The 57,671-nt window shown below is 27.6% G+C and carries 51 protein-coding genes and 1 riboswitch; of the genes, 47 read left to right on the forward strand and 4 right to left on the reverse strand.

Annotated features, from left to right (window positions below; translation table 11 throughout):
• Positions 1 to 118: 118 nt before the first annotated feature.
• Positions 119 to 1,759 carry a putative manganese-dependent inorganic diphosphatase gene (locus tag NG918_RS10980; RefSeq protein ID WP_252226201.1) on the reverse strand — a complete coding sequence of 547 codons (1,641 nt, stop codon included), beginning with the start codon at positions 1,757 to 1,759 and terminating at the stop codon, positions 119 to 121.
• Positions 1,760 to 1,904: 145 nt separating this feature from the next.
• On the opposite strand from NG918_RS10980, the gene NG918_RS10985 reads away from it, so the two are divergent.
• Entirely contained in the window at positions 1,905 to 4,451 is a 2,547-nt protein-coding gene (locus NG918_RS10985; protein ID WP_252212624.1) for a calcium-translocating P-type ATPase, PMCA-type, read from the forward strand.
• 303 nt (positions 4,452 to 4,754) lie between these two features.
• Here the strand turns inward: NG918_RS10985 and NG918_RS10990 are convergent, their stop codons facing one another.
• Complete coding sequence (locus NG918_RS10990) at positions 4,755 to 5,186, reverse strand: hypothetical protein (RefSeq protein ID WP_252212623.1); 432 nt, start codon at positions 5,184 to 5,186, stop codon at positions 4,755 to 4,757.
• Positions 5,187 to 5,442: 256 nt separating this feature from the next.
• A riboswitch (TPP riboswitch) is annotated at positions 5,443 to 5,544 on the forward strand.
• Between the two features lie 418 nt (positions 5,545 to 5,962).
• On the opposite strand from NG918_RS10990, the gene thiC reads away from it, so the two are divergent.
• From thiC to holA, 14 genes are all read left to right on the forward strand, one after another.
• A complete protein-coding gene (thiC, locus tag NG918_RS10995; protein WP_252226203.1) occupies positions 5,963 to 7,270 on the forward strand; it encodes a phosphomethylpyrimidine synthase ThiC in 1,308 nt (435 codons plus the stop codon).
• Positions 7,271 to 7,714: 444 nt separating this feature from the next.
• Positions 7,715 to 8,260, forward strand: a complete 546-nt coding sequence (locus NG918_RS11000; protein ID WP_252212621.1) for an RNA polymerase sigma factor — start codon at positions 7,715 to 7,717, stop codon at positions 8,258 to 8,260.
• Complete coding sequence (locus NG918_RS11005) at positions 8,253 to 8,474, forward strand: BhlA/UviB family holin-like peptide (protein ID WP_252212620.1); 222 nt, start codon at positions 8,253 to 8,255, stop codon at positions 8,472 to 8,474. The genes NG918_RS11000 and NG918_RS11005 overlap by 8 nt, the downstream gene beginning before the upstream one ends.
• Before the next feature lie 223 nt (positions 8,475 to 8,697).
• On the forward strand, positions 8,698 to 9,621 hold the full coding sequence (locus tag NG918_RS11010; protein ID WP_252212619.1) for a DUF4003 family protein: 924 nt from the start codon (positions 8,698 to 8,700) through the stop codon (positions 9,619 to 9,621).
• 179 nt (positions 9,622 to 9,800) lie between these two features.
• Positions 9,801 to 12,110: an AAA family ATPase gene (locus NG918_RS11015; protein ID WP_252226206.1), complete on the forward strand. Its 2,310-nt coding sequence runs from the start codon at positions 9,801 to 9,803 to the stop codon at positions 12,108 to 12,110.
• Between the two features lie 261 nt (positions 12,111 to 12,371).
• Complete coding sequence (gene spoIIAA, locus NG918_RS11020) at positions 12,372 to 12,707, forward strand: anti-sigma F factor antagonist (RefSeq protein WP_252212617.1); 336 nt, start codon at positions 12,372 to 12,374, stop codon at positions 12,705 to 12,707.
• A gap of 16 nt (positions 12,708 to 12,723) precedes the next feature.
• Positions 12,724 to 13,155 (forward strand): anti-sigma F factor, encoded by a 432-nt coding sequence (gene spoIIAB / locus NG918_RS11025; protein ID WP_252212616.1) that lies wholly within the window; start codon positions 12,724 to 12,726, stop codon positions 13,153 to 13,155.
• 9 nt (positions 13,156 to 13,164) lie between these two features.
• A complete protein-coding gene (sigF, locus tag NG918_RS11030; protein ID WP_252212615.1) occupies positions 13,165 to 13,920 on the forward strand; it encodes an RNA polymerase sporulation sigma factor SigF in 756 nt (251 codons plus the stop codon).
• A 301-nt stretch (positions 13,921 to 14,221) separates the two neighbouring features.
• Positions 14,222 to 14,680, forward strand: coding sequence for a stage V sporulation protein AC (gene spoVAC / locus NG918_RS11035; RefSeq protein WP_286673994.1), 459 nt, complete (start codon positions 14,222 to 14,224; stop codon positions 14,678 to 14,680).
• Positions 14,681 to 14,969: 289 nt separating this feature from the next.
• Positions 14,970 to 15,989 carry a stage V sporulation protein AD gene (gene spoVAD / locus NG918_RS11040; RefSeq protein WP_252212614.1) on the forward strand — a complete coding sequence of 340 codons (1,020 nt, stop codon included), beginning with the start codon at positions 14,970 to 14,972 and terminating at the stop codon, positions 15,987 to 15,989.
• Positions 15,990 to 16,012: 23 nt separating this feature from the next.
• On the forward strand, positions 16,013 to 16,369 hold the full coding sequence (spoVAE, locus tag NG918_RS11045; protein ID WP_252212613.1) for a stage V sporulation protein AE: 357 nt from the start codon (positions 16,013 to 16,015) through the stop codon (positions 16,367 to 16,369).
• 113 nt (positions 16,370 to 16,482) lie between these two features.
• A complete protein-coding gene (locus NG918_RS11050; protein WP_252212612.1) occupies positions 16,483 to 18,999 on the forward strand; it encodes a P-type ATPase actuator domain-containing protein in 2,517 nt (838 codons plus the stop codon).
• 5 nt (positions 19,000 to 19,004) lie between these two features.
• On the forward strand, positions 19,005 to 20,699 hold the full coding sequence (locus NG918_RS11055) for a ComEC/Rec2 family competence protein (protein ID WP_252212611.1): 1,695 nt from the start codon (positions 19,005 to 19,007) through the stop codon (positions 20,697 to 20,699).
• A 29-nt stretch (positions 20,700 to 20,728) separates the two neighbouring features.
• The gene (gene holA / locus NG918_RS11060) at positions 20,729 to 21,763 is read left to right on the forward strand and encodes a DNA polymerase III subunit delta (protein WP_252212610.1); all 1,035 of its coding nucleotides are present in this window, start codon (positions 20,729 to 20,731) and stop codon (positions 21,761 to 21,763) included.
• 39 nt (positions 21,764 to 21,802) lie between these two features.
• Here holA and rpsT read toward each other — a convergent pair whose 3' ends face one another.
• Positions 21,803 to 22,066, reverse strand: coding sequence for a 30S ribosomal protein S20 (rpsT, locus tag NG918_RS11065; RefSeq protein ID WP_252212609.1), 264 nt, complete (start codon positions 22,064 to 22,066; stop codon positions 21,803 to 21,805).
• A gap of 320 nt (positions 22,067 to 22,386) precedes the next feature.
• Between rpsT and gpr the strand changes: the two genes are divergently transcribed.
• The 31 genes from gpr to NG918_RS11220 all read left to right on the forward strand — a co-directional run bounded on the left by gpr (position 22,387) and on the right by NG918_RS11220 (position 54,911).
• Positions 22,387 to 23,358, forward strand: a complete 972-nt coding sequence (gene gpr, locus NG918_RS11070) for a GPR endopeptidase (protein ID WP_252226210.1) — start codon at positions 22,387 to 22,389, stop codon at positions 23,356 to 23,358.
• 109 nt (positions 23,359 to 23,467) lie between these two features.
• Positions 23,468 to 24,535 carry a stage II sporulation protein P gene (locus NG918_RS11075; protein ID WP_252212607.1) on the forward strand — a complete coding sequence of 356 codons (1,068 nt, stop codon included), beginning with the start codon at positions 23,468 to 23,470 and terminating at the stop codon, positions 24,533 to 24,535.
• 70 nt (positions 24,536 to 24,605) lie between these two features.
• The gene (locus tag NG918_RS11080; protein ID WP_252212606.1) at positions 24,606 to 24,986 is read left to right on the forward strand and encodes a sporulation-related protein NgaS; all 381 of its coding nucleotides are present in this window, start codon (positions 24,606 to 24,608) and stop codon (positions 24,984 to 24,986) included.
• A gap of 143 nt (positions 24,987 to 25,129) precedes the next feature.
• A complete protein-coding gene (gene lepA / locus NG918_RS11085) occupies positions 25,130 to 26,932 on the forward strand; it encodes a translation elongation factor 4 (RefSeq protein ID WP_252212605.1) in 1,803 nt (600 codons plus the stop codon).
• Between the two features lie 97 nt (positions 26,933 to 27,029).
• Complete coding sequence (gene hemW / locus NG918_RS11090) at positions 27,030 to 28,169, forward strand: radical SAM family heme chaperone HemW (RefSeq protein ID WP_252212604.1); 1,140 nt, start codon at positions 27,030 to 27,032, stop codon at positions 28,167 to 28,169.
• 184 nt (positions 28,170 to 28,353) lie between these two features.
• Positions 28,354 to 29,385: a heat-inducible transcriptional repressor HrcA gene (gene hrcA / locus NG918_RS11095; RefSeq protein WP_252212603.1), complete on the forward strand. Its 1,032-nt coding sequence runs from the start codon at positions 28,354 to 28,356 to the stop codon at positions 29,383 to 29,385.
• 38 nt (positions 29,386 to 29,423) lie between these two features.
• A complete protein-coding gene (gene grpE, locus NG918_RS11100; RefSeq protein WP_252226213.1) occupies positions 29,424 to 30,044 on the forward strand; it encodes a nucleotide exchange factor GrpE in 621 nt (206 codons plus the stop codon).
• A 78-nt stretch (positions 30,045 to 30,122) separates the two neighbouring features.
• Positions 30,123 to 31,973, forward strand: a complete 1,851-nt coding sequence (gene dnaK / locus NG918_RS11105) for a molecular chaperone DnaK (protein WP_252212601.1) — start codon at positions 30,123 to 30,125, stop codon at positions 31,971 to 31,973.
• A gap of 103 nt (positions 31,974 to 32,076) precedes the next feature.
• On the forward strand, positions 32,077 to 33,195 hold the full coding sequence (gene dnaJ / locus NG918_RS11110) for a molecular chaperone DnaJ (protein ID WP_252212600.1): 1,119 nt from the start codon (positions 32,077 to 32,079) through the stop codon (positions 33,193 to 33,195).
• A gap of 219 nt (positions 33,196 to 33,414) precedes the next feature.
• On the forward strand, positions 33,415 to 34,965 hold the full coding sequence (locus NG918_RS11115) for a nitrite/sulfite reductase (protein ID WP_252226215.1): 1,551 nt from the start codon (positions 33,415 to 33,417) through the stop codon (positions 34,963 to 34,965).
• A 261-nt stretch (positions 34,966 to 35,226) separates the two neighbouring features.
• The gene (gene trmB / locus NG918_RS11120; protein WP_252212597.1) at positions 35,227 to 35,886 is read left to right on the forward strand and encodes a tRNA (guanosine(46)-N7)-methyltransferase TrmB; all 660 of its coding nucleotides are present in this window, start codon (positions 35,227 to 35,229) and stop codon (positions 35,884 to 35,886) included.
• Between the two features lie 31 nt (positions 35,887 to 35,917).
• Positions 35,918 to 36,859 carry a 50S ribosomal protein L11 methyltransferase gene (prmA, locus tag NG918_RS11125; protein ID WP_252212596.1) on the forward strand — a complete coding sequence of 314 codons (942 nt, stop codon included), beginning with the start codon at positions 35,918 to 35,920 and terminating at the stop codon, positions 36,857 to 36,859.
• Between the two features lie 80 nt (positions 36,860 to 36,939).
• Positions 36,940 to 37,704: an RsmE family RNA methyltransferase gene (locus NG918_RS11130; RefSeq protein ID WP_252212595.1), complete on the forward strand. Its 765-nt coding sequence runs from the start codon at positions 36,940 to 36,942 to the stop codon at positions 37,702 to 37,704.
• On the forward strand, positions 37,704 to 39,008 hold the full coding sequence (mtaB, locus tag NG918_RS11135; RefSeq protein ID WP_252212594.1) for a tRNA (N(6)-L-threonylcarbamoyladenosine(37)-C(2))-methylthiotransferase MtaB: 1,305 nt from the start codon (positions 37,704 to 37,706) through the stop codon (positions 39,006 to 39,008). Before NG918_RS11130 ends, mtaB begins: the two co-directional genes overlap by 1 nt.
• Before the next feature lie 217 nt (positions 39,009 to 39,225).
• The gene (locus tag NG918_RS11140) at positions 39,226 to 39,570 is read left to right on the forward strand and encodes a histidine triad nucleotide-binding protein (RefSeq protein WP_252212593.1); all 345 of its coding nucleotides are present in this window, start codon (positions 39,226 to 39,228) and stop codon (positions 39,568 to 39,570) included.
• Between the two features lie 136 nt (positions 39,571 to 39,706).
• Positions 39,707 to 39,883, forward strand: coding sequence for a 30S ribosomal protein S21 (gene rpsU / locus NG918_RS11145; RefSeq protein ID WP_003371500.1), 177 nt, complete (start codon positions 39,707 to 39,709; stop codon positions 39,881 to 39,883).
• A 29-nt stretch (positions 39,884 to 39,912) separates the two neighbouring features.
• On the forward strand, positions 39,913 to 40,362 hold the full coding sequence (locus NG918_RS11150) for a GatB/YqeY domain-containing protein (protein WP_035784011.1): 450 nt from the start codon (positions 39,913 to 39,915) through the stop codon (positions 40,360 to 40,362).
• Between the two features lie 335 nt (positions 40,363 to 40,697).
• Positions 40,698 to 40,976 (forward strand): sporulation protein YqfC, encoded by a 279-nt coding sequence (gene yqfC / locus NG918_RS11155; protein ID WP_252212592.1) that lies wholly within the window; start codon positions 40,698 to 40,700, stop codon positions 40,974 to 40,976.
• Positions 40,977 to 40,978: 2 nt separating this feature from the next.
• Positions 40,979 to 42,109, forward strand: coding sequence for a sporulation protein YqfD (gene yqfD, locus NG918_RS11160; RefSeq protein ID WP_252226216.1), 1,131 nt, complete (start codon positions 40,979 to 40,981; stop codon positions 42,107 to 42,109).
• A gap of 34 nt (positions 42,110 to 42,143) precedes the next feature.
• Positions 42,144 to 44,204 (forward strand): HD family phosphohydrolase, encoded by a 2,061-nt coding sequence (locus NG918_RS11165; RefSeq protein ID WP_252212590.1) that lies wholly within the window; start codon positions 42,144 to 42,146, stop codon positions 44,202 to 44,204.
• A 12-nt stretch (positions 44,205 to 44,216) separates the two neighbouring features.
• Positions 44,217 to 44,717 carry an rRNA maturation RNase YbeY gene (ybeY, locus tag NG918_RS11170; RefSeq protein ID WP_252212588.1) on the forward strand — a complete coding sequence of 167 codons (501 nt, stop codon included), beginning with the start codon at positions 44,217 to 44,219 and terminating at the stop codon, positions 44,715 to 44,717.
• 24 nt (positions 44,718 to 44,741) lie between these two features.
• Positions 44,742 to 45,443: a diacylglycerol kinase gene (locus tag NG918_RS11175; RefSeq protein ID WP_252212587.1), complete on the forward strand. Its 702-nt coding sequence runs from the start codon at positions 44,742 to 44,744 to the stop codon at positions 45,441 to 45,443.
• A 437-nt stretch (positions 45,444 to 45,880) separates the two neighbouring features.
• Positions 45,881 to 46,768 (forward strand): GTPase Era, encoded by an 888-nt coding sequence (gene era, locus NG918_RS11180; protein ID WP_252212586.1) that lies wholly within the window; start codon positions 45,881 to 45,883, stop codon positions 46,766 to 46,768.
• A 24-nt stretch (positions 46,769 to 46,792) separates the two neighbouring features.
• Entirely contained in the window at positions 46,793 to 47,542 is a 750-nt protein-coding gene (gene recO / locus NG918_RS11185; protein WP_252212585.1) for a DNA repair protein RecO, read from the forward strand.
• Positions 47,543 to 47,548: 6 nt separating this feature from the next.
• Positions 47,549 to 48,166, forward strand: a complete 618-nt coding sequence (locus NG918_RS11190) for a DUF4342 domain-containing protein (RefSeq protein WP_252212584.1) — start codon at positions 47,549 to 47,551, stop codon at positions 48,164 to 48,166.
• Positions 48,167 to 48,208: 42 nt separating this feature from the next.
• Positions 48,209 to 48,841 carry a transcriptional regulator CcpN gene (gene ccpN, locus NG918_RS11195; protein ID WP_252226220.1) on the forward strand — a complete coding sequence of 211 codons (633 nt, stop codon included), beginning with the start codon at positions 48,209 to 48,211 and terminating at the stop codon, positions 48,839 to 48,841.
• Positions 48,842 to 48,929: 88 nt separating this feature from the next.
• The gene (gene ppdK / locus NG918_RS11200; protein WP_252212582.1) at positions 48,930 to 51,563 is read left to right on the forward strand and encodes a pyruvate, phosphate dikinase; all 2,634 of its coding nucleotides are present in this window, start codon (positions 48,930 to 48,932) and stop codon (positions 51,561 to 51,563) included.
• A 283-nt stretch (positions 51,564 to 51,846) separates the two neighbouring features.
• Positions 51,847 to 52,464 (forward strand): hypothetical protein, encoded by a 618-nt coding sequence (locus tag NG918_RS11205; protein WP_252212581.1) that lies wholly within the window; start codon positions 51,847 to 51,849, stop codon positions 52,462 to 52,464.
• Positions 52,465 to 53,229: an ABC transporter permease gene (locus NG918_RS11210; RefSeq protein ID WP_252212580.1), complete on the forward strand. Its 765-nt coding sequence runs from the start codon at positions 52,465 to 52,467 to the stop codon at positions 53,227 to 53,229.
• Positions 53,222 to 53,935, forward strand: a complete 714-nt coding sequence (locus NG918_RS11215; protein WP_252212579.1) for an ABC transporter ATP-binding protein — start codon at positions 53,222 to 53,224, stop codon at positions 53,933 to 53,935. The genes NG918_RS11210 and NG918_RS11215 overlap by 8 nt, the downstream gene beginning before the upstream one ends.
• A gap of 22 nt (positions 53,936 to 53,957) precedes the next feature.
• Positions 53,958 to 54,911, forward strand: a complete 954-nt coding sequence (locus NG918_RS11220; protein WP_252212578.1) for an NrtA/SsuA/CpmA family ABC transporter substrate-binding protein — start codon at positions 53,958 to 53,960, stop codon at positions 54,909 to 54,911.
• 348 nt (positions 54,912 to 55,259) lie between these two features.
• On the opposite strand, the gene NG918_RS11225 is transcribed toward NG918_RS11220, so the two are convergent.
• Positions 55,260 to 56,327: a CotS family spore coat protein gene (locus tag NG918_RS11225; protein ID WP_252212577.1), complete on the reverse strand. Its 1,068-nt coding sequence runs from the start codon at positions 56,325 to 56,327 to the stop codon at positions 55,260 to 55,262.
• A 186-nt stretch (positions 56,328 to 56,513) separates the two neighbouring features.
• Between NG918_RS11225 and NG918_RS11230 the strand changes: the two genes are divergently transcribed.
• Positions 56,514 to 57,542, forward strand: coding sequence for a deoxyguanosinetriphosphate triphosphohydrolase (locus NG918_RS11230; protein WP_252212575.1), 1,029 nt, complete (start codon positions 56,514 to 56,516; stop codon positions 57,540 to 57,542).
• The last annotated feature ends 129 nt before the right edge of the window (positions 57,543 to 57,671 follow it).

Consider the following 57,671-nt stretch of genomic DNA (forward strand, 5'->3'; position numbering starts at 1 on the left):
GTTCTTAAGTTAAATTACTCCGTCCACTTTGCTTATGCATATATCAACACTCTGTTAAAACATAGCCGAATAAATAATAGTATCTCAAATTTTTGAGATACTATTTTTTATTTAATAATTATTTTGCTAATAATGTTGTTGTTAGAGGTGGTACTACTTGTTTCTTTCTTGATAATACCCCTGGTAGGAATGTCATACAGTTGTATAATTCTACCTTAAATGCTTTTTCAACGATTTCTGGTTTTGGTCCAGCAACTAAAATTTGAGAACCTTCATTTAGTATATCAGTTAAAAGTAGCATAACTACATCAAAGTTATTTTCTTCAGCTTGTTTGCTCATATAATTTAGCATTTCATCTTTTAATGGCATAAATCCATCGATGTCCATTGTATTAACTTGAGCAACACCTATTTTAGAATCAGCTATACTAAAAGGTTTGAAATCTTGATTGAAGATTTCAGCAACAGATTTTCCTTTTAAAGAAGTACCTGCTTTAAACATTTCTTTAGCAAATTCATCAATGTTTATTCCTGCTATTTCAGCTAATCTAAGACAAATAATTTTATCCTGTTCAGTACAAGTTGGGCTTCTAAATAACAGAGTATCTGAAATTATAGCTCCACATAAAAGTCCTGCAACTTCCTTAGAAGGCTGAACATCACTTTCAAAATAACATTTAGCAACTATACTTGAAGTACTACCAATTGGTTCATTTCTAAAGTATATAGGATTGCTTGTTTGAATATCAGCAACTCTATGATGGTCAATTATTTCTATTATTTCAGCATCATCTAATCCATTAACAGATTGACCTTTTTCATTATGATCAACTTGAATAACTTTTTTCTTATGATCAGAAATAAGATGATATCTTGAAATTGTACCAATTACTTTACCTTCAATATTAGTTACAGGGTAACAATGGTATTTAGTTTCAGCCATAATACCTTTAATATCATCTACTAAATCTTCAGTAGAGAATGATACTAGGTTTTCCTTAGCCATCACATATTCAACTGGTATACTTTGAACGATTAATCTTGAGGCTGTAAATGAATCATGCGGCGTACTTATAACAGTAACTCCGTTTTCTCTAGCTTTAAAGATTAATTCAGATGGTAAAGTATTAGAACCCGTTATAATCATTAAAGAAGTTCCTATGTTTAATAGTTCCTCTTGAACATCATGTCTATCTCCAACTATAGCAATATCACCTTGATTTATTATTTCTCTTAAACTATCAGGTTGCATTGCAGTTACAGTTATTTTCCCAGGAAATGTTTCAATATTTTCATCTATGTATATTGCTTTAGCATCAAGAGTTTCTATTATATTTTCTATAGATGTATTACTTTTTGCTAGGATGTTATTATCCCAAATATCCATATAAGCTGATGTTAAATTAGAAATAGAAATAACTCCAATTAAGCAACCGTTTTTATCAGCTATTGGTAAAGCTTTAAGATGATTATCTCTCATTATGTTCCAAGCACCTCTTAATGGGAAAGTTGGTGGAATTGGATCAAGATTATCTATTTTTAAATCTTCTACTTTAAGCTTTACTGTTTCTAAATATTTAGGTGCTTCAACACCAAAATAATCTAGTATGAATTGAGTTTCTCGATTTACATTACCTAGTCTTACAGGTATAGCTTCAAGATTACTAATTTTATTTTTCAAAGCTGCATATCCATAAGCAGCACAGATTGAATCTGAATCAGGATTTTTATGTCCAGTTACATAAACTATATTCTTCAAAATAGCTCCTCCTTATTTGTATAAAATCACAGTATATATTTTACTTGTAAATCTCAAGAATGTAAAGTTTATTAAAAAATCATCATAACTTTTGCAAAGGAAAATATATATATTTATATGAGGAGAAAAAAAGGGAGGAGAAATTGTGGTACAAGAAAAAGAACTTTTAAAAGGACTTAGTACAAAGGAAGCTGAAAAAAGAATTAAGAATTTTGGGCTTAATGAACTTCAGCATAAAAAAAAGACATCAGCTTTAAAAATATTTCTTTCACAATTTAATGATTTTATTGTATGGGTACTTATAGCAGCAACAATAATTTCGGGAATCATAGGTGATAAAGCTGATGCAATTACTATATTAATAATTGTGTTTGTAAATGCGATATTAGGATTTGTTCAAGAATTTAGAACGGAAAAGTCATTAGAGGCTCTGAAGGATTTAGCTGCACCAACATGTAAGGTACTAAGAGATGGAAGCATACAAATTCTTAATTCTATATATTTAACTATAGGTGATGTAGTTATTTTAGAAGCTGGTGACAGAGTCCCAGCAGATGGTACATTTATTGAAGGATTAGGTATTGTCGTGGATGAATCACTACTTACTGGGGAATCGGTAGGAGTTGATAAAGATGTTAATGGAAAAAATAATAGGTGCTATATGGGAACAACTATTGTAAAAGGAAAAGGATTATTTAAAGTTGACACAATAGGTATGAATACAGAAATGGGAAAAATAGCAGATCTAATTCAAAACATAGATGAAGAAAAGTCACCTTTAAATAAAAAATTAGATTCACTTGGCAAAGTATTGGTAGTTATTTGTTTAGTTGTATGTGTAATAGTAACTGTAATGGGTGTAATAAGAGGGAATGATATAACAGAAATGTTTTTACTTGGCGTAAGTTTAGCAGTAGCAGCTATTCCAGAAGGTCTTGCTGCAATTGTAACAGTAGCATTAGCACTTGGAGTATCTAGAATGTTAAAAAGGAACGCTTTAGTAAGAAAATTACCTGCAGTTGAAACATTGGGATGTACTTCTGTTATATGTTCTGATAAGACAGGTACATTAACTCAAAACAAGATGACAGCTAAAGAAGCTTATTTAAATGGTAAAATATATGAATTAGAAAAAGAAGAATTAAAAGATTATAACAAAATGATGAAAGCTCTAGTTTATTGTAATGATTGTAATTATGATTTTACTAAAAATATAATGGAAGAAGTGCTTCATGGAGAACCAACAGAAACTGCATTAATAGAGATGTTCTTTAAGAAAGTTGAACCATTAAAGGCATATGTATCTAATATAAATAGAGTATATGATATTCCTTTTGATTCAACAAGAAAGATGATGTCTGTAATAATTAATGAAAATGATAAAGAAACTTGTTATGTTAAAGGTGCACCTGAAAGACTTATAGAAAAATGTTCTTATATATTAGAAAATAATAAAATAAAGCCTTTAACATATCAAAAGAAACAACAAGTAGCAAAATTTATTGAAGCTATGTCATCTAGAGCACTAAGATGTATAGCATGCGCATATAAGGAAGAAGGATTAAGTAAAAATAATCATTTAGAAGAAAATCTTATATTTATAGGTGTTGTTGGAAGCATTGATCCACCAAGAAAAGAAGCTAGAGATGCAGTTTTAAAATGTAAACTTGCAGGAATAAAGCCTGTTATGATAACAGGAGATCATAAGAATACTGCACTTGCCATAGCGAAATCATTAAATATATGTAATACTGAAGAACAAGTTTTAACAGGTGAAGAAATAGAAAGAATTAGTGATGATGAATTATATAAGAAAGTTAATAAAGTCAGAGTATTTGCTAGGGTTTCACCAAACCATAAGTTAAGAATTGTAAAAGCATTTAAGAGAAAAGGTAATATAGTTGCAATGACTGGAGACGGAGTAAATGATGCTCCAGCAATAAAAGAAGCAGATATAGGAATTTCCATGGGGATTTCAGGAACTGATGTTACTAAAGAAGCATCCTCAATGATATTAATGGATGATAATTTTTCAACTATAGTGGCAGCTGTAGAAGAGGGAAGAATAATTTATGATAATATAAGAAAATTCATAAGATATTTATTGTCTTGTAATTTAGGTGAAGTTTTAACTATGTTTTTAGCAACATTATTTTATCTTCCCAATCCATTAAGTCCAATACAAATTTTACTTGTTAACTTAGCTACTGATGGATTGCCAGCTATTGCCCTTGGTGTTGACCCAGCTGATAGTGATATTATGAGACAAACTCCAAGAGCAAAAAATGAAAGTATTTTTGCAAGGGGACTAGTTGAGAAGATTGTAGTAAGAGGATCATTAATAGGAATATGTACCTTACTATCATTTATGATAGGAAGATATTATGGTATGAATCTAGAAACTTGTAGAACTTTAGCTTTATGTACTCTTGTAATGTCTCAATTAATACATGTTTTTGAATGTAGATCAGAAAGACATTCAATATTTGAAATAAAGCTATTTACAAATCCTTATTTAGTAGGAGCTGTTTTAATTTCAATAATAATGATAACATCTGTACTTTATATACCATTCTTCAGAGGAATATTCCATACTGTTGCATTGTCATTTAGTCAATGGTTAATAGTAATGTTCTTCTCCGGAATAATAGCATTAATAAATAGTGTATATTTATTAATAAAATCAAAATAGGATGTTAATCTTGTACTGTAATGCTCGTGGACAGGATTAAAAAGGAAACCATACTCATCTGGAGTTGCTGAGTAAATTCGATAAACAATATATAAAATTTAGACAATTACTTAATAGTTATAAAAGTCCAATTAAAATGAAGCTTTACTAATTGCGGATATTAACACTTATTAAGATTAGTTGCGTAATAAATAGTAAATTTCTCTAGTCACGAGCTTTATACTACAATATTACCATTATTCAAATATAACAACAAAAGTACCAATTGAGATTTCAATTGGTACTTTTGATTTAATCTGTAAATTATCTTCTCATCATTTTAGTAGCTTGTTGACGTGATTTTTTTAATTCACTATGGTCAACAGGTATTAAGTCTTTTTTAGTTGTAAGATTTAATACATTCATTATTTGAATAGCTTCTGTAGTATCTTTTTTCTTTATTTTCTCGCCTTTAACACCCATTATTATTACTTTATGGCCTTGAGATACAGTAATAAATTCGGTTTTTTTAAACCATTTATTTTGTTTATAAAAACATTTAACAACAGATCTACCAACTTCAGGTTTAACTACCATTTCAACTAATAACTTATGAAATATAAAGTAACTTTTTTCAAAAACCTTTACTGATAAAACAGTTCCAGATGTACTTGTAATTCTATCTCCATACTTTTCAAGATATGCGTCTTGAAAATACTTATTAAATTTTCCAGAAAATTTTTCTTTTAAACCCATTTATGACTCTCCTTTTTAATAAGAATATATTTATCAATTAAAATAAAAAACCTATTATATCTAGCTTATTATATCATAATAGTTTATTAAGTACCATACATATTAGCATTTGATTGTATTTTAAAGTGACATGTAAAATCTAATTAATTCATATAGTATTTGTGATTATTAAAATAATATGTTTCATAGCAATTTTTATAAATAAAATTATAAGTTGAAATAAGTGAATTATTTAGATATAATTAATTAAAATAGAATATTTTGCTAGGGGTGCCGTTTTTAACGGCTGAGAAGGATATCCTAACTCTAATAACCTGATATGGTTAGTACCATCGTAGGGAAGCTTATTTACTTACTGTATATATTTATATGTAGTGGTATTTTATGCTTGCTTAGTGCAAGCTTTTTTTATTCTTTAGGAATTTATATTATTAAAAAATTTGTGGATAACTTTTAAAATAATGTGTTTTAAAGGTATTATGAGTACCCCTAAAGAATAAAAAATAATCATATGCCGCACCATTATTCCTGCACTGCGTTTGGAAAGGGCGCATGGCTAAAAAAATCGACGGCTCCAAAGTCGCCTTAGCGATTTTGTTCTTCTTTAGGAATTTATAAAAATTTTAAATCTGAGTATAATTCCTAGAATGCTATGTTTTAAAGAAATGAAATTTATATATAATATATTGTGATTAGAAAAGACAGGTTGTTATTTATTTAGGTTATCCCCCTTAGAAAAATTATCTAATTTTTATAATAAGGGAGGATTTTTTTTTATGAGTTATACAACACAAATGGATGCTGCTAAAAAAGGAATTATTACAGATGAAATGAATTTAGTAGCAAAAAAAGAAAATATTAATGTAGAGGATTTGAGAGAGTTAGTAGCACAAGGTAAAATTGCAATACCTGCTAATAAAAATCATAAGAGTTTAAGTGCAGAGGGCGTTGGACAAGGTTTAAGAACTAAAATAAATGTTAATTTAGGTATTTCAAAGGATTGTCAAAATTTTGAGATGGAATTAGAAAAGGTTCGTACAGCAATTGAAATGAAAGCAGAAGCTATCATGGATCTTTCTAATTATGGAAAAACTGAAGGGTTAAGAAAAAAAATAATTGATATGTCACCAGCTATGATAGGAACAGTTCCAATATATGATGCATTAGGATTTTATGATAAGGAATTAAAGGATATAACTGTAGATGAATTTTTTAGAGTAGTAGAAAAACATGGACAAGATGGAGTTGACTTTATAACAATTCATGCAGGGTTAAATAAGGAAGCCATAGAAACTGTAAAAAGAAATAAAAGGTTAACTAATATAGTTTCAAGAGGTGGTTCTTTATTATTTGCATGGATGGAATTAAATAATAAGGAAAATCCATTTTATGAGCATTTTGATAGATTACTAGATATATGTGCTAAATATGATATTACAATTTCATTAGGAGATGCGTGTAGACCAGGGTCAATAAATGATGCTACGGATGCATCTCAAATTAAAGAATTAATAACAATGGGGGAATTAACAAAAAGAGCATGGGCAAAAAATGTTCAAATAATAATAGAAGGTCCAGGACATATGCCTTTAAATGAAATTGAAGCTAATATGATTCTTGAAAAGAAGCTATGTCATGGAGCACCATTTTATGTGCTAGGACCATTAGTTACAGATGTAGCACCAGGCTATGATCATATAACATCTGCAATAGGTGGGGCTATTGCGGCAACTTATGGAGCTGATTTTTTATGTTATGTAACACCAGCGGAACATTTAAGGTTACCTAATTTAGATGATATGAAAGAAGGTATTATTGCAACCAAGATAGCAGCTCATGCAGCAGATATAGCTAAAGGAATACCAAGAGCTAAAGTTTGGGATGATAAGATGAGTAAGGAAAGAGCAGAGCTTAATTGGGAAAAGATGATGGAACTCGCTATGGATTCAACAAAACCTAAAAAATATAGAGAAGAGTCAAAACCACATGATGAAGAAACATGTACTATGTGTGGTAAAATGTGTTCCATGAGGACAATGAAGAAAATATTAAATGGTGAAAATTTAAATATAATAAGGGATTAATAAAAATAGAGATGGCAGTATATAAGTTTGTTTTTATACAAAGTTATATGCTGCTTTTTTTTTAGTTTTGAAAATTTACATGATGAAATTAAAATAGCTATTAAACATAATATTGTTATTTATTTTCATGCGCCTAAATTGATTATTCTAATTTAAAACATTTAAAAGCATTGAGTTTTATTTACTTTAATAACTATTTATGTTGGTAATTGTAAAGTTTGAGTAACAATTATTGGATTTTGATGGAATATTTAGGAGGATAAATTATAATTTTCATAATAATATTTATCAAATATAGAACTATTATATTTGTTTTTGTAGAATTTTGTTTGAATAAAAATACATAAATTGAAAAAAATAGGTTTACATTTTTTTTATATTTTTACTTTTAGTAGGTATATAAAGCTCTTGTTATGGAGTTAAAGCAACTTAAGGAGTGATCGTATGCCTACAGATTTATTAAAAAAAATGAAATTATTTCAAGAACAATCCAATAATTTTATGGATATAGTGTCTCATTTTAATTCTAAAATTAATTATTTGAGTTATAAGTTAAAATATCCAGAAGCATCTACAGATTTGATTATATATTTATATGAACTTGCCTTACAATTGGATTTGAAAAAGTTTAATGATGATGAAGAAATATTAAAATATATGAGAAGATGCATTAAGAATAAATCAATAAATTTATATTATAAAATAAATTCGTATAGAACCTTTATAACTTATAATTCCGATGAAGAACTTTTAAATGTACTAGACAAAAATATTAACAATGATGAATATTCAAATGTAATATTTAAGGATTTGATTTCATTATTAAAGCCTAAACAAAAGAAAATAATTTTTTTAAAGTTTTATTTACAGTTATCAGATAAGGAAATTGCAGAAAGATTAAAAATATCAAGACAAGCAGTAAATAAATCTAAAAGACAAGCTTTGAAATTTTTAAAGAATATATTATATAGGGAGGCAATTTATGTTTGATCAATTAATAAAAATAGCTGCAACTCAAGGAGTTTGGACAATTTTAAGTTGTGTTCTTATAGTTTATATATTAAAAGCACAAGAAAATAGAGACTTAAGACAAGAAGAGAGAGAGAAAAACTATCAAGATATAATAAAACAACTTACTGAAAAGTTAAATACACTAGATTCAATAAGTTCAACTATTAATGAAATAAGAAGCAAAATTAGATAGATATAATAAACTAATTAATACTATTAGACATACCCTAAAAACTTACTAATTCATATATATAATTAAGAAAGATGTTATTTATTAATAATTAAATAATAAATTTAGACACAAATATGTCATAAAGACATTATATAATTAAATAAAGAAAGTAATTAATAGATTAGTAAAAAACTAGGGGGAGATCATAATAGATACGAATACCAGAATAGTTTGTGATACTACAGTGAATAACTATCTTAATGCTAAAGAAACATTAAGATATGATGGAGATTATATTAATCATTTTTCTTCTTTACTTAATGGATATTATAATAAAGAAATTAAATTTGATGAAATTAAATATATAAGAAAATTTATTAAAGATAAAACGTCTAGAATGTCTTCGTTTAGAGGGGATATGCTATATATATTATCATTTTTAATATCAGTGATGAATGATAAAAAAGATAAAACAGATTTAATTGATGAAATAATTGGTGTATTTGAGTCATTATTAGAAGAAAATTTAAAAGATTGTGGCTATTTAGTTTTATCGGCATATTCAATAGTAAAATATGTAGATAAAGAAAATAGGCAAGATATAATTTATAAAACTAAAGAAATATTTAAAATAATAAAATCTAAATATGGAAACGTAACAAAAGAGGATGATTATTTATTCTGTACGCTATTAGCAATAAATTGTAATGAATTTAATTCTATAACTGAATATATGGAACAAGTTTTTAATTATGTTTTACATTTGGATTTATTCTCTAATAATAGCGTACAAGGATTGACTAATACAATACTGTTAAATGGTTATGAAGATGCAACCTGCAAGGCTGAAGAACTGTTAAAATCCTTAGAAAAAAATGATTTCAAGATAAGTAATCAATTTTTGAGTGTACTAGGAGTTTTGGTAAAAAAACAAGATGTACATGAAATCATAAGAAAAATGAAGGAAGTTGTAGAATATTTATGTGATGAAGAACTTGAATATGAATTTTATATAGATAAAGGATTTAGAAATATACTTGCTTTAGTTATTGTATTTATGAGTATGGAAGAGGAAAATATAAAATATTTGGACGAATTATTAGCATTTAGTACATATTCGTTCTTAATAAGTAAAAATCAAGGAGTTTTTAATGAAGTTTTAGCTTAATTATAAAAAATTAGTAGTAAATAATATATTAAAATATGGAGAAAAAATAAAAAACTATCTCTATTTTTTCAGTTGAAGAATATTAATATTAATATACTACTAATTTAAGGAGGAAACTACTTTTGAAGATTTAATCACAGTTTAAGTTATAGAAAAAAACTTCGAAGTGGATATGGTTTATGAAAAATGAATTAACTCCAAGTGAAGTTATATTTAAATGTTCTTTTAAAGAATTATCTGAGAAAGAACGTCTTGCAGAATTACCAGAAGTTACTTCAAGATTAAATGATATAAAAAGAGCTTTAAAAATTAAGAAAAATGGATACAACTTATATTATATTGATTCATTTGCAATGAATAAATTAACTGACTTGATGGATTATATTTCAAAGATATACGAAGAGGAAAGTGCACCTAAAGATATATGCTATGTTACTACTGAAGATATATTAAATCCAAAAGTTTTATTTTTACCAAGTGGAAAAGGAACACTATTAAAAGAACAAATTGACGATATAAAGAATCAATATTTTGATTGTGTAATAGAATTTTATAATGGCTCATCTGATAAGGAAAAAGAGGAGTTACTTGAAGAAACCAAGGAACAAAGGAATGAGTGTATTTCTAATTTAATGAAAAAAGCAAAGGAAAATAATTTTGAAGTAAAAGCAACAAATGGTGGTTTTGTATTTATTCCATTAAAATCTCAAGGAAATGAGATGACAGAAGATGAGTATGATGAATTGGAAAATGACGAACAGGGGGTAATCAAGGAACAAGTATCAGAATTGAAAAAGGAAGCACAAGTTGTACTAGATAAGCTAACTGCACTTGAAATTAAATCAATTAATGAATTAAGAGTTATTTATGAAAAATATCTTAAAAAAGAAATGAAAGAAATGAAGGAAGATTTATTATTTGAATTTGTAACTGATAAATTTACTTGTATGTATCTTTCTCAAATGTTTGATTGGATTGAAGAGCAGATAGTTGAATGCTATACAGTAAGTCTAGAAGAGGATCAGCAATATATAGATGATATTTTCACAAAATTTGAAGTTAGAGTTCTTGTGGATAATAAAAATATACCACATCCAAGAGTTATTTTTGAAGAAGATCCCACAATAAATAATTTGATTGGAAATATTGAATATAAGAATAGTAATGGAGGATATTTGCCAGACATAGAGTTAATACATCCTGGAAGCTTATTAAAAGCTAATGAAGGTTGTTTAATTTTAAATCTTAATTCATTACTATCTAGTGGGTATAGTTATTATTATTTAAAGAAAATACTAATGCTTGGAAAAATAGACTATAGTTATACAAAAAATTATTTAGATGTTCTATCTTTAGAAGGCTTAAAACCTGAGTCTATACCAATTAATGTGAAAGTTATTTTAATAGGTGATTATGAGGCATTTAGTATACTTCACGAGAAAGACGAAGAATTTAAAAGAATATTCCCATTTAAAGTTGAAATGGAAAATCAATTGAAATGTAATGATGCATCAAGAAGTTTAGTTGCAAATTATATAAAAAATAAAGCAAAAAATGAAAATCTTTTAGATATGGATCAAGAATCAATAGAAGAAATTTTTAAATATTTATCTAGAATTATAGGGGATAGAAATAAGATTTCTGTGGATAATTACTATATTGATAGAATATTATATCTAGCTAATGATAAAGCAAATAGTGAGGGGAGATTCTCTGTAATTAGAGATGATGTTATTAGTAGCTATCATTGTGATGATAAAGATATTAAAGAAGAGATGCTAGAAAGTTATAAGAATAATAAAATATTAATAGCTATTAAAGGTGAAAAGGTTGGATCTATTAATGGATTAGCGGTTATTGGCACAAGTTTATTTAGCTTGGGAAGACCTATGAGAATAACTTGTTTAGCATTTCAAGGCAGTGGTAGAATAATTGATGTTCATAATGAATGCAAATTAAGTGGAAATATTCATGAAAAATCTATTGTAATTTTAAGAGGTTTAATAAATACTTTATTGAGTCCTTATGAAAGCTTACCAGTAGATTTTCAGTTGAGTTTTGAACAAACGTATTCACTAGTTGAAGGTGATAGTGCTTCTGTTGCAGAAATAATATGCATGCTTTCAGCCATTAGTAAAAGACCGATAAAACAAAATATTGCAGTAACAGGATCAATAAATCAATTTGGAGAAGTACAGCCAATAGGAATGATTAATGAAAAGATTGAAGGCTTTTATACTGTATGTAAGACTATAGATAATATTAGTGGCAAAGGTGTATTGATTCCTAGTATGAATAAAGATGAACTAATCTTAGAAAAAGAAGTGGAAGAGAGTATTAGTAATGGTGATTTTCATATTTATACAATGGATGTCCTTGAAGATGCAATAGAAGTTCTTATACTAAATGAAGGTGAAACTGTTAAGACATTTTTTAAGATTATAGAAGAAGAGATAGCCAAATATAAACCAAGTAAAAAGAAGAAGTAAAAAAATAAGTACTAAGTTAAAAAAATAAGCTTAGTACTTATTTTTTCGTTATGTTTTAGCAAAGCACTTTAGCTCTTAACTATAATCTTTACACTTTTGATTAAAATGTCATTGAGATATTTCATTTTTATTATATAAAATTGAATAAATAGAATAAAATGTAATAAAACAAATTGACGGTGCATAAAATAGTATGTTAAAATATGGTAAAGAAAACTAAGGAGGTGAATTACTCTAAGAAAAATTTTAGAGTATTTTTATATGGATTTAAAATTTGATAAGTATGATGAAATTTTAATAGTCACTATGATTGGGGAGTTAGATCATCATAGTGCAGAAGAAGTTAGAGTTAGAATTGACGATAGAATCGATAGAGATAATATACAAAAATTAATTTTAAACTTTTCTGGAGTGAGTTTTATGGACAGTTCTGGAATTGGAGTAGTTGTTGCAAGAAATAAAAAACTTAATAGTAAAGGTGGCGCTCTCTGTATTTGCAATATAAAGGAAAGCGTAAATAAAGTATTTGAATTAACAGGATTATATAAAATAATTAAACATTATGAAACTGTAGATGAGGCAGTAAGATGCATTTAAGATGGAGGGATTTATTGTGTATGAAAATAAAATGAATTTGGAGTTTGTAAGTAAATCTCAAAATGAAGCTTTTGCAAGAGTAGCTGTAGCTGCATTTATCGCTCAATTAGATCCAACTATAGATGAGATAAGTGATGTGAAAACAGCAGTATCAGAAGCAGTAACTAATTCTATAATACACGGATATGAAAATAAGGAAAATGGAATTATTAAAATTGAAGTTGAAATTCGTGATGGAGAAGTTACCATTGAGATTACGGATCATGGAAAAGGTATTGAAGATATACCGAAAGTGATGGAGCCATTATATACATCACGTCCTGATTTGGAAAGATCAGGAATGGGTTTTACTGTTATGGAAACATTTATGGATGGGTTATTAGTTGAAAGTGAAAAGGAAAAGGGTACAAGGGTTAGAATGAAGAAAAAATTTAACATATTAAGTTAGGGGAAAAATATGGGAACAGAGAATTTTAATAGAGAGGAATATAATTATAATGATAATTCACAATTATTACCTTTAGCTAAAGACGGTGATTCTGAAGCTATGAATAGATTAATAGAGATGAATTTACCACTAGTAGCTTCTATAAGTAAGAAATTTTTAAATAGAGGATATGACTATGAGGACATATTTCAAATAGGATCTATTGGACTCGTAAAGGCCATAAATAATTTTGATTTAAGTTACAATGTTAAATTTTCAACTTATGCAGTACCTATGATCATTGGAGAGATAAAAAGATTTTTAAGAGACGATGGGATGATAAAAGTCAGTCGTAATGTGAAAAGCTTAGCAAAGCGTATACACTTTACAAAAGAAGAATTAACTAAAAAATTAAATCGTAGTCCTACTATAGATGAACTTGCAGAATATTCTGGAGTAGATAAAGAAGAAATAATATTTGCTATAGAATCAGCTAACAGTCTACAATATCTTTATGATACAATTCATCAAGATGATGGAGCACCTGTATTGCTTATAGATAAGTTAAGTGAAAAAGGTGAAGATGATATTGGAATGATAAATAAAATAGCACTAAAAGAGGCGTTAAGAAGTCTAGATGAAAAAGCCAGGCAGATTATAGTATTAAGATATTTTAAAGATAAGACACAAGTCCAAGTAGCTAAATTGCTTGGTATAAGTCAAGTTCAAGTATCAAGAATTGAAAAAAAGGTACTTTTAAAAATGCGAGAGAAATTAGAGGAATAGAAATTAAAATGGTGATTTTTATAAAAAATATAAAAAAACAGATGAGACAATCATCTGTTTTTTTATTTTCTTTAGGAAATTATATCAGTAATTTTGTTTTGAAAATTGTGTGGTTTAAAATTGAAATAAATTATATTTAAGGGATCTATATACAATAGTTTTAGGCGAATGATAATAAGGAACAAATTAACATAATTAAATTTTCTAAATTTACAAATAATACTTATGTATGGATATATAAAAATAAAAAAGAAAGGAGAATGCTACAAGTTTATATTTACAAGTAGCAAAGTGATAAATATTGAAAAAAAGAAATGAAAAAATCATAAGACAAAAATATGAAAAGATGGCTAAGCAAATTGAACCAAAGCCCAAAATACTTCAGGATTGTGCGAAAGCCTTCTTTGTTGGAGGAATAATTTGTACTATAGGACAATTTATAAATAATTATATAGCAACATTAGGTTTGCCAGAAGATGAAGTAAAAACAATTGTTTCTATAGCTATGATTTTCTTTGGTGCATTATTAACAGGTGTAGGGATATATGATAAGATAGCACAATTTGGAGGTGCAGGAACAGTAGTACCAATAACAGGCTTTTCAAATGCAATTGTATCTCCAGCTATAGAATTTAAAAAAGAAGGTTTTGTTTTTGGAGTAGCATCCAAAATGTTTACAATTGCAGGTCCAGTTCTTGTATATGGTATAGGAACGTCTGTAATTATAGGTATTGTGTATTATATAATGTCTATTTTTTAAAATAAAAAGTTATTATATAGATTTATAGTTATAAAAGTTGATAAAATCTAGATTTATGAGTAAATATTAGTTGAGAATTGAGAGTGGAAAGTGTAGAGTGAAGGAGAAAATTCTATATTGGAATTTAAAAAACATATATTTTGGAAAGTCTTTATGACTTTCTACCAAAACTTTTAACTCTAATCTCTCCACTCTCAACTAAAAAAGTGTGGAACAACCACTTTGTTTTTTATATTAATTAGATATTAAGATTAATTACTATAGTTTGTTAATTGAGGTAGGTGTAAATATGAAAATAGATAGTAAGAAAATAGGATCTCAAACAGTTAAATTAACAAATCCACCTAAAATAATTTCTGCTTACTCCATAGTAGGACCTAAAGAGGGTGAAGGACCTTTAAAGGAGTATTTTGATCAAATATTAAATGATGATACTTGTGGCAAAGATAGTTTTGAAAAAGCTGAAAGTGAAATGATGTTTACAGCTATAACAGAGGCTTTGTCAAGAGCTAATTTACAGGAATGTAATATAGATTATCTTTTTGCTGGAGATTTATTAAATCAAATAATATCTTCGAGCTTTGCAGCAAGAAAATTTGATATACCTTTTTTTGGATTATATGGAGCATGTTCTACTATGACAGAATCATTAAGTTTAGCATCTATAATAATGGACTCTGGATGTGCAGATCATGTAGTAGCTGCAACGTCATCTCATTTTAGTTCAGCTGAAAGACAATTTAGATTTCCTCTAGAATATGGATGCCAAAGATGTGCTACTTGTCAATGGACTGTAACAGGTTCAGGTGCACTAGTATTGGGGCATGAAGGAAAATTCCCAGAGGTAACTTATGTAACTACTGGAAAAGTAAAAGACTATGGTCAAAAAGATCCTAATAATATGGGAGCTGCAATGGCTCCAGCGGCTGTAGATACATTAGTAAGTCATTTTAATGATACAGGAAGAAAACCAGAATTTTACGATGTTATAGCAACAGGTGATTTAGGGAGTGTAGGAAAAGAGTTAGCAGACAAATTAATATCGGAATATGGTTTTGATATAAGATCTAATCATATTGATTGTGGAGAAGCAATTTTTAATAATGAACAACAAAAAACTGCTGCAGGAGGAAGTGGATGTGGATGTTCAGCAGTTGTATTTGCAGGAGAATTTTATAAAAAATTAATGAGAAAAGAAATAAAGAATGTACTCTTAGTATCTACAGGAGCTTTAATGAGTCCAACTTCATCTCTTCAAGGAGAGAGTATACCAGGTATAGCACATGCAGTTGCAATAGAAATGAAATAAGTTTTTGAAAGGAGAATACATATATGGATTATTTAAGTGCTTTTATAACTGGTGGAATTATATGTATAATAGCACAAATATTAATGGATACAACAAAGTTAACACCAGGTAGAATATTAGTTTTATTTGTTACAATTGGGGCAATATTAGGTGCTTTTGGAATATATGATAAAATTGTTGCGATAGGAGGTGCAGGAGCTACTGTGCCTTTACCTGGATTTGGAAATTTATTAGCTAAAGCTGCAATAAAAGAAGTAAAAGAAATAGGATTACTAGGAGCCTTTACTGGAGGTATTAAAGGTGCTGCTGGAGGGATAACTGCTGCTATTTTCTTTGGTTATTTAATGGCTCTAATATTCAACCCTAAAACAAAAGAGTAGATTTTTAACTTTATTTTTAATCTACTAACATTTATACTATAATTAATAAATAATAATCCAGTTTATAGGCTGGTTTATTATTTATTTAATTATTAGTTAGGTGGGGGGATTTTTTGGACAAATATTGTAAAAGTACATGGCTTCAAGTTGTTGAAATGTTAGACAGTAATATACAAAAAGGACTTAATAGTAGTGAGTGTGTAGTAAGAAAAGAAAAGTATGGAAGTAATAAGATAGAATTACCAAGTGGGAATAGAGTATCTAAGAATATACTAAGTATATTTAAACAAGTACATATATTAATATATTTAATACTTACAATTTTATTATTTGTATTGAATTTTAATAATTATAAATTTATTATATTAGGATTTTTAATTATAAATACTGCAGCACTTATGTTTTATAACATTAGAAAAGATAAGGAAATTGGCTTTTTAGAAAAGTTGAACTTTGCTACGGCTACTGTAGTAAGAGATGGTCTACAACAAATAATAAAAGCAGAAGATATATTAATAGGCGATATAGTAATTTTTAAAAAAGATTCCTTGATTCCTGCTGATATAAGAATAATAAAAGCTAACAATATAAAAGTAGATGAAAAAAATATTACTGGGGAGACATTTTTTAAAGAGAAATTCGAAAGTAAAATAAGCGGTGGAATAAATTCACTTAGTGAAATGAACAATATACTTTTTAAAGGTTCTGTAATAAAAGAAGGCAATGGGGAAGGTATAGTAATTTCAATAGGGAATTCTACTCAACTTGGAAGACTTTTAGCAATGCTTACATATGCAAGCAATAGAAAGAACACCCTATTAAACAAAACACAAAAACAATGGGGAAAGTATCTGTTGTATAGTTTCCTAATATTAATATGCGGAATGATAAGTATTAATTTAGTAAAACAAGACATAAGTGATTTATATACTGGATTTTTTATAATTGGATGTTTACCAGTTTTTTTAATTATAGCACTAGCTGTTAAATATATTTCTGAATTATTTTTAAAACAAGATATTAATATTATAAATTTTTCTACTTTTGATTTAATAAATAATATTAATATAATGTGTTTAGATAAAATTGGAGCAATAACTCAAGAAAAAATGATAGTAAAAAAAATATTTACTAATAATGAAATATCTTTATCTGAGAATGTCGAATATTCTAAGGATATAAATATTACGAGAATATTAGATATATCGTTATTATGTAATAATTCTATTTATAATGTTGAAAATAATAATGGTTCAGGTGACTTAGCTGAGATAGCATATTTAGAATATGCGTCTAAAAAGAAAGTATATAAATCAATTTTAGATAATCAAAATCTTAGAATTATTGAAATACCTATGGATTTTGATAAAAAAATGATAACAGTTTTGAATAGAATAAAAAGATGGTATAGAGCTAATTCACGTGGTAATTTAGATTCGGTATTAGAAAGATGTACTCATATTATGGTAGATGGAGTAGAGAAAGAACTTACTGATGAAGAAAAATCTAAAATAAAAGAAATTGATATAAAATTTTCAGCAGAAGGTTTAATAACGGAAGCCTTTGCATATAGAAATTTTAGTTATCAACCATCAACGGATGAAAATATAGAAAGTAATATGGTTTTTGTGGGTATTATTGCTTTAGAAAATCCACTTAAAGAAGATATTGAAGAAAGAGTTAATAAAATAAAGGATAATGGTATAATTCCAATTCTATTTACAGAAGAAAATAAAATCAGTGCTATCACAACAGCAAAAAAAGCACGACTTATATATAAAAATGAACAAGTTGTATCAGGAATAGAATTAAATACATTAAGTTCTAAAGAATTAAAAGATTTATTAAATAAAGTAAGAGTATTTTCCAGAATAAATCCTGAAATAAAGTCTCAAATAATAGCTCTATTTAATAAAGATGGATATAAAGTATCAGCAACAGGAGAAAATTTGGGGGATTTACCAAGTTTAAATTTATCTAATGTTGGTATAGCTAAAGGAGAACCTTCTTTATTAGTTAAGAAAATATCCGATGTTTATATAAAAGAAAATTATTTAGATGGATTTTTTAAGATAAAAGATTATGCAACAAAATTAAATCATAATATTAATAGAACATTTAAAGGTATTTATACATTGGTTTTAACACAAATAATAACTTTATTATTGTCTTCAATGGTTGGAATATCGGAATCATTAGATATTTTTAATATATTATTTATAAATATAATTTTAAGTGTACCACTTGCATTAATTTTATTATTGAAAGATGGAATGGATATAAGCAGGAAAGAAGTGATAGGTAGATCAATGTTATTAAGTGCAATAACATTAATATCAACATATATATTAAAAGATAATAGTAGATATTTAATTTCATTGTTAACAATGTCTTTAGGTGGAATTGTATTTATTGCATTTAATAGCAATATAAGCCTAAGGCACTCATCAATAGAAAGAAAATTAATGATAATATCTTTAGTTTTAGCAATAGTATCATTAGGAGCAACATTTATGTTAAAACAAGTAGTTATAACAAATAACTGCATGATTATTTCAGCTATAATAGTAGTATTTTTACTTGTGTTTGAAATTTTATTTAAAAAGTGGCAAAACTCATTGATGAGGTGAGCTATTTGAACACAAAAAGAATTGAAGAAATAGCCAATCCAATAGTATATATTTTTATAACGCTAATATTGAGTTCAATTACTTTTGGATTGTTTTCTGATTTTAAGAAGCTTACAATTTTTATTGTTGGCTTTTTTTTAATATGTGTTTTTTATTATTGTGGAATTAACTTTATATTTATAATTAGCTTAATTTTTGCAATTGGATTATTTATTAATTTTTCTTATTACAATATTAATTCCAATGTAGATGCACAAGTAAGAATATTAAAGAATAATTCATATGAAACAATAGGATGTTATAATGGTAAAAAAATTATAATAGAAAATTTAAAAGATGAGTTAACTCAAGGCGATAAATTTAATGTAAAAGGAACATTAAAAGATAACGATATTAAACAAAAGGGGATAGTGGGAACTCTTTTTATAAATAATTTACAAAAAAGCGATGATGATTTTATAAGTAAACTGTATAATATTAAAAATAAAGTATATCAAATGCTAGAAGAAAATATTGGCAAAAGAAAGGCAGGACTTATTTCATCTATTGCATTTGGTTATTCAGAGTGTTTGGATGATGAAGATAAGGAGTATATGAAAAGCTTTGGAATAATACATGCAATTAGTGTTTCAGGATTACATGTTGCTATAGTATATAGTGTTCTAAAAAGATTTTTAGGCATTAAGCTAGGTTTGATATTTACTATAATATATGTTTTATTTACTGGCAGTAATTATTCAAGTATTAGAGCATTTTTAATGCTGAGCACATTGGAATTAAGTCACTTATTGAAACGAAATAATAATTCTATCTCAGCATTAAGCATATCTGGAATAGTACTCTTACTTATGAGACCTTATGCTGTTTTTGAAGTCTCATTTCATTTATCATATTTGGCAACACTAGGAATAATTTTGTATAATAAGAAACTTAATTATAAGTTTTATAAATTGCCTAAGGTGTTAAGAAATACTTTAAGTATTAGTTTATCAGCTGAAATTTTTACTTTTCCATATTTAGTTTTAGTGTTCAAAGATTTTTCTATCAATTTTATATTGGGAAATTTATTTTTAATGCCGTTTATTAATTTAATAGTTATATGTGGCAATATTTTACCAGTTACATATGTTATACCTAGCTTATTTGATTTTTGTAGTTATATTAATTTAGTTATATTGAAATGGTTTGACTGGACATTAGATAAATTAGAGTATTATTCATTACCTATAATCAATGGTAATGAATATATAGCTATATTTTATATGAGCATTTTAATAAGTTTATATTTTGTAAAAAATAATCAATATAAATTTATTTATTTACCTATTTTATTTATAGTAGCAATAACCATTGAACTATATAGTCCGTTACCTAAAATACAATATTATAATGAAGGTTCTTTTTTAATTACTTATAAAGGTGATAGAGTACTTGTAACAAATAAAAATAATATAGATATAAAAAAATTAAAAAATATGACTTTTGCTACAAAAACATATAGAGAAAATGGAATTATAAATATAGGTGATAAAGCTAAAATAAAAAAATATAAAAATAATTGTGTATTAAAGGTTGATGATAAAAATTATATTCTTAAAACTAATAATACAAAAGTTAATTCTAAGGATTATGATATAATAAATTTTAGCGATAATAATATAAATAAAATTATATTATTTAAAGGTAAAGTGCTATTTTAGATGTGAAGTATAGGAAGGCGGATTTTACTTTGATTAATTATGAAGTTTTTGAAAGAGAAATTGAAAAAGGAAATATAAAAAATTCATATATATTTTGTGGATTAGATGAAGAGCTTATAAAGGATTCTATAAACTCAATACTTAATAAGACTATAGGAAATGATAAAGATAATCTTAATTTAATAAGAATAGATGGTATGAAAACAAATTATGATGAAATTATGAATGCATGTGAAACTTTTCCAATGATGAGTGATAAAAAAGTTGTCATTGTATACAGAGCTAATTTTTTGAAAGATAAAAGTGATGAAGCATCCAATAAGACTTATAAAAGTATGTTGAAATATGCTTCTGACATGCCACCGTATACTATTTTAATAATGTATTATTTATTTAATGATAAAAGGGAAAAACCTAATAAGAATAAAAAGTTAAATTCATTAGATAAATTAATACCAGTTGTACATTGTGATAAATTAAGAAGAGACTCTTATATTAAGAAAATAAATGATTTATTTAAAATAAATAAAAAGAATATAGGGAAAATAGAACTTATATATTTTGCAGAAAAAGTGCAAAATAATTTTGACATAATAAAAAGAGAAATTGATAAATTGATTTCATATACAGATGGAAGAGAAATAACTAAAAAAGATATTGATATGTTAATATCATCATCTGGAGAAGATGATGTATTTGATTTAGTTGAATTAATAGCACAAAGAAAAATAGAGCGTGCAATGGATGTAATGAAGGAAATTTTATATAAATCAGATCAACATATGTTAATAATAAGTAATATTCAAAGACATTTTATCAAACTTTATGATATAAAAACTGGATTAAGACAAGGGAAAAAGATAAATAATTTCATGACAGAATTAAGATTACCACAGTTTGTTTGTGAAAAATTAGTTGCACAAAGTAGTAAATTTACAGAAAAACAATTAAGTGAACTTGTTAAATTGTGTGTTAATACAGAAAATAATTTAAAATCTAGTGGACTAGATAAGACTATGGAAATGGAATTGTTACTTATTAATACTTTAACAGTAAAAAGATAAGAAAATAAATAACCCACCAAAAATGGTGGGTTTATTAGATTACGCCATAGCGTTTAATTTCGCAGCTAATCTAGATTTCTTTCTTGCAGCCATGTTTTTGTGAACAACACCTTTTGAAGCAGCCACATCTAAAGACTTAGTTACTGCTACGAAAGCAGTTTTAGCTTCTTCAACATTGTTACCAGCTACAGCAGCTTCAAACTTTTTAATTACAGTTTTTAACGCTGATTTAATCATTCTATTGTTTAAAGTTTTAGTTTCAGTAACTTTAATTCTCTTTTTTGCTGATTTTATGTTTGCCATTCTTGATTCACCCCCTTAAAGTTTTATAGGGCCTAAGCAGTTTTCGGGGAAATCTGCTCAACGTTTAATTTCAACAAACCTTATTATAACATTGAAAGTTATGTAATTCAAGTATTAAATTTAAACATATAGGAAAAATAATAGTATTAAGCATTTATCTGATTGCTACCATTAACAATAATCTTATTTTGTAATATATGAGATAATCAATGGGTTGCATGTGGATAAGTTCTTCTAAGATTCAGATAGAGAAAGGCGATTTTTATAAGAAAAATCTAGCTAAAAATAAGAATAACTTGATATATGGAGGTAAGGTAACAATGGATATTAGAACAGATTTGGCAATTGAATCAAGGGAAATGTATATAAAAAAACATAATAGAGAAATTGATGGAGTTATTGCAGAAGAAGAAAAAGAGGGGGATATAAAATTTACTACAGTAAAGATAGAAAATGAAGATGGAGCTAAAAAAATGGGTAAACCTGTAGGAAATTATATAACAATGGATATTCCAGAATTTACAGTTTATGATGGTGGAATAATGGATGATGTTTCTAAGGTTTTAGGAAAAATATTAAAAAGACTTATTAATTTAGAGGAAAAGCAAACAGCACTAGTAGTTGGTCTTGGAAATTGGCAAGTAACACCAGATGCTTTAGGACCTAAAGTTGCAGAAAAAATAATGGTAACTAGACATTTGCAAGTTGTTATGCCTGAGGCTATTGATGATTCCGTAAGGCCTGTATGTGCTATAGCACCAGGTGTATTAGGTATAACAGGCATTGAAACCGGAGAAATTATAAGATCTTTAGTTGATAAAGTTAAACCTGATGTGGTAGTTTGCATAGATGCATTAGCTTCAAGACGTATAGAAAGAGTTAACAGAACAATTCAAATTTCAGATACGGGAATATCTCCAGGTGCAGGTGTTGGAAATAACCGAAAAGAAATAAGTGAAAAAACTTTAGGTGTAAAAGTAATTGCAGTAGGTGTACCAACAGTTGTTGATGCAGCTACAATTGCTAGTGACTCAATAGATTTAGTTATAGATGAATTAATAAGCAAATCTTCATCAGGAAAAGAATTTTATAATATGTTAAAAGATATTGATAAATCAGAAAAGAAACTTCTTATAAAAGAGGTTTTATCTGCTAATGTTGGTGAATTAATAGTAGCACCAAAAGAGGTAGATATGATTATTGAGGCATTATCTAAAATTATATCTAATGGTGTAAATATGGCGCTTCAACCTGATATGGAAATGGAAGATATAAATAAGTTTTTAAATTAAAAGTGGCTTAGCCACTTTTTGTTTTTATAAAATTAATAATTTTATAAATAAAGATAATAATTATGTAAATTTATTAATATAAATATAAAAGAAGCAAGGGGGGGTTAACTTGTATAAACTTACATTAGGAAGAAAAAATTTTAAACAACAGAATGCAAGAACTAAGTTTCTTTCCAGAATTAACAGTGGACTAATATTATTAATTATTATAGTGTTTATATTTTTTCTAAGGGTTGGCAGTGTATTGAAGCAATGTAATGAGAGAGGTGGATATGCATATGTTCAATTATTAAACTTAGGTATGCCAATAGTAAAAGAACAAGTTTATAATGAAGAAAGTTATGCGGAAAATAACTTATCTTTAAAAAATGTTTTATTAAAATCAGTTGGTTTGGACGGGTTAACATATGAGAATATATTAAAAAGCGAAGTTGGCTTTTTTAATAATATAGATAGAAATGATGAGTCTACATTAACATTTAATCAATTTAGCGTAAATGAAGACAGTATATTAAAATTTTCATCAAATGAAAAATCATTAAATAGTAAGATTTATGATGCATCCTTAAAAAAGGAACTAAATGTATCTAAACCTGAAATTTTAATTTATCATACACATACAACTGAAAATTATGCAGAGGCTCCTGCTGATACTACTGATGAAAATGCAAATGTAGTTGGCGTTGGAGATGTATTAGCAAAAGAATTAGAAGAGAACTATGGAATTTCAGTAATACATGATAAAACAAATCATAGCGTTTCATATAATGATAGTTATTCAAGATCAAGTGAAACGGTAGATAAGTATCTAAAAAAATATGGTGATTTTAAAATTATATTAGATTTGCATAGAGATTCTGTGCCTGACAAAGGTGCTATGACTACAAAAGTTGAAGGGACAGAAGCTGCTAAAATTATGTTTGTAAATGCTAAAAATAGTACAAGGTATGATAAAAATAAAGCGTTAACAGAACAAGTATTTAAAAAGACAGAAGAACTATTTCCAGGATTAACAAGAAAAATATTAACTTATAATAGAGGAAAAAATGCATTTAATCAAAGTAAAAGTGATGGAAGCTTACTTTTTGAAATGGGATCTAATGTAAATTCAATTGAAGAAGCAAAAGTTACAGCAAGATGCATGGCAAGGGTTATTGCTGAAATATTAAATAAATAGGGATTAATGAATAATATTAATGGAATAAGACCATTATTTAGATAAATATATCTAAAGGTGGTCTTTTAAAATGAGAGAAAAAAAACACGGGATATTTAGAAGAATGTTACCAGTAATTATGCTGATCTTAATTGTATTAGGTGGACTTATAAAGGTGAATATCATTAATACAAAATCATTATCTCCACTTGGAAATACAAAGCAAAATTACGAATTAGTTAGTGAAGAGTTTGGAGAAGACTTTTCAAATTTTATAAAAGATAATTCAACAATTAAAATTTATAAAGAACAAGATAAACAATTGTTGATCAGAATAGGTAATAAGGACTTAAGAATTAATGAAGAATCTATTTTTACACAGAAGTTAAAAAATTTATATAACAAAATTAGTATTAATTTTACTGGTTTAAAAGAAAATGCGTATAATTTTACTCATAAATCTAAAGAATAATATTTAGATAAAAGGGTTTGAAAAAGTTTTATATAGAAATATTAAATACATGTATGATATAATTTAGGCACTTGAAAAAAATAAAAGGTTTTATTTAAATACAATGGGGGTGACTAAACTGCCTTATTAAGGTAGTTATATATATGAGTGAAAGACAAAAATATATACGAAATTTTTCAATAGTAGCACATATCGATCACGGTAAGTCAACACTTGCAGATAGATTGTTAGAAACAACAGGAACATTAACTAAGAGAGAAATGGAAGAACAAATCTTAGATAATATGGAGATTGAAAGAGAAAGAGGCATAACAATAAAGTCTCAAGCAGCTAGATTAGTCTATAGGAGAGAGAATGGAGAAGAGTATATATTTAATCTTATAGATACTCCAGGACATGTGGATTTTACATATGAAGTCTCTAGAAGTCTAGCAGCATGTGAAGGTGCTTTATTAGTAGTTGATGCAACTCAAGGGATTCAAGCTCAAACTTTAGCAAATTGCTATTTAGCTTTAGATAATGACTTAGAAATTTCACCAGTTATAAATAAAATTGATTTACCTTCAGCTAGACCAGAAGAAGTAAAACAAGAAATTGAAGATGTAATAGGAATAGATGCAGGAAGTGCACCTATGATTTCAGCAAAAACAGGTTTAAATATAGAACAGGTTTTAGAAAGTATAGTTGAAACTTTACCTCCACCTGATGGAGATGAAGAAGCACCTTTAAAGGCTTTGATTTTTGATTCTTATTATGATAGTTATAAGGGTGTTGTATCTATTGTAAGAGTACTTGATGGTAAAGTAAAACCAGGTGATAAAATAAAACTTATGGCAACTAACAAAGTTTATGATGTAACTGAAGTAGGTGTGTTTATTCCAAGCGCGCTTGCAGTTCCAGAATTAAGCGCAGGAGACGTTGGTTACATAACAGCATCAATAAAGAATGTTAGAGATGCAAGAGTTGGTGATACTATAACAGAAGCTAGTAGACCAACAGGAAAGGCATTACCAGGATATAAACCAGCAATACCTATGGTTTATTCAGGAATATATCCAGTAGATGGAGCAAAGTACGATGAATTAAAAGAAGCATTAGAAAAATTACAAATAAATGATGCAGCATTAAACTTTGAACCTGAAACATCTATCGCATTAGGTTTTGGTTTCAGATGTGGATTCCTAGGATTATTGCATATGGAAATAATTCAAGAAAGAGTTGAAAGAGAATTTAATTTAGATATAATTACTACAGCACCATCAGTTATATATAAGGTTACTAAGACAAATGGTGAAGTATTGGATATTACTAATCCAACTAATTTACCACCAATGACAGAAATAGATTTTATGGAAGAACCAGTGGTAAAAGCATCTATAATTACACCAACTGATTATGTTGGAGCTGTTATGGAATTATGTCAAGAACGTCGTGGAATTTATATAGACATGCAATATATAGAAGAAACAAGAGCAGTAATAACTTATGATATGCCGCTAAATGAAATAGTTTATGACTTTTTCGATACATTAAAATCTAGAACTAGAGGATACGCATCTTTAGACTATGAATTTAAAGGATACAAGACAACTAAGTTAGTTAAGCTTGATATTTTATTAAATGGAGATGTAGTTGATGCATTATCAATGATAGTTCCAGATGAAAGAGCTTATAGCAAAGGAAGAGGCATAGCTGAGAAGTTAAAAGAAATAATTCCAAGACAAATGTTTGAAGTTCCAATTCAAGCTGCAATTGGCTCAAAAATTATAGCAAGAGAAACAGTAAAAGCTATGAGAAAAGATGTATTGGCTAAATGTTATGGTGGAGATATTTCAAGAAAGAAGAAATTACTTGAAAAGCAAAAAGAAGGTAAGAAGAGAATGAGACAGGTTGGTTCTGTTGAAGTACCACAAGAAGCATTTATGGCAGTATTAAAAGTAGATTAAAAATATAATAAAAATTAAACATAAGAAAAAAAGCTGACAAATTTGTCAGCTTTTTTCATCTAAAAGTATTAAAAAGCATTAATTAGGAGGAGAAAAGATGAAAGAACTATTTTTAAAAGAAATATCTTTATATATACATATTCCGTTTTGTAAGCAAAAATGCTTATATTGTGATTTTCCCTCATATTCAGGAAAAGAAAAATTTATTAGTGAGTATGTAAATGCACTTAATAAGGAGATTAGAACTAAATCTAGCAATTATAAAATTAAAAGTATATTTATTGGAGGTGGTACACCCTCTTATTTAAATGAAATAGAATTAGAGAAGCTTTTAAAATGCATTAATACTTTAAGATTAGAAGAAAATTTAGAATTTACTATGGAATGTAATCCAGGTAGTTTAAGTGAAGATAAGCTAAAAATTATGAAAAAATATAATGTAAATAGAATAAGTATGGGACTTCAATCTACAAAATCATCTCTTTTAAAAGAAATCGGGAGAATTCATACTCTTGAAGAATTTGAAAATAATTATTTATTGGCAAGAAAAGTAGGATTTACAAATATAAATATAGACTTAATGTTTGGATTGCCAAATCAAAGTGTAGAAGATTGGAGAAGAACATTAGAGAAAATAATAGAATTTAATCCAGAACACATATCTGCATATAGTCTAATAATTGAAGAGGGAACTTGTTTTTATAATTTATATAATAAAGATAAATTAAATTTACCATCTGAAGAAGAAGAAAGAGAAATGTATTTGCTCACAAAAGAATTTTTGAAAGATAATGGATATAATCAATATGAGATTTCTAATTTTGCAAAAGATGAAAAAGAATGTTACCATAATACAGTTTATTGGAAATTAAATGAATATTTAGGACTAGGAGCTTCAGCAAGTTCTTATATTGATGGGAAAAGAATAAAAAACATAGATGATATAGAACTTTATATTAAAAATATAAATAATAATAAAAATGTTGAAAATGAAATCTATAAAAATAATATAAATGATAACATGGAAGAATTCATGTTTATGGGGCTTAGAATGATTAGCGGAATAGAAGAAAGCGAATTTAAAGAGAGGTTTAAAAAAGATATAGACGAGGTATATGGAACCATAATTGATAAAAATATTAAACAAGAATTATTAGTTCGTAATGGGGGTAGAATATATTTGACATCTCGTGGAATAGAAGTATCAAATAGTGTTATGAGTGATTTTATAATATAACTTTTATAGTAAATTAGAGTAAAAATGAGAAAAATGGAGAAAAGTCAATAAAAAATCAAATAAAAGAAGTGAAGATCTTTATATTAAATATAAATAGAATTGACAAAAAACATGATAAATACTATATTAAAAACATAGTCATTAGCACTCGAACATAGTGAGTGCTAACAAAAGAGGTGAGATTATGACTATTGATGATAGAAAAATAAAAATACTTCAAGCTATTATCAATGATTATATTCATACTGGAGATCCAGTTGGCTCTAGAACTATTGCTAAAAAGTATAACTTAGGGGTAGGGTCTGCAACCATTAGAAATGAGATGGCAGATCTTGAAGATATGGGTTATTTAGAACAACCTCATGCTTCGTCAGGAAGAGTTCCATCTAGTAAGGGATATAGATTATATGTTGATAATTTGATGGAAAATCAATTGCTAACACCTGAAGAAAATTTGAGAATAAAGCAATATATTATAGATACGGCTATGTTAGAAGTAGATAAAATAGTTAGACAAACAAGTTCTTTATTATCAGAACTTACTAATTTAACTTGTGTAGTTCAAACTCCATCAGTAAATAAAAGTTTTATTAAATCACTTCAGTTGATGAAAGTAGATAGTACTACATTAGTATCAGTAATAATAACAGATGCTGGAGTAATGAAAAATCATATAATAAGAGTTAATTCAACGCCGACAATTGAGGAATTGAATAAGATAAATGCAGTTATTAATAGGAGACTGGTAAATCTTTGTATAGAACAAATAAATTTACAAGTTATCAATCAATTAAAAGAAGATTTACAAGGATACGATGAATTATTTAATGCTTTGTTAACTCCATTATATGAAACTCTAAAAAATGCAGCAGATTCACCTGATTTAATTATGGAGGGCACTACTAATATATTTAACTATCCAGAATACAACGATATTGAAAAAGCTAAGGAAATGTTATCTCTTCTTAATGATAAAGAGTCATTAAGAGATTTACTTAAAACAAATGAAGATATAACTATTAGAATAGGTGAAGAAAATTATAAGCCACAAGCTAAAGAATGTAGCATAATAGCTGCAGAATATTCTTTTGGAAATAGACCCATTGGAACCATTGGATTAATAGGTCCTAGAAGAATAGATTATTCTAAAGTAATAGCAATAATGGCTGAAATTGTAAAAGAATTAAACAATATGTTAAATAATCAGAATAAATAATTTTTATAATCAATAAGAGAAGAGGTGTAATTTCAGAAATGGAATATAATGGTGAAACTTTAAAAAATGAAGAAGTAGAAGAGGTAATTGAAGATGTTATCGAAGAAAATGAAAAAAAAGAAGATAACATTGAAAATAATGATAAGGAAAATCTAAATGATGAAGCTTCTGAAGAATCTTTAAATGAAGAAGAGGATGAACTTAGCATGATGAAAAAGTATAAAGAAGAAAATGAAAAATTAAAGCAGGAAATGGAATCTTTAAATGATAGAGTATTAAGAATTACTGCTGAATATGACAACTACAGAAAAAGAACAACTAAAGAAAAACAAGGAATATACTCAGATGCATGTGTAGATGTATTAAAAGAATTAGTTCCTGTTTTAGATAATCTTGAAAGAGCAGTTGCTGCAGAAGGAAGTCTTGAAGACCTAAAAAAAGGTGTAGAGATGACAATAAAATCTTGCCAAGGTTCTTTTGAAAAACTAGGAGTTGAAGAAATAGATGCATCAGCAGATTTTGATCCAAATCTTCATCAAGCAGTAATGCATATAGAAGATGAGAATATGGGAAAAAATCAAATTGCAGAAGTTTTCTTAAAAGGATATAAAAAAGAAGATAAAGTAATTAGATATACAGTTGTTAAAGTAGCTAACTAATTAACTAGCCTATGAAAAGAGGCTAATATTTAAATAAAATATACAAATAAATTAAACCAAATTTAGGAGGAATATATTATGGGAAAAATAATAGGAATTGACTTAGGTACAACTAATTCATGTGTTGCAGTTATGGAAGGTGGAGAACCTGTTGTTATAACAAATTCAGAAGGAGCAAGAACTACTCCATCAGTAGTATCTTTCCAAGCTGGCGGAGAAAGACTAGTAGGTCAAGTAGCTAAAAGACAAGCGATAACAAATCCAGACAAAACTATTATCTCAATAAAGAGACATATGGGAACTTCTTATAAAGTTGATATAGATGGTAAGAACTATTCACCACAAGAAATTTCAGCTATGGTACTTCAAAAAATAAAAGCTGATGCTGAAAGCTATTTAGGTGAAAGTGTAACTCAAGCGGTTATTACAGTACCAGCTTACTTTAATGATAGTGAAAGACAAGCAACAAAAGATGCAGGTAAAATTGCTGGTTTAGAAGTATTAAGAATAATCAATGAACCAACAGCAGCAGCTTTAGCTTATGGATTAGATAAAATGGATTCAAATCATAAAATATTAGTTTATGATTTAGGTGGTGGTACTTTTGATGTATCTATCTTAGAATTAGGAGATGGAGTATTTGAAGTATTATCTACTAATGGTGATACAAAACTTGGTGGAGATGACTTCGACCAAAAAGTTATGGATTATATAGCAGAAACATTTAAGGCAGAAAATGGAATTGATTTAAGACAAGATAAAATGGCTCTTCAAAGATTAAAAGAAGCAGCAGAAAAAGCAAAGATTGAATTATCTTCATCAATGCAAACAAACATCAATTTACCATTTATAACAGCTGATGCAACAGGTCCAAAACATATAGACCTAAACTTAACAAGAGCTAAATTCAATGAAATTACTAATGACTTAGTTCAAAGAAGTATTGAACCTATGAAAAAAGCATTAAGTGATGCTGCAATTTCTATAGATGAAATTGAAAAAATAATCTTAGTTGGTGGATCAACAAGAATACCTGCTGTTGTAGAAGCAGTTAAAAACTTTACAGGAAAAGATCCATCAAAGGGAGTTAATCCGGATGAATGTGTAGCAGTAGGAGCTGCAGTTCAAGCAGGAGTATTAACAGGAGAAGTTAAAGATGTATTATTATTAGATGTTACACCATTAACTTTAGGAATAGAAACAGCTGGTGGAATAGCAACTCCATTAATTGAAAGAAATACAACTATTCCAACTAAAAAGAGTCAAATATTCTCAACTGCAGCAGATAGTCAAACATCAGTTGAAATAAATGTAGTTCAAGGTGAAAGACAAATGGCTATGGATAATAAATCATTAGGAAGATTTACTTTATCAGGAATAGCTCCAGCACCAAGAGGAATTCCTCAAATTGAAGTTACTTTTGATATTGATGCTAATGGTATTGTTAAAGTATCAGCATTAGATAAAGGAACAGGAAAAGAAGCTAATATAACTATTACTGCATCTACTAACTTAAATGATGAAGAAATAGATAAAGCTGTAAAAGAAGCAGAAAAATTTGCAGAAGAAGATAAGAAGAGAAAAGAAAAGGTAGAAACTTTAAATAATGCAGATCAATTAATCTATCAAACAGAAAAAGCCTTAACTGAACTTGGAGATAAAGTATCAGCAGAAGACAAAGCTAAAGTTACTGAAAAATTAGAAGCTCTTAAAGCTATAAAAGATGGAGAAGATTTAGAAGCTATAAAGAAAGCTACAGAAGAATTAACTCAAGAATTCTATGCTGTATCTTCTAAAGTTTATGCAGCAGCAGGTGGAGATCCATCTCAAGCTGGTGGATTTGATCCAAATGCAGCAGGTGGAGCAGAGCAAGCACCACATGATGACAATGTTGTAGATGCTGATTTTAAAGTAGATGATGATAAATAATTTTACTATATTCTAGTTATCTAATATAATAATTCAGAGGGAAGGCAATGCTCGTCTTCCCTCTTTAAGGTAGAAAACAAAACTAGGTGGTGAACATTAATAAATGGCAAACAAAGATTATTATGAAGTTCTTGGACTTCAAAAAGGTGCAAGTGATGATGAAATAAAAAAAGCTTTTAGAAAATTAGCTATTAAGTATCATCCCGATAAGAATAAGGGAAATGCAGAAGCAGAAGAAAAATTTAAAGAGATAAATGAAGCGTACCAAGTGCTTTCTGATCCTGAAAAAAAATCTAATTATGATCAGTTTGGAACAGCTGATTTTAATGGCGGTGGATTTGGATCAGGCGGCTTTGGTGGCTTTGATATGGGCGGCTTTGGAGATATTTTTGATATGTTTACTGGCGGTTCAAGTACACGTAGAAGAAATGGACCAGTTAGAGGAAATGACATTGAATATACATTAACATTAACTTTTGAAGAAGCTGTTTTTGGAGTTGAAAAGGAAATTACAGTTAATAGAAGCGAAAGTTGTGAACACTGTAATGGTTCAGGTGCTGAACCTGGAACTTCTAAGAAGACTTGTCCAACTTGTGGCGGCTCAGGTCAAGTAAGAGTACAAAGACAAACTCCACTTGGAAGTTTTGTATCAACATCAACTTGTGATAGATGTAGTGGTACAGGAAATATAATTGAAAAACCTTGTACACATTGTAGAGGAAATGGAAATGTTAGAAAGACAAGAAAGATAAACGTAAATATTCCTGCGGGAGTTGATACTGGAAATGTTATGCCTCTTAGAGGACAAGGTGAACATGGCTTAAGAGGGGGAAGTCCTGGAGATTTATACATTAGAATAAATGTAGCTCAATCAAAGGAATTCACAAGAAAAGGAAATGATATTTATATAGATACTCATATATCAATGGCTAAAGCAGCTCTTGGTACAGAGATTACAGTTAAAACAGTAGAAGGAAATGTGAAATATACTATTCCTGAAGGAACACAATCAGGAACACTATTTAGATTAAAAGGAAAAGGTGTTGCTAGAGTTAATTCTACTGGAAAAGGTGATCAATATGTAAGAGTTATTGTTGATATACCAAAAGGATTAAATCAAAAGCAAAAAGAAGCGTTATATACGTTTATGGAAGCTTGCGGTGAAGAAATGAATGAAAATACTCATAATTCTAAGAAAACATTTTTCGGAAGAAAAAAATAATTTTTAAATAAAAAATCGTTTCAAATTTTAATATAATTTGAAACGATTTTTTTGCATAATAAAGTGAAATATATATAAAGATAATACTGTAATATAAGCATCATTTTAATTTTAGGGATATTTTAAAGATGGGTTATATTGTAATATAAAGCTAGTGAGTAGAGGAATTTATAAATGTTTGTTTATTGTTAATCTTAAAGCAAAGGTAGGTAGGTTTTAATGGATAGGTTGAAAAAAATTTTGTTAGATGAAATAGAAGATTTCAGAAAAATAGGTCATGATTTTTGTGAAGGTAAAATGTCGGCAATGGATTTTAAGAAAATATCTGGTGGCATGGGAACATATGCTCATCGTGGTGGTGAAAAATTTATGATGCGTCTTAGAATACCATCAGGAATAACACATGTAGATGAATTAAAATTTATATATGATATGGCTAAAAAGTATAATTTAGAAAAGATACATTTAACTACAAGGCAAGCTGTTCAATTTCATGATATATCTATAGATGATGCATGTGAAATAATGAAAGAAGGATTAGAACATAATATATATACTAGAGGAGCAGGTGGAAATTATCCAAGAAATGTTGCAATGTCTCCACTAGCAGGTGTAGATAGGTATGAAGCTTTTGATGTTACACCTTATGCATTAGCAGTAAATAATCATTTTTTAAGAAAAATAAATACATATAATCTTCCTAGAAAAATTAAAGTTTCATTTTCAAGCAGTAATATGGATTGTGGACATTCTACTGTTACAGATTTAGGGTTTTTAGCAGTTGTAGAAAATGGTAAAAAGTATTTTAAGGTATACATAGGCGGAGGGTTAGGAAAAAATCCAAAGTTAGGAATTGTGTGTGATGAACTTATAGATCCTAGTGACGTCTTATATCATGTTGAAGCTATGACAAATCTATTTATGGAAGAAGGTGACTATGAGAATAAAAACAAAGCACGTATAAGATATATATTAGATAAAATGGGACCAGAAGAATTTTTAAATTGCTATAAAAAACACTTGAAAGAATTAAGGGACAAAGAAGATTTGACTTTGCATTTACATGTATCAGAGTGCAACAAAGAAGGTATAGAAATTGATTTAGAACATAATAGATTGTATGAGCAAAAGCAAAAGGGATTGTATAGTGTATACTTTCATCCAATAGGAGGTCAATTATATCTTAAAGATTTAAAATTAATTATTGACGAAATTGAAAATACTAAAGATGTAGAAATAAGACTTACTATGACAGAAGGCATGTATATTAGAAATTTAAATGGAGAAGAAGCTAAAAGGCTTTTAGAAGCTACAAAAGATTTAGGTGGAGAAACTACATTAGAACAAAGTATATCTTGTATAGGAGTACCTACATGTCAAATAGGCATATTAAATAGCCAGGGTATATTAGATAATATACTAAAATATTTTAAAGAGAAAAATTATAGAAAAGATGTATTACCTAGAGTTCATATATCCGGCTGTGGAAATTCATGTGGTATTCATGAAGTTGCTTTGATTGGATTTACAGGAAAGAAGAAGAGAGTAAATGATGAAACTAAAGACGTATTTGAACTTCATATAAATGGATCTTTTGAAGAAGGCAATGCAAGACTTGGTAAAATATATGGAGACATTTTAACAGAAGATATTCCAGAATTTCTTTATGAATTAGCATTATTATTGGAAAAAGATAATGTTAATTTTCATGATTATCTAAAGGATCATGAAGAAGAATTTGAAGCATTAGTAAATAAATTTAAAAAATAAGTATAGATTAGCTATTTATTTCTTGATTTTTTTGGGAAATAAATAGCTTTTTATATTTTATAAAACCAATTAAATAGAAGTGTTTCAAATTTTATATAATTGCAATATATTTCGATATATGTATAATTATTATGAATGATAAAGTGAATTTTAATGCTAAAATAAGCAAAAGAATTCTTTTTTTATTAAGGAAATACATAGGTCTTATTGGTTTGATATTAAACTTATAAGGCATTAGATAAAAGATGGAGTGAATTAACAATGAGAATGAGAAAAAAGCCATGGGCAAGACCAGAACTTGAAAGTTGTAATTTTTTTATTGTAAATCCTAAAGAAAACAAAGGTAAGTGGAAGGAATCATTTAACAATGAAAATCCTATTTACTTAGAACTTGGATGCGGTAAAGGTGTGTTTGTAGCTGTACATGGTTCTGATAATGAAAATATTAATTATATTGCAATTGATATAAAAGACGAAGTGCTAGGTCTAGCTAAAAGAAATATAGAAAAAGCATATAACGAGAAAAATAAAGAATTAAATAATATTAAATTGATGGCTCAAGAGATTGGTCTTATTAATGAAATGTTAGATGAAAATGACAACATAAGTAGAATTTATATTAATTTTTGCAATCCTTGGCCTAAAAAGAAACATAAGAAGAGAAGACTAACTCATACAAGACAGTTAACTCAATATAGAAACTTTTTAAAAGAAAATGGAGAGATTTGGTTTAAGACAGATGATGATGAATTATTTGAAGAATCTCTTGAATATTTTAAAGAAGGTAAGTTTAGAATTGAATATATAACTTATGATTTACATACTAGTGGTTTTGAAGGAAATGTTGAAACTGAACATGAAAGAATGTTTACGGAACAAGGAATAAAAACTAAATTTTTAATAGCAATAAAAGAAGACTAAAAAATTAAAATAAGTGTAGGAGTGATTTAATATGAACGGAGTATGGATAGAAGTTAGAGTAATAACAAGTTGCGAAGCAATAGAACCTGTATCAGGAATATTTTATGGATTAAACAGCCAAGGGGTTGCCGTAGAAGACCCAAACGATTTATTAACAAGAGATCAAGGACCATTAACTTGGGATTTTGCAGACATAAACGTATTAGAGCATAAAGGTGAATTTGCAGTAGTTAAAGCTTATTTCTCTGGAGACGATAATTTAGAAGAAATAGTTTCAATTACAAAGGAAAAAATTAAAGAAATTCAAGACATGGGAATAGATATAGGAAAAGGTATAGTTGAATGTGACAAGATAAAAGAAGAAGATTGGGCAAACAACTGGAAGAAGTACTATAAACCATCAAATATTACAGACAGAATAGTTGTAAAACCTATGTGGGAAGAATATGCACCTAAAGATGAAGAGTTAGTCATTGAATTAGATCCAGGAATGGCATTTGGTACAGGAACACATGAAACTACAAGAATGTGTGTTAAAGCATTAGAAAAGTATGTGAAAAAAGATTCAACTGTTTTTGATGTTGGTTGTGGTTCTGGTATTTTAGCCATAGCTGCAGCAAAGCTTGGAGCAAAATTAGCTTTAGGAGTTGATTTAGATCCAGTAGCAGTTGAATCTGCTAAAGAAAATGTAGGATTAAATGATTTAGATAATATTGAAATATTAGAAGGAAATCTTCTTGATGTAATTGATGGTAAAGCTGATATAGTAGTTGCAAATATAATAGCAGAAATTATTTGTATATTAACAGATGATGTTAGTAAAGCTCTAAATAAAGGTGGATTATTTATTACTTCAGGAATAATACATGAAAGAGTAGACATGGTTACTTCAAAGCTTGATGAGTGTGGATTTGAGGTTATGGAAGTAAACAAAGATGGAGAATGGAATTGTATAGTTGCTAAATTAAAATAATGTTTTTTAACATTAATTAAAATAGAGCAAAGTAATGAAGCTAAAAATAATTTTGAATTTATTTAATGAAGGAGATTTTTATGCATAAGTTTTTTACTTCAGCATGCAATATCACAGAAAAAGAGGGAAAAATACTTGGTGATGATGTAAAACATATATATAAGGTTTTACGTTTAAATCAGGGTGAAAAAGTAGTTTTAAATAACTGTGAAGGTAAAGAATACTTAGGAGAAATTGAATCTGTTGGAAAACAAGAAGTAATAGTAAATATATTAGAAGAATTAAGTACTAATAATGAAAGTAGAGTAAATATAACTTTATTTCAAGGATTACCTAAAGGACAAAAGATGGATTTGATAGTTCAAAAAGGAACGGAACTTGGTATAAAAGAATTTGTGCCGATAATAACAGATAGAGTAGATGTTAAATTAAAGGGCGAATTTAAAAAGCTTGAAAGACTAAATAGAATTGCGTTAGAGGCAGCTAAGCAATCAAAAAGAAGTATTATACCAAATGTAAGAGAAGTTGTTGAGTTTGACGAAGCTTTAAATGAACTACAAAGATTAGATCTAATTTTAGTCCCTTATGAAAACGCAGAAAATTTTGGTTTCAAAAGTCTTGTAAAAGAACTAAGTGATAAAAATGTAGATTTAAATTCTATAAAAAATATAGGAGTTGTAATAGGACCAGAAGGTGGATTTGAAGAAAGTGAAATTGAAACTTTAAAACACAAAGGTGCCTATATAATAACTCTAGGCAATAGAATTTTACGTACAGAAACAGCAGGATTTGTAGCTACTTCTTTAATACAATATGAATTAGCAGATTTAGGAGGAAATGTTTAATGAAAGTTGCATTTGCCACATTAGGATGTAGAGTTAATCAATATGAAACTGAAGCGATGACAGAAAAGTTTATAAGAGAAGGTTATAGTGTTACTGACTTTGATGATTTTGCTGATGTTTATGTTATAAATACATGTACAGTTACAAACATGGGGGATAAAAAATCAAGACAAATAATAAGCAAGGCTAGAAGAACTAATAGTGATGCTATAATTGCAGTGGTTGGATGTTATTCTCAAATAGCTCCAGAAGAAGTTTCTAAAATTGAAGGTGTAGATGTTGTTTTAGGAACAAGAAATAAAGGTGATATAGTATATTTTGTTAATAAAGCTAGAGATGAAAAAGCAATACAAGTAAGTGTCAATGAAGTTCTTAGAAATAAAGAATTCGAAGAACTTAATATAGAAGAATATCAAGATAAAACTAGAGCATTTTTAAAAATACAAGATGGATGTAATAGATTTTGTACATTTTGTTTGATTCCATATGCAAGAGGTGCTACTTGTTCTAAAAATCCACAAAAAGTTATTGAAGAAGTAAAGAAATTAGCAGAGCATGGATTTAAGGAAGTTATCTTATCTGGTATACATACAGCTTCTTATGGAGTGGATCTAGGCTCAGACATTACGCTAATAAGCTTACTGGAAGACATAGAAAAGATAGACGGAATAGATAGAGTTAGAATTGGTTCTATAGAACCAGCATTTTTTACTGATGAAGTAATAAATAAAATAAAAAACATGAAAAAATTATGTCCTCATTTTCATTTATCACTTCAAAGTGGTTCTAATGATACTTTAAAGAGAATGAATAGAAGATATACTGCAGAAGAATATGCTAAAACAGTTCAAACACTAAGAGAGAATATTGAAGATGTATCAATTACAACTGATTTAATAGTAGGTTTCCCTGGTGAAACTGAAGAAGAGTTTAATGAGACATATGAATATTTAAAGAATTTAAAATTAACTAAAGTTCATTTATTTAAATATAGTCCTAGAAAGGGAACTAAAGCAGCAGAAATGCCAAATCAAATAGATGGAACTATTAAAGATAAAAGAAGTAAAATATTATCAGAGTTAAATAAAGAAAATGAAATAGAATTTATTAAGAAACTAGTTGGCAGAGATATGGGTGTTTTAATAGAAAGAGAATGTCCGCATAAAGCAGGAATGTTTGAAGGATATACAAAAAACTATGTAAAAGCTGAGATTTCTGATGCAAATGAAAAGATGATAGGCAAAATTATGAATTGCAATATAGAAGATTACGAAGATAATTATATTATTGGGAAAATAAAGTAAAGATTTGATATAATAAATGTGTAAAAATAAGAAAATATAATTATATACAAAATTATAATTTCTAATAGGCTATGTTTTAAATATATATTTATATATGCAATAGATGAAGTGACATTGTGATTGGAATTTTAGAATTATGATAAGAGTTTTGATTATGCATATATCAATATTGTATTAGAACGGAACATTTTGATAATATTTTTTAGGAGGTGAATTTATGGTAGATTGTATATTTTGTAAAATTATAAAAGGTGATATTCCAAGCAAAAAGTTATACGAAGATGAGCTTGTATATGCATTTTATGATATAAATCCAGAAGCACCAGTTCATTTTTTAATTATTCCTAAAGAACATATAAAAAGTGCAAATGAATTAAATGAAAAAAATATTAATGTAGTTTCACACATCTTTAAAGTAATTAATAAACTAGTAGTAGAGCTTGGTATTGCTGAAAGTGGATATAGAATAGTGAACAATTGTGGAGAAGATGGTGGCCAAACGGTAAATCATATGCATTTTCACATTTTAGCTGGTAGAAACTTGCAATGGCCACCAGGTTAAAATTTACAATATAATTAGTCAGACATTTTATTCTAAGTTGTTGACATTAATCATTGTAATATTGTATAATATACCGTGTGTTATAAAGCCCATAGCTGAGTTAATTAATTTAAGCTAGCGGAGGGAGGGATAGTAAATGTCAGAAATTAAAGTTGGAGAAAACGAGACACTTGAAAGTGCTTTAAGAAGATTTAAAAAGAAGTGTGCTAGAGCTGGGGTTCTTTCAGAAGTAAGAAAGAGAGAACATTATGAAAAGCCAAGCGTTAAGAAAAAGAAAAAATCAGAAGCTGCTAGAAAGAGAAAGTTTAAATAAAATGGTTTCTTTTGAAAGAAGGTATAACAATGCCAACAATTAAGGAAAAACTTCAAGAAGACTGGAAAGCCGCTTTAAAGGCTAAAGATAAATTTAAAGCTAATACAATTAGTACAGCGAGATCTGCTATATTATTAGTTGAGAAAACTGATAATGTTAAGCTTGAGGATGATGAAGTTATCAATATTTTAGCAAAAGAAGTTAAGCAAAGAAGAGAATCTATGCTTGAATTCGAAAAAGGAAATAGACAAGATTTAGTGGATCAGTGTAATGCTGAGCTAGAAATTTTGTTGGAATACCTTCCTCAGCAGTTAAGCGAAGAAGAAATAAAACAAATAGTAAAAGATTCAGCTGAAGAAATGGGTGCAAGTAGCATTAAAGATATGGGTAAAGTTATGTCGGCTATAAGACCTAAAATTGTAGGCAGAGCTGATGGTAAACTTGTAAGTCAGATTGTTAAGGAATATTTAAATAAATAATAAAAGAACTCTTTTTTTGAGTTCTTTTATTATTTATAAGCTATACAAAAAATCCTTATGTTTAATATATTGTTAAACATAAGGATTTTTTTGTTGTCCAAGTAATTATGAAAAAATCTCAAAGAAGCTACATCATCTGAAATTAAGAGTTGTATTACACTATAATTTAAATAATATTTTAATATATAGTATTTTTAGTAAGCACTAACTTGAACTTTAACTTTCAAAAACTGTTTTATATACAAAATACAATGTATGGTAAATTTTAATGAATTAATTTAATTATTTAATCATAGATTACAATAGCAGAGTATTTGGGTATAGAGGAGGAGAATATGGAAGATAAGTTTCAAAGAGGACGAGAAAAAGTATTTGATAAATTAGAGTTTCCCACAGATGTTGTTTTAGATTTGCCAAAGATCATTGTTGTAGGAAATAAGGAAATAACAATTGAAAATCATAAGGGTATTATGACTTTTGACAATAACATGATAAAAATAAACTCTAGAATTGGTGCAGTTATAGTAGAGGGTGAAAAATTTGAAATACTTTTTATAGGAGATAATACCATTACTATAAGTGGAATTTTTAGAGGAATATCTTATGAGGGATAAATATGATATTAGATAAGTTTAAAGTAGGAAAAATAACAATAGAAGTTAACAGTCTAATACCTGAAAAGACATTGAACATACTTTGGCAAAAAGGAATAAATGTATCAAAAATAGTTAAACTTAATATAACTACAGTAAGGTTTCAGATACCTTTTGATTCATATAAAGAAGTGGAAGAGGTAGTTAAAAGGACTAAAGGAAAAGTCAGAATTGTTGGGAAAAGTGGTATAATAGTTTTACTATTATCAATAAAAAGAAAATTATCATTGTGTATTGGAGCAGGAGTATTTTTATTGGTTTTATACTTATTATCTAATTATATCTGGGCCATAGATATACAAACTAGAAATAATTTATCACCATTTGAGATTAGAAAGGAACTTACATCTATAGGTATAAAACCAGGATTAAAAAAATCTGATATAAATGTATATAATATAGAAAAAAAGATGGAAGATTTAGATTCAGAAGTTATGTGGGTAAGAGCTAGAATAGAAGGATCCACATTAAGAGTAATTGTAGCAGAAAAAGTTAATCCACCAGTTACAGAAAAAATATTACCAGAGCAAGTGCTAGCTAAGATGGATGGAGAAATTAAAAGGGTATTTACTTTTTCAGGGAATCCAGCAGTAAAACCTGGAGATATAGTAAAAACAGGTAATGTTTTAATTTTGCCAATACAAGGCAAAGAAGGCTTTGAAAAAGAAGTTAAGCCAAGTGGCAGTGTAATAGCTAACACTTTTTACGAAAAGTCAATGGAAGTACAAATAAGTGGGGAAAAAATCCAAAGAACTGGGGAAAAAGATAGAGATATTTATGTAAACTTTTGGGATAAGAAAATTTATCTAAAAAAAGCTATAAATGATTTTAAATATTATGATAAAATAGAGGAAACTGGTGGTTTATTAAATCAAGTAATATATTTTAGAAAAGAAGGAAAAAGTGTTAATTTAGATAAGGATAAAGCTGTAGAAGATGCAGTAGAAAAATTAAGAAAATCATTACAAAAGGATTTAACTAATGATGCTAAAATAATAGACAATAAAGTAAATATAGAAAATATTTCTAAAGATACAATATGTATAAAGGTGATTTTTACGGTTGAACAAGATATAGCTGAAAATATATCTTAATACTTTCAATGTTAGCGATGAGAAGGTGATTAACATGAAATCAAAAAATAATAAGAAACTACAGAATTTGAAGTCAAAAAAATCAAAGTATTTGGCTTTGTTTGGTACTGTATTTATTGTGTCATATCTTTTACTTTTAACAGCAATAGCACCTAAACAGTTTAATTTGCAAGAGGGCGACATAGCTAGAGTTGATATAAAAGCACCAAGAGATACAATAGATCAAAAAGCAACAAAAGAAAAAGAAAGTGAAGCTATAGAAAAAGTTGATAAGCAGTATACAGTAAAAAATGAAGTTAAAGTTCAAGCAGAAGATAATATAAAGTCTTTATTTGATGAAGTATTAAATTTAAATGCAACAAATATGGATGAAGCAAGTAAAATAACTGAATTAAGAAAAATAACGCAATTTAAATTAACAGATAGTGAATACAAAGAATTAATAAATACACCTAAAGAAACATTAATTGACTTAGAAGGAAAAATAGTCAATATAATTGATAAGATTTATAAGAAAGATATTCAAGAAAATAATGAAAGTTCACTTGAAAATGCAAAAAAAGAAGGAATAAATGCTATTGAAGAATTTAATATAGCAACTCCATTAAAAGAAATATTAGTTAATATAACAAAATCACAAATAAATCCAAATTTATTTTATGATAGTGAAAAAACTGAAGAAATGCAAAAAGAAGCCCAAAAAAGTACTTCTAAAGTTATAATAAAGAAAAATCAAATTATAATAAAAGAAGGAGAACCTGTAACAGCAGAACAAATTGCTATAATAAACGAATTAGGACTTCTTGATAATGGAATAACAGGCAAATATGTATATGTATATTTATCTTTAGCACTATTTTTATTTGTTATATTATTTTTACAATATAGTTATATATATTTAAATTATAAGGAAATATTTTTTGATGCTAAAAGATTAATTCTTATTAGTTTAATTAATATACTTTCTCTTATTTTAGCTAGAAGCATTGGAGCTGTTTCGGCATTTTTAATTCCCTTTGCATTTGGATCTATGTTACTCACATTACTTTTAAATTATAAAATTTCAATTATAATAAGTATTTTTAATTCAGCCATAATTAGTGCACTGGTTGAATTTGATCCACAAGTGATGTTATTAGTATTTATAAATGCTATTTTAGGTGCTGTTATGCTAAAGAAAATGCAACAGAGGAATGAACTTATATATGCAACATTATATATATCAGTAGTTAGCTCAATATTAACATTAGCTACAGGAGTTATTATATCTAGTAATTTAAAGGAAATTTTCATAGTAAGTTTATTCTCTATAATTGGAGGAGTGTTATCAGGAATCTTTGCATTAGGAGTACTACCATTTTTAGAAGGTACCTTTAATGAAGTTACTACGATTAAGTTATTAGAATTATCAAATCCTAATAATCCACTATTAAAAAAGTTACTTATGGAGGCACCAGGGACATATCATCATAGTATGTTAGTTGCAAACCTTGCAGAGATGGCAGCAGAAGAAGTTGGAGCAAATCCAGTAGTCGCTAGAATTGGAGCTTATTATCATGATGTAGGTAAGACTGAAAGACCTTATTTCTTTGGGGAAAATCAAATTGGTAGAGAAAATCCACATGATAAGATAAGCGCTAAACTTAGTACACACATTATAATATCACATGTTAAAGATGGATTAAGATTAGCTAAAGAACATAAGTTGCCTGCTATAATTCAAGATATTATAGCAGAACACCATGGAACTACCTTGGTAAAATATTTTTATTATACTATGAAAAATAATGCTGAAAATCCAGATGATATAAAAGAAAAAGATTATAGGTATTCAGGACCTATTCCAAGTAGCAAAGAAGCTGGTATAGTAATGCTTGCAGATGGAATAGAAGCAGCGGTTAGATCGATAAAAGAGCCTAACAAAGAAAAAATAGAGGAAATGGTTAATAACATAATAAAGGATAAGTTAAATTCCAATCAATTAATCAATTGTGATTTAACACTTAAGGATATTGAAAAGATAAGATTATGCTTTTTAAATGCATTAAATGGTATATATCATCAAAGAATTGAATATCCAAAAGAAAAATTGTAGGGAGAGTGTAAGATGATTTACGTTGATAATAGACAAGAAAAAATGGAAGTAAGTGATGAGTTTACAAATCATCTAGAAAAGGTAATAGAATTTGCGTTAAAAGAAGAAGGTGTTAATATTTCAAGTGAAATCTCTTTATTATTCGTTGATAATGAAGAGATTAGAGAAATTAATAATGAAACAAGAAATATAGACAGAGCTACAGATGTTTTATCTTTTCCTATGCTGGATTATCCAGAAAAGAAAGTATTTAAAGAAGTTTATACAGAAAATGATTTTTCTAAAGCAGATTTTGATGGAGATGATTTAGTACTTGGAGACATTGTATTGTCTTTAGAGAGAGCTTTAGAACAAAGTAAAGAGTATAATCATTCTTATGAAAGAGAAGCATCTTATCTAGTAGTACATTCAGTGTTACATCTTCTAGGATACGATCATATGGAGGAAGATGATAAGGTGAAAATGAGAAAAAGAGAGGAAGAAATATTAACTGCACTTGATATAAGAAGATAGTAGAAAAGCAGGTGAAAAATAACGATGAAATTTAAAAAAGTTTTAGATAGTTTTAATAATGCTATAAATGGAATCATAGAAACTGTAAGAACAGAGCGTAATATGAAAATACATTTAATAGTAGCGTTGTTAATATTGATAGCATGTTTTTTCTTTGATGTAACAAAATATGAATTTCTTATATTAGCCATAACAATTACTATGGTTATAAGTGCAGAAATAATTAATACAGCTATAGAAGCTGTAATAGATCTAAAAGCAAATTATTATCATCCATTAGCTAAAATAGCTAAAAATGCAGCTGCCGGAGCTGTTTTAGTTACTGCAATAAATGCTGTATTAGTAGGATATATAATATTTTGGGATAAATTATCGTATTTTTCATATAACTTAATTAATAAAGTTAAAAAATCAGAACCATACACAATTTTTATTGTACTAGTAATAGTATGTATAGCTACAATAATAGTAAAAGCTATATTTGGAGAGGGAACACCATTAAAAGGTGGAATGCCAAGTGGACATAGTGCTTTAGCATTTTCAATTGCCACAGCAATTTCATTAATTACAGAAGAACCTATATGTGTTATGTTAAGCTATTTAATGGCTCTTATAACCGCTCAAAGTAGAGTTGACTCTGAAGTACATACGATTTTGGAAGTTATTGTAGGAGCACTCTTTGGAATTTTATTAACTATGCTTATATTTGTAGTATTTAGAATATAAACAGTAAAATTAATACTTAGAAAAGTATGAAATCTTTTAAAATTAGTGTTAGCAATTGATAAACTATGTAGTTAGTTTATTCTTTTAAAGATAAATTTCTTTCAAATAAATAATAAGTGCTCGTAAAATATCATTAGAAAATTTTACGAGCATTTGTAATTTAGGCATAATCAAAAAGTTTTAATTATTATCATAGAAATATTAATTAATAATTCTTTGTATATATTCTTATTTCATAAACGTTGTTAATTATTATTTATAATATACATAATAGAATAAATAGAGTATACTATTTGTAAACTATATTATGATTAGAGAAGATATAGTTATTTTCTAGTTAGGGAAATAAACTTTATCTAAAGATGAATTTTAATTTATAATTAACGTATAACTTAATTACAGTATTTGAGTATGGTTAAGTTATAGAAGGAGGAAAAATGTTTAAATCAGGATTCGTTACAATAGTTGGTAGACCTAATGTGGGAAAATCAACTTTATTAAATTATATAATGGGGGAGAAACTATCAATAGTTTCTAATAAGCCTCAAACCACTAGAAATAATATTCAAACAATATTAACAGGTGAGGACTATCAAATTGTCTTTGTTGATACACCAGGAATTCATAAGCCAAAACATAAGCTTGGAGAATATATGGTCAATTCTGCGAAGGATTCGACTAATGATGTTGATTTAGTTTTATTTTTAACTAATCCAGACGAAGAAATCGGAAAAGGAGATAAGTTTATCTTAGAATCTTTAAAAGATAAAAAATGTCCTGTATACCTTGTTTTAAATAAGATAGATGAAAGTACACCAGAAAGAGTAGCTAAAAGTTTAGAAATGTATTCAAGCGAATTCAACTTTAAAGAAATAGTTCCTATAGCTGCAATAAAAGGAAAAAATGTAGATACATTAGTTGACTTAATGAAAAATGAGTTGCCAGAAGGACCTAAATATTATCCAGAAGATATGATAACAGATGTTCCAGAAAGATTTGTTGTTTCTGAAATCGTAAGAGAAAAAGCTTTAAGATGTTTACGTGATGAAGTACCACATGGTATTGCTGTTGATATAATTCAAATGAAGCAAAGTGATAATGGAACTTATCATATAGAAGTTGATTTGATTTGTGAAAAAGATTCCCATAAAGGAATAATAATAGGCAAAAACGGACAAATGCTTAAAAAAATAGGTGAAACTTCAAGATATGAGTTAGAAAGATTTTTAAGAACAAAAGTTAATGTTAAAATATGGGTTAAAGTAAGAAAAGAGTGGAGAGATAATCAAAATCTGTTAAAAGAATTAGGATATAAGAAAAAATAGATATATTTATTCTAAAATTAGGAGATGATCTTTCTGGCACTTTTTGAAAGTAAAGCTGTTATTATAAAATCACAGGATTTTAAAGAAAATGATAAATTAGTTTGGCTTTATACAGAAGAGTTGGGTAAGATTACTGCCATAGCAAAAGGGGCAAAGAAAAGCAAAAACAAGTCTTTTTCTATTACTTTGCCTTTATGTTATGGTGAGTACATGTTATATAAAGGTAAAAATTTGTATACGATTCAAGAAGGGAAAATTATAAATTCTTTTCAAGGATTGTTAGAAAACTTAGATAAGCTTACTTACTCATCCTATTTATGTGAACTCATAGATATATGTACACCTGATGATGAAAAAAATAAACAGATTTTTATAGATTTAGTTACGACTTTTTATCTTTTAGATACAAATGCTTTAGAGTATGAATTGTTAGTTAGAGCATTTGAATTGAAATTATTAAAAAACACAGGATATTCTTTAGAATTAGAGAATTGCTGTATGTGTAAAAAGAAAATCCCCTCATCTAATTATATAAGTTTATCTAATTACGGTGGGGTATGTGATGAATGTCCTAAAGAATATGGATTGTATATTTCAAAAGCTACTTATAATGCTTTGAAATTTTTATTAAAGATGAGAATAGATAAGGTATATAGACTTAATTTAACTGATAAAATCAAAGAAGAATTAGAAAAAATATCTAGCTATTTGATATCAAATAATTATTCTAAAAAGCCTAAAAGCTTAGAAATGTTAAAATTTATTAAGGAGTGATAAATAATGACTAATATTACATTAGAAAAAGTAGATATGATAATAGAAAGAACAGGAGTTAGCTATGCAATAGCTAAACATGCGTTAGAAGAATGTAATGGAGATGTTTTAGAAGCATTAATTTATTTAGAAGAAGAAATTAAAGATGATGAAAATGTAGACTATAATATTTATGATGATAAAGAAGATAAACAAAATATGACTATAGAAGAATTAAAAAATTTTATTAAAGATTTAATTCATAAAGGGAATATAACAAGAATAAAGATTAAGAAGGAGGATACTGAATTAATAGATATTCCTGTAAATGCAGGAATAGCCGCTGGAGTTATTGCAGTATTAATTCCACCAATATTGGTAGCAGGTATAATTGCAGCAGTTGCAACAAAAATAACAATAGAAATAACTAAAAAAGATGGTTCAGTCGAAGTTATAAATAAATATGTATGTAAAGTTTCAAATGATGTGAAAGACAAAGCCGTTGATATTGCAGATAAAATGAAATCTAAAGTAGATGAAGTAAAGAATAAAGTAAAAACAAATAATGGTGAAGATAAATCAAAAGTATATACTGGAAATGAAACAGTTTATACATATAAAGTTGATTTTGATGACCAAGATTAAAAGTTTAAGTAATTCTTTTATTTCAGGGAAAGAGGGAGAATTTTGAAGTTATCAAATAGGCAAGAAGAAATAATTAAGTTAGTAAAAGAGCATCAACCAATCACAAGTGAGGCTTTAGCAGAAAAGTTAGGTTTAACAAGAGCTGCAATTAGAGCAGATTTATCAATACTTACAATGATAGGCATTTTAGATGCTAGACCTAAGGTAGGATATATATATTCAGGCAAATCTTCTAGTGGTATGTTACATGACTATATAACTGAAATTAAAGCTAATGCAATTATGTCTAAGCCAATTACAGTTAGTGAAGAAACTATGGTATATGATGCAATTGTATTTTTATTCCTTAATGATGTAGGTACATTATTTGTAGAAAATGAAGGCGTTTTAACTGGAGCTGTTTCAAGAAAGGATTTTCTTAAAATTGCTATAGGCGGAACGGATATCCACAAGGTACCAATTGGAGTAATAATGACTCGTATGCCCAATATTATATGTGGTAATAAAGATGATAATGCATATGATTTAGCTAAAAAAATAATAGAGCATGAAATTGACAGTATCCCCATTGTAGAATCGTTAGAAAAGATAGGTGATAAGGAACAATTTAAGATAATAGGAAAAGTTTCCAAGACTAATGTTACAAAATTGTTTGTTAAATTAGGAAAACAATAATAATAAGGTTAATCAGTGCTAACTACGAGATATTTTTTCTCGATAGTAAATATATGGTATAAAAATTTGAGAATGGGGGAGTATTGATATGACCAAAAAGTATGTTTATCTTTTCAATGAGGGAAATGCTTCAATGAGAAATTTACTAGGAGGTAAAGGTGCAAATTTAGCAGAAATGACTAATTTAGGCATTCCTGTACCTTATGGGTTCACAGTTACAACTGAAGCATGTAACAAGTACTATGAAGATGGTAAAGCTATTTCAGATGAAATTATAAATGAAATTTATAATAGTTTACAAAAACTTGAAAGTGTTAGTGGAAAAGAATTTGGAAACAATAAAAATCCACTATTAGTATCAGTAAGATCTGGAGCAAGAACATCAATGCCAGGAATGATGGATACTATTTTAAATTTAGGATTAAATGATGAAGTAGTAGAAAGCATGGCTAAATTAACTAATAATCCTAGATTTGCGTATGATTCTTACAGAAGATTTGTTCAAATGTTTTCAGATGTTGTTATGGGTATAGAAAACAGATTATTTGAAAATAAAATTGAAGAAATTAAAGATAAAAAAGGGGTAGAATTTGATACAGATTTAGATGAAAATGATTTAAAAGTATTGGTATCTGAATTTAAAGCAATATATAAAAAGGAAAAAGGGGAAGATTTCCCACAAAATCCTAAAACTCAGCTAATTGAAGCTGTAACTGCAGTATTTAGATCATGGAATAATCCTAGAGCTATTGTTTATAGAAGACTTAATGATATTCCAGGTGAATGGGGTACAGCAGTAAATGTACAAGAAATGGTTTTTGGAAATAAGGGTGAAACATCTGGAACAGGTGTTGTATTTTCAAGAAATCCAGCAACAGGAGAAAATGTTATTTATGGTGAATACTTAATGAATGCACAAGGTGAAGATGTTGTAGCAGGTATAAGAACACCACTTCCAATATCAAAGTTAAAAGAACAAGATCCTAAGATTTATGAGGAATTTGTTAATATTGTAAGTAAATTAGAAAATCATTATAAAGATATGCAAGATATGGAGATAACTATAGAAGAAGGAAAGTTGTATTTCTTACAAACCAGAAATGGTAAAAGAACAGCTCAAGCAGCATTAAAAATAGCTGTTGATTTGTTTAATGATGGAATGATAACTAAAGAAGAGGCTGTATTAAAAGTTGAACCTAAACAATTAGATACATTGCTTCATCCTACATTCTATACTGAGGCATTAAAAAAGGCCAATCCTATTGCTAAAGGCTTACCAGCATCTCCAGGAGCAGCTTGTGGTAAAATTGCATTTACAGCTGAAGAAGCTAAAGATAGAGCTGCTTTAGATGAAGATGTTATTCTGGTAAGGCTTGAAACATCTCCAGAAGATATAGAAGGTATGGTTGCCGCTAAAGGTATATTAACAGTAAGAGGAGGAATGACTTCTCATGCAGCTGTAGTTGCTAGAGGAATGGGAACTTGCTGTGTAGCAGGCTGTGGAACTATTAAGGTAGATGAAATTAAGAGAACTCTTAGAGTTGGAGATAAAGTATATACATCTAATGATTTTATTTCCATAGATGGTACTTCAGGAAATGTATATGGAGAAAAAATAAAAACTGTTATACCAGAAATATCAGGTTATTTTGCAACATTTATGTGTTGGGCTGATGAAATAAGAAAATTAAAAGTTAGAGCTAATGCAGATACACCAAAGGATGCCAAACAAGCGGTTGAATTTGGTGCAGAAGGAATCGGACTTTGCAGAACTGAGCATATGTTCTTTGCAGAAGATAGAATAATGGCAGTAAGACAAATGATTACATCTAAAGATGAAGAACAAAGAAGAGTTGCACTTGACAAAATATTACCAATGCAAAGAGGAGATTTTATAGGGATATATGAAGCTTTAGAAGAAAGACCTGTTACTATAAGATTGTTAGATCCACCTTTACATGAATTTTTACCAAGTACAGAGCAAGATATAATGACATTATCTAAGGAAATTGGATTAACTTTTGAAGAGTTAAAGCTTACAGTTGATAATTTACATGAATTTAATCCAATGATGGGCCATAGAGGTTGCCGTCTTGCGGTATCATATCCAGAAATAGCAGAGATGCAAACAAGAGCTATTATAGAAGCTGCTATAGAAGTTAAAACTAATAAAGGATATAATATTATTCCAGAAATAATGATACCTTTAATAGGTGATTTAAAAGAATTAAAATACGTAAAAGATGTAATAAAAAATACTGCAGAATCAGTATTAAAAGAAAAAAATATTGATTTAGAATATAAAATAGGAACAATGATAGAAATACCAAGAGCAGCATTAACAGCTGATGAAGTTGCAAAAGAAGCTGAATTCTTCTCATTTGGTACTAATGATTTAACTCAAATGACATTCGGTTTCTCAAGAGATGATGCTTCTAAGTTCTTATCTGATTATTATGATAAGAAGATATATGAACAAGATCCATTTGCTAAATTAGATAGAAGTGGTGTTGGAGCTTTAATTAAAATCGCAGTAGAAAAGGGCAGAGAAACAAGACCTGATATTAAATTAGGTATATGTGGAGAACATGGTGGAGATCCATCATCAATCGAATTCTGTCATGATTTGGGACTTAATTATGTTTCTTGTTCACCTTTTAGAGTACCACTTGCTAGACTTGCAGCAGCACAAGCACAAGTTAAGAATAAAAGACAAATGTAAGAGAAGTTAATAAAAAATGTAATTTATCAAAAAAGTCTTATATAATGAGGGGTTAGAGCATATTTCATTATAAAATTATAGGGTATTATAACTTAATTTCAGTATTGATTTTAAGTATAATGCTCTATTTTTATACAATTTATTAATGAAAATTTTACTTGGAGTAAAATGCTAAAAGTAAGAAACTTATTAAAAGTTAAATTTAATAAAAAAGTTGACATGCTATAATGGGAGACAGTATAATTATAAAGAAAATGATAATCAAAATCAATAAGGGGAAAAAATGAGCAAATTTTTATGGATTAATCCCGTAGCGGAGAAGATGTATGGAAAAGATATAAATACAATAGAAGAAGCGTTGATTAAAAAGGGTTATGTATTAGTAAGCTGTGAATCACAGTTAGATTATGTGAAAAAACAATATAAATCATATGCAGAGAAAAATAAAAATACTATTTTAGATTGTAGATGTCCACAAACTATTAAAGTATTAAAAGAATATGAATTAACAGATGGATATGATGTTCCAGATATTGAACCAATTTTAATTAGAACATCAAGAGTTTTATATGATAAATATATATCTAAAGAAAACGATTCTTTAATTATTACATGTCCATGTACTCAACTAAGAGATTTTACTGCAAAAAAGTTAGAAGATAAAAAAGAAATTATAGTATTAACATGGAAAGAGTTTATTGAAAGCGAAGGAATGAAATCTTTAGGCAAAATTAAAGCATCACCAATACCATTAGGATTTTTTGATAATACATTTGAAAACGTATTGAAATTATCAAATGAAGATATGATAATTTCAGCTATTAAAAAAAATCAAAAGAAATATGATATTATAGAAATGTTATATTGTAAAGATGGATGTAATAATGGAGATGGTCTATAAATGAAGATATGGAAACATATAAAAGGATATTTAATTTTTATAATCTTATTAGCTGCCTGGCAGATTGTTTGTGATATAGGAATTTGGAGTAGTTATATATTACCAACACCCCAAAAAGTATTTAATACATTCATAAATATGATTCAGAATGGAAGTATTTTTATACATATTTATACTAGCATGAGACGTGTATTTATTGGATTTGGAATTAGTGCAGTAATTGGAATTCCATTGGGAATAGCATTTGGAATGAATAACAATATATATGAGTATTGGAAGGTAATATTAAACTTTTTAAGAAATGTTCCACCTTTAGCAATGATACCAATGCTAATTTTATGGTTTGGAATAGGAGAAAGCACTAAAATAATAATTATTGTTTTAGCAGCATTTTTCCCAATATTCACAAGCACATTAAAGGGAATTCGTAATTGTGATCCTAAATTAATAGAAGTTGGAAAAGCATTTGAAATAAATAGATTACAAATAATAACAAGAATAATCATTCCTAATGCATTATTAGATATAGTGGTTGGATTAAAGTTATCATTAGGTTATAGCTTTAGGGCTATTATTGGTGCAGAATTAATTGCAGCATCATCAGGTCTTGGTTATCTTATTTCAGATGGTAAAGAAATGTCTAGAACTGATATTGTAATAGTAGGGATTATAGTAATTGGAGTATTAGGTGTAATTTGTGACTTTTTATTTGCTAAGCTTGTTAAAAAAGTAAGCAAAGGGAAGACGGTGGAAGCATATGAATAGCTCAAAATATAAATTAAAAAATGTTAATAAGATATATGAAATAAATGGACAGGAACATGTAGTATTAGAAGATATTTCATTAGATATATATTCAGAAGATATTACTGTAATACTTGGTGCAAGTGGTTGTGGAAAAACTACATTATTAAGAATTATTGCAGGGTTAGAGGAATTAAGTAATGGAAATATTGAATTTATTAAAGGAGATAAAAAAATAAAACCTAAGGTTGGATTGGTATTTCAAGAAAGTCGACTTATGCCATGGTTAAATGTTAGTGAAAATATAAATTTTCATAGAAAATCTTCCAAGAAAGATATAGAGTTATATCTTTCCATGATGCGGTTAGAGAAGTTTAGAAATTCATACCCTAATGAATTATCAGGGGGAATGGCACAAAGGGTAAGTATTGCACGAGCACTTTCATTTGAACCAGATTTTTTATTAATGGATGAACCTTTTTCGGCATTAGATTATTTTACACGAATGGATATGCAAAATGAGGTAATAGCAATTCATAAGGCTACTAATAAGGGAGTTATTTTTGTAACTCACGACATAGATGAAGCTTTAACTATAGGTACAAATATTATTGTGTTTACAAGTGACATGAATCTTAAACAATTTAATGTAAAGCAACAAAATAATGATGCTTTAGAAAATATTAAATTGAAAAAAGAAATTTTAAAAATATTAAGATATAAATAATAGAAAGAACAGGAGATAAAAAATGAATTTAAAAAAGATATTAACTACAGTATTAACATTAACATTGGTTACAACAAGTATAATTGGGTGTAAAACTACAAAAACAAATAATGAATTAAAAGAGATAAATCTTACATATGTAAAAGCACCACTAAATGTACCATCTATTCTTCAAAAAAATGATAATCTATTTAGTAATGAATTTGCTGATGATGGTATTACAGTTAATTTTCATGAAATAACATCAGGACCAGATCAAACTCAAGCTTTAGCAGCAGGAGAATTGGACTTTTTACATGCTCTAGGTGGCACATCTGCATTAATTGCAGCATCAAATGGCGTTGAACTAGAAATATTAAACACATATAGTAGATCTCCAAAAGGATTTATGATTTTGGCTAAAAATGAAGCTATTACGTCAGTAAAAGATTTAGTAGGTAAAAAGGTAGCTGGACCTAAGGGAACAATATTACATCAAGTATTAATTGCATCTTTACAAAGTGAAGGATGTAGTATTGATGATGTAGAATTTATTAATATGGGAATTGCAGATGCAGCTACAGCGTTAGAAGATGGAAGTATAGATGCTGCCTTGATTGCAGGACCAACTGCACTAAAGGCAATAAATTCAGGTAGTAGAGTTATAGCTAATGGTGAAGGATTAGTTGATGGAATTATTGTAACAGCAGTAAGCAAAGAATTTGCGGAAAAAAACCCAGAAATAGTTAAAAGATTTTTAAAAGTAGAAGAAGAAACATTAAATTATATAAAATCAAATTATGAAGAAGCAATGGAAAAGGTTGCAAATGAGGTTGGTTTAACAGTTGAAGAAACAAAAGAAATGTATGCATGGTATGATTTTTCTTTAGAAATAACAGATGCTGATATGAAATCATTAGAAGAAACACAAGAATTTTTAATACAAAATGGACTTCAAGAAACTAAAGTTGATGTTAAAGAATTACTATATAAATAGTTCAAGATATTTTGATTATGAGTAAATCAAAGAGATAAATAAAAAACCTTCTGAAAAGTGGTATTGATGATTTAGGAAAAGGTAATTCAGATATATTAAATACAGAAATTCATTGTATATGATAGCAGTAGTACAAGCTCAGGTTAAAAATAGTAGATAATAGTAAAAGATAAATTATATGTTGAAATAAAATATAAAAAGCACGTAATGGTAAATTCCATTGCGTGTTTTTTATTGTACAAAAAATTATAAAATTTTTATTTGCTTAAGTTTAATAATATCAATGGTCTTAGGAATATTGAATAGTAAAAATACTAACCACGAAGTAAAAGTGGTACAGCCACTTTTTTATACCAAAAGTATATTAAATTCATTTTTTATATTCATCAGTAATTCTAATGCAAAGTTATATTGAGTAGTACTCTTTGATGTTGTATTTTTTAAGAGTGTTAAAAAGGCAGTTTTATTGCATTTTGATATATTTCTATAATAATCCCTTGAAATTCTCCAATATTTTTGAGGAAAACAAATATAGGATAATAAATATCTTAAATCAGAAGGTGTTAATTTAAAGATTTCATTATAGGTTTTTATTATAGATAAAGCTAAATCAACATTCCAATTTGTATTTTCACGTTTAAGAAGTCTACGCATAAAGTAAGCTAAGTCTTTAGCGCAATAATCGATTTTACATTTATCAAAATCTATTATGCATGTTTCTAAATCTTTAGTGAAAATTATATTCTTATTTACATAATCACCATGACATAATGAAGTGCTTAAGTCTTCATTATCAATATTGTAAGCTATATCTAAAGAGAGTTTTGCAAGATATAAATTAACATCAAAATTAGATATAAATTCTTTAGAAAAATCATCCTTATATTTGAAAGCTTGATTAGATATAGTTAATAATTGTTCAAAATGTTTTAAGGTTGATATGTAGTAATCATCAAGACCTACCTTATATGAACTTCCTAGAATAGGTTGAAAATCTGTTGAAATTAGATGCATATTAGCAAGTTTTTTTATAGAAAGTATAACGTGGTTTAGATCATCAAAATTACATTTTACACCGTCAATCCAAGGTGTTAGTATAAATAGCATGTCTGAATAAGATACAAATCTATTATTATCAGTAGTGGGAATAAATTTTGGAACTTGTATACCGTATCTGTAAACCCATTCATTAGCAGAATATACATATAGTAAATCGGGTAAATCATAATAAACTTTTTTTAAACAATAGCATTTATTATTAGCTTCTACTTTATATACAGCTCTTTGTTTAGCAGTATCTTTAAATTTAACTACGTCTACCTTAGCATTTTGTAAATTATAATGTTTTAAAACAGTGTTTTTTATTATATCAGGTGATAGATTTGATTTTTCTAATAAATTTAATTCTGGTTCCATAAAATACTTCTCCTTATAAATTTATTCATTACTATGATATTAATAAAAAACTATAAATATACATAAAAAAGGAAATAAAAAATTAAAGTATAACAATAATTAATAAGGTTTTGGTAAATAATAATTTTATGAATTTATAAAGGATTTTAATGATATATATAGAATAGATAAGAAGAGGTGAAGTATATGAATATAAGGGAAAAAATTGAGTATTTTGAAAACTTGACATTTATTAAGGAAGCCTCTTTTTCCTCTCACTCTTTAGGAAGGAATAAACAAGAAGATGATGATGATATTAGAACTTGCTATATGATTGATAGAGACAGAATTATTCATAGTAAGTCATTTAGAAGATTAAAACATAAAACTCAGGTATATATAAAAACATTTGGTGATCATTATAGAACCAGATTAACTCATACCTTAGAAGTTGCACAAGTAGCTAGGAACATAGGCGTTGGTATCGGATTAAATGAAAATTTAATTGAAGCTATAGCGTTAGGACATGATTTAGGTCATGTTGCATTTGCACATAATGGAGAAGAGGTTTTAAATGAATACTTAGAAGAAGGCTTTAGGCATAATGAGCAAAGTGTTAGAGTTGTAAATAAGTTGGAGAATGATGGAGAAGGACTTAATTTAAGTAAAGAAGTTCTTGATGGAATACTAAATCATAGTGGATTTGGTGGGAAAAGTAATAAATCATTAACATTAGAAGGCACTGTAGTAAAGTATAGTGATAAAATTGCTTATTTAAATCATGATATAGATGATTCCATAAGAGCTGGCTTATTAAAAGAAAGTGATATTCCAAGTGATATAAAAAAAGTATTAGGTAATTCTTCAGATGAGAGAATGGAAAAATTAATTAAAAATTTTATAAAAACATCAAACAATAATATTGAAAATGGAATCAAGAAAGTTTCCTTAGATGAAGAAACTGAAGAAATAATGATTAAACTTAGAAAATTTATGTTTGAAAATATATATTTAGGAGATACATTAAAGGTGGAAAGAGATAAGGCGAAATTTATATTAAGGCAACTTTTAAATTACTATAGTAATAAACCGGAAGAAATGCCGGAATTATATAAGGATATAGTAGAAAAAGAAGGTTTAGAAAGAGGTGTTGCAGATTATATAGCTGGAATGAGCGATGATTACTGTTTATCTTTGTTTAATAGATTGTATGTTCCTAAATTAGTAATATATTAGCTGTTTAAATAAATTTATAATGGTAAAGCTAGAATCAAGAATATCTAATGTATTCTTGTAGTATAAAATACCAATAAATTGGGCAAACAAATTTTGTAATGAAAAAAGAGGATTATAAGGTAAAAAAAA

Origin of the sequence: Clostridium sp. ZBS2, from assembly GCF_023845855.1 — a bacterium.
In the GTDB taxonomy this organism is placed as follows: Bacteria; Bacillota; Clostridia; order Clostridiales; family Clostridiaceae; genus Clostridium; species Clostridium aquiflavi.

Coding starts and splice junctions, on each gene's coding strand:
- NG918_RS10990 (WP_252212623.1), bottom strand. CDS start 5,186: ATGGGTTTAAAAGAAAAATTTTCTGGAAAATTTAATAAGTATTTTCAA.
- thiC (WP_252226203.1), top strand. CDS start 5,963: ATGAGTTATACAACACAAATGGATGCTGCTAAAAAAGGAATTATTACA.
- NG918_RS11000 (WP_252212621.1), top strand. CDS start 7,715: ATGCCTACAGATTTATTAAAAAAAATGAAATTATTTCAAGAACAATCC.
- NG918_RS11005 (WP_252212620.1), top strand. CDS start 8,253: ATGTTTGATCAATTAATAAAAATAGCTGCAACTCAAGGAGTTTGGACA.
- NG918_RS11015 (WP_252226206.1), top strand. CDS start 9,801: ATGAAAAATGAATTAACTCCAAGTGAAGTTATATTTAAATGTTCTTTT.
- spoIIAA (WP_252212617.1), top strand. CDS start 12,372: ATGGATTTAAAATTTGATAAGTATGATGAAATTTTAATAGTCACTATG.
- sigF (WP_252212615.1), top strand. CDS start 13,165: ATGGGAACAGAGAATTTTAATAGAGAGGAATATAATTATAATGATAAT.
- spoVAD (WP_252212614.1), top strand. CDS start 14,970: ATGAAAATAGATAGTAAGAAAATAGGATCTCAAACAGTTAAATTAACA.
- spoVAE (WP_252212613.1), top strand. CDS start 16,013: ATGGATTATTTAAGTGCTTTTATAACTGGTGGAATTATATGTATAATA.
- rpsT (WP_252212609.1), bottom strand. CDS start 22,066: ATGGCAAACATAAAATCAGCAAAAAAGAGAATTAAAGTTACTGAAACT.
- gpr (WP_252226210.1), top strand. CDS start 22,387: ATGGATATTAGAACAGATTTGGCAATTGAATCAAGGGAAATGTATATA.
- NG918_RS11080 (WP_252212606.1), top strand. CDS start 24,606: ATGAGAGAAAAAAAACACGGGATATTTAGAAGAATGTTACCAGTAATT.
- lepA (WP_252212605.1), top strand. CDS start 25,130: ATGAGTGAAAGACAAAAATATATACGAAATTTTTCAATAGTAGCACAT.
- hemW (WP_252212604.1), top strand. CDS start 27,030: ATGAAAGAACTATTTTTAAAAGAAATATCTTTATATATACATATTCCG.
- hrcA (WP_252212603.1), top strand. CDS start 28,354: ATGACTATTGATGATAGAAAAATAAAAATACTTCAAGCTATTATCAAT.
- grpE (WP_252226213.1), top strand. CDS start 29,424: ATGGAATATAATGGTGAAACTTTAAAAAATGAAGAAGTAGAAGAGGTA.
- dnaK (WP_252212601.1), top strand. CDS start 30,123: ATGGGAAAAATAATAGGAATTGACTTAGGTACAACTAATTCATGTGTT.
- dnaJ (WP_252212600.1), top strand. CDS start 32,077: ATGGCAAACAAAGATTATTATGAAGTTCTTGGACTTCAAAAAGGTGCA.
- NG918_RS11115 (WP_252226215.1), top strand. CDS start 33,415: ATGGATAGGTTGAAAAAAATTTTGTTAGATGAAATAGAAGATTTCAGA.
- trmB (WP_252212597.1), top strand. CDS start 35,227: ATGAGAATGAGAAAAAAGCCATGGGCAAGACCAGAACTTGAAAGTTGT.
- prmA (WP_252212596.1), top strand. CDS start 35,918: ATGAACGGAGTATGGATAGAAGTTAGAGTAATAACAAGTTGCGAAGCA.
- NG918_RS11130 (WP_252212595.1), top strand. CDS start 36,940: ATGCATAAGTTTTTTACTTCAGCATGCAATATCACAGAAAAAGAGGGA.
- mtaB (WP_252212594.1), top strand. CDS start 37,704: ATGAAAGTTGCATTTGCCACATTAGGATGTAGAGTTAATCAATATGAA.
- NG918_RS11140 (WP_252212593.1), top strand. CDS start 39,226: ATGGTAGATTGTATATTTTGTAAAATTATAAAAGGTGATATTCCAAGC.
- rpsU (WP_003371500.1), top strand. CDS start 39,707: ATGTCAGAAATTAAAGTTGGAGAAAACGAGACACTTGAAAGTGCTTTA.
- NG918_RS11150 (WP_035784011.1), top strand. CDS start 39,913: ATGCCAACAATTAAGGAAAAACTTCAAGAAGACTGGAAAGCCGCTTTA.
- yqfC (WP_252212592.1), top strand. CDS start 40,698: ATGGAAGATAAGTTTCAAAGAGGACGAGAAAAAGTATTTGATAAATTA.
- yqfD (WP_252226216.1), top strand. CDS start 40,979: ATGATATTAGATAAGTTTAAAGTAGGAAAAATAACAATAGAAGTTAAC.
- NG918_RS11165 (WP_252212590.1), top strand. CDS start 42,144: ATGAAATCAAAAAATAATAAGAAACTACAGAATTTGAAGTCAAAAAAA.
- ybeY (WP_252212588.1), top strand. CDS start 44,217: ATGATTTACGTTGATAATAGACAAGAAAAAATGGAAGTAAGTGATGAG.
- NG918_RS11175 (WP_252212587.1), top strand. CDS start 44,742: ATGAAATTTAAAAAAGTTTTAGATAGTTTTAATAATGCTATAAATGGA.
- era (WP_252212586.1), top strand. CDS start 45,881: ATGTTTAAATCAGGATTCGTTACAATAGTTGGTAGACCTAATGTGGGA.
- recO (WP_252212585.1), top strand. CDS start 46,793: ATGATCTTTCTGGCACTTTTTGAAAGTAAAGCTGTTATTATAAAATCA.
- NG918_RS11190 (WP_252212584.1), top strand. CDS start 47,549: ATGACTAATATTACATTAGAAAAAGTAGATATGATAATAGAAAGAACA.
- ppdK (WP_252212582.1), top strand. CDS start 48,930: ATGACCAAAAAGTATGTTTATCTTTTCAATGAGGGAAATGCTTCAATG.
- NG918_RS11205 (WP_252212581.1), top strand. CDS start 51,847: ATGAGCAAATTTTTATGGATTAATCCCGTAGCGGAGAAGATGTATGGA.
- NG918_RS11210 (WP_252212580.1), top strand. CDS start 52,465: ATGAAGATATGGAAACATATAAAAGGATATTTAATTTTTATAATCTTA.
- NG918_RS11215 (WP_252212579.1), top strand. CDS start 53,222: ATGAATAGCTCAAAATATAAATTAAAAAATGTTAATAAGATATATGAA.
- NG918_RS11220 (WP_252212578.1), top strand. CDS start 53,958: ATGAATTTAAAAAAGATATTAACTACAGTATTAACATTAACATTGGTT.
- NG918_RS11225 (WP_252212577.1), bottom strand. CDS start 56,327: ATGGAACCAGAATTAAATTTATTAGAAAAATCAAATCTATCACCTGAT.
- NG918_RS11230 (WP_252212575.1), top strand. CDS start 56,514: ATGAATATAAGGGAAAAAATTGAGTATTTTGAAAACTTGACATTTATT.